The sequence below is a fragment of the Prevotella sp. khp7 genome, from assembly GCF_900109055.1.
In the GTDB taxonomy this organism is placed as follows: domain Bacteria; phylum Bacteroidota; class Bacteroidia; order Bacteroidales; family Bacteroidaceae; genus Prevotella.
This window is the reverse complement of the sequence record NZ_FOIV01000003.1, coordinates 729,520-787,190: the sequence shown is the minus strand read 5'-3', so window position 1 is coordinate 787,190 and position 57,671 is coordinate 729,520. Positions and strand designations below refer to the sequence as shown.

The window sequence follows — 57,671 nt, the reverse complement described above, 5'->3', positions numbered from 1 at the left end:
TATCCATCCTTTGTCAATGGCATAGAAAGCCGCTGCGGTTCCTAACACGGAAATGGTTAATAATGTCCACAGAAAATAGACAAATAGCTTTCTCATATCTATAAAATCGTCACTTTTTTAAGTATCTTGCTGCAAAATTACGATTTTCTTCTAAATTATCGCACGTAAATCAAAAATAATGTGTAATTTTGTGCCAACAAAATAAAAACAAGGGATGGAAAAGCATAATTTTGTAACCATAGCCGACCTCACTCGAGAGAAAATACTCTACATGATTGAGATGGCAGAGGAGTTTGAGAAGCACCCGAACAGGGAACTATTAAAAGGAAAAGTAGTAGCTACGCTTTTCTTTGAGCCATCAACTCGCACACGTCTTAGTTTTGAAACTGCCGCTAACAGGCTTGGTGCCCGCGTTATTGGATTTGCTGATCCCAAAATAACCAGCGGAACTAAAGGAGAAACACTGAAAGACACGATACTAATGGTTTCAAATTATGCTGATGTCATTGTGATGCGCCATTATATAGAAGGAGCAGCTGTATACGCTTCAGAAGTCGCACCCGTTCCTATCATCAACGCTGGCGACGGAGCGCACCAGCATCCATCACAGTGTATGCTTGACCTATATTCCATCTATAAGACTCAAGGAACTCTGGAGAATCTTAATATATATATGGTGGGCGATTTGAAATATGGACGCACCGTTCATTCACTGCTTATGGCCATGAGGCATTTTAATCCGACCTTTCACTTTGTGGCGCCTAAGGAACTGGCTATGCCCAATGAATATAAGTTATACTGCAAAGAGCACGGCATCAAATATCAGGAGCACACGGCTTTCAATGAGAAGGTGATTGCCGACGCAGATATTCTCTATATGACTCGCGTACAGAAAGAACGTTTCTCAGATTTGATGGAATATGAGCGTGTAAAGAACGTATATGTGCTTACTAACGATATGTTGAAGAACGCAAAGCCTAATATGAAGATTCTGCATCCCCTGCCCCGTGTGAATGAAATTTCCTACGATGTGGATGAGAATCCTCATGCATATTATATTCAGCAAGCAGGCAACGGGCTCTTTGCCCGTGAGGCAATTTTCTGTGATGTCTTAGGTATATCACTCGACGAAGTACGTAACGATAAAACCATCATCCTATGAACAAGAAAGAAAGACTGGTAGCAGCCATTGAGCATGGCACCGTTATCGACCACATACCAGCTGACAAGACTTATCAGGTAGCCAGTCTGCTGGGGCTTTTCGACCTGAAGACTCCTGTCACCCTCGGATTTAACTATCCTTCACAAAAGGTTGGCAGCAAAGGTATTATCAAAGTATCAGACAAGTTCTTCACCGATGATGAGATTTCACGTCTCTCAGTGGTGGCACCTAATGTTATTCTAAGCATTATTCGCGATTACGAGGTTGTAGAAAAGAAAGCTGTGGTAACCCCAGATGAGATTAAGGGGATTGTGAAGTGCAACAATCCTAAGTGTATAACAAACAACGAACCCATGACCACTCACTTTCATGTGACTGATGGTATCCTGACATGCCATTACTGCGAGAAAGAGCAAGACATTAATAAGGTAGAGTTAGTATAATCCCAATAAACAAAACAATGAACAGAGACAACACTATTTTTGAGTTGATTGAGAAAGAGCATCAGCGCCAGTTGAAGGGCATCGAGCTGATTGCGAGTGAGAATTTCGTAAGCGACCAGGTCATGGAGGCCATGGGTTCTTACCTGACTAACAAGTACGCAGAGGGTTATCCTGGTCACCGTTACTATGGCGGCTGTCAGGTTGTGGACGAGGTTGAGCAACTTGCTATCGACCGCGTTTGTAAGCTTTTCGGTGCTGAGTATGCCAATGTACAGCCCCACTCTGGAGCTCAGGCTAATGCTGCAGTGCTGTTGGCCGTACTGAAGCCAGGTGATACTTTCATGGGTCTGAACCTCGACCATGGTGGTCACCTTTCACACGGTTCTCACGTTAACACATCAGGTCTGATCTACAACCCTATCGGCTATAACCTCAACAAGGAAACTGGCCGTGTAGACTATGACGAGATGGAGGCCCTTGCCCTCGAGCACAAGCCCAAGTTGATTATCGGCGGTGGTAGCGCTTACAGCCGTGAGTGGGATTACAAGCGTATGCGTGAGATTGCCGACAAGGTTGGCGCTCTGCTGATGATTGATATGGCTCACCCCGCAGGTCTGATCGCTGCAGGTCTGCTCGACAACCCTGTAAAGTATGCTCATATCGTTACCTCTACAACACACAAGACTCTGCGTGGTCCTCGTGGTGGTATCATCCTGATGGGTAAGGACTTCGAAAATCCTTGGGGACTGAAAACACCAAAGGGTGTAGTGAAGATGATGAGCCAATTACTCAACTCTGCCGTTTTCCCTGGTCAGCAGGGTGGTCCTCTGGAGCATGTGATTGCTGCTAAGGCCGTTGCATTCGGTGAGGCTCTGCAGCCCGAGTTCAAGGAGTGGGCTAAACAGGTTCAGAAGAACGCTAAGGTTCTGGCAGATGAACTGATTAAGCGTGGCTTCGGTATCGTGAGCGGTGGTACAGACAACCACTCTATGCTGGTTGACCTCCGTTCTAAGTATCCCGAACTGACAGGTAAGGTAGCAGAGAATGCGCTCGTAGCTGCTGACATCACCGTCAACAAGAACATGGTTCCATTCGATAGCCGCAGCGCATTCCAGACCTCAGGTATTCGTCTCGGAACACCTGCAATCACCACCCGTGGTGCCAAGGAGGATCTGATGATTCAGATTGCTGCATGGATTGAGGAAGTTCTGAATGATCCAGAGAATGAGCAGGTAATTGCTTCTGTTCGTGCTCGTGTCAACGAGAAGATGAAGGAATATCCTCTCTTTGCTTATTAATTGAGCATAACTAAAAAAATAAAAGCCCCGCCAGTTGGCGGGGCTTTTATTTAAACTTTTATCTTCTTCTAGACCTTGCGGCATTTCTTCTGGTTGCTGCAGGCTTTTCATTCTTAGTAATAGTCACCTTTTTATCCATTGAATATCTTAATGTATATTCTCCCATGGCATAAGTATACTTCCAATCGATATAGTAGTTCTTCTGCTTCTTCAACTGTACATCAGCAGAAGAAACACTACTATTTGGGCCAAGATACTTACCATCCCACTCAACAGTCTTCTGAGCTACGTTGTCGTTATAGAAGGTGTAACCCTTCAGGACAATACCTGGCCCATCTGCATCCATTGAGATGGTACAACCGACGGTATAAATGGTATCCTTACCTGTGATATCTTTACCAGTATCCCACTCACAGGTCAGGAATTTCGTCAGATCCTTCGGCTTCTCAACAATGATCTGTACATAGTCGGTATGCTTGCCGTCCTGAGAAGTAACAGTAACATTCGCCTTACCTTCCGCAACAGCCTTAATTCTGCCTTGTGCATCGACTGTAACGACATCATTGTCGGACGACTTCCATGTAAGAACCAACTTATCCTTATTGAATAAATGTTCGTCGAGATCCAGACTGTCGCCAACAGTCATCTGGATAGTGTCTTTATTAATAAAGAGGTGTCTATACTGTGTAACCGTCAGATATTGCCTCAATTCAGTATTACCAAACTTCTCGGCGCTTTCAAAGAGAACGTTACATTTTCTTTCTTTTATCTTCTTATCGAACTTAAGAACCTCCAGTTTCTGAACGAACTGGTCTTCACCAAGATCCTCATTACCCACCTTCTGAACCCAATCGTCCTCAGGATAAACATCAACGGTAATATTGGCATTCACAAGAATATCAAATATGCCACCATTCTCATCTATGGATATCGAATTGACATCTAATGAAAAAACAGGGTCAAATTTCTGCATAATCTTAAATTTTACCGTAATATCATTATATACAACGGAGATAATGGCATCACGCACATTACCACTATTATTCTTGGCAACATTCAGAGTCAGCGTACGATCCTCAAGTCCTCTTGTCTTTGAAACAACACTGATCCATGACGAGGCAACCGACGGGATTTCTACAGTATATCTTTCACCAATGTTAGTTCTAAGAGGAACCTCAATAGTTCCACCCTTCATTTCTGCTTCAAATGTATTCACTCCTTTTAGTTCAACCCAATCCATCTGAGCCTGACTTACAGTGAATGTTCTTGTAGTCTTACCATCCTTAATATCCGACAATGTGATGGTGGCAGTACGATCATCGTATGTTTTATTGGCATATACACTAATGAAAATCATTGATTTTTTTAAATCAAATCTAGGATGACACCAATCTTGATCAGACTTTATATCATAGAATGTCAAATCTTCATTTCTTAATAGAATTGAGTCTAATCCGCTTTCGGATGTTGAGAATGATACATTTTTAAGCAACAGCTCTGGTAAACGACTTTCATAGTCTTCACTACAAGAAATAAAGCCAGTACCAACGACTGCAAACATTAGAAGTATCCCGAAAAGTTTTAATGTTTTCATATTCATAATTTTAATAGTGTTATATATTATCGCCTGCAAAGATACAAACTTTTTGGAGAATCTGCATCTTTATTCTAATAATTTAATTATTTTTTCAATGTAACCTGTAGCGGATGCTCTATAGAACGGAGGAACCAGCCGATTCTGGCGTTCCATTCTTCTGCCGTCCTTACATCGTATTTCGACCATGCAGAACCGAAATAATAGGTAAAATGCCCTCCTTGATAATTAGGGATAATGCCTAAGGCATGACCATCCTTTCTTTTTATCTCTACTTCTCCATGGGGGAATATGGCGGCTACATAAAGCGGGGCATGGTGTACATCTGGTTGATCAGTCGGATCGGTATAGGCCACATAGTTGCGCCCTAAAACGACAGATTCCTGATCTTCTTTCTGGACGACGACCCCAGAACACAAAGAAACAGGTTTAGAAAGGCCGTCATACCACACTTCCATTCTGTTAAAGTTCGACCCTTTATCAAGTCTGATGACGCGTGTCTCACGGATGGTATCACCACAAACCGCACGTGGACTCTGATGCAGACACACTTCAAAGCGCAACGGCCCACGGGTGATGACCTCATAACTTTCAAAACAATATGGCATGACGATACTGTCACCCATCAGCAGGGCAGGCGCCCCACATCCCAAGGTAGCACCTACCTTATATGGGTCGAAGCCCTTTCCATGATCGTGGTGATAGGAATTAATACGATAAAGCGAGTCGCCGCGATGACGGTCTATCCGGCGTAAGGAGTCGACCTTGGGCATCATCACCACATCTTCTATATAATAACGGTCATTGACCACAAGCTCGGGGGTGTTTTTTGTCCACACGTCGATGCCATAGCTCCGTTCACCCGTTCGTTCCAATGCCGGACCATACACACGATAGGCACCACGGTCGTTCTCCCAAGCAAAGTCGTCCTTTCGCTCTGGATGGAGCGCTCCGTCGCAGAAAATTGGGAAATCGTGCGTCGCCCCTTTCCTGATGGTATAGGTATTCTTACCACCTTTTCTGACATAGGCACCAATGAGCAATTTACCATTAGGTGTCAGCTGACTGGGCACATCAAGTCCAGCACGATCGAGCACACGAAGGCTATCACTGCTAGTTCCCAACCACAAACAAACAGAATCAAGCGGCAACTCGATGATCTCTTCACGATACTCATCAGTAGGGTTAGTCACCTCAACGCATATCTGAGCATCGGCATTTGCCGTCAAACAGGCCAGCAAGCAACAAAACAAGAACCTACAACATCTCATTTCAATTCTGCATTAAAATGGTTGATGGCCTGACGGAACAGGTGATTACGAGTATTGCCACCGAAAATGCTGTGATTGCGGTTGGTATAGACCAACTGGCGGAAATCCTTATCGGCCTGAACAAGTGCCTCTACATATTCTGCCGTATTCTGATAATGTACATTGTCGTCGGCCAGGCCGTGACAGAGGAGCAGTGCACCATGCAATTGCGAAGCCCGGGCAATAGGATTCACTTCGTCGTAGCCTTTCTGGTTCTCCTTAGGAGTACGCATATATCGTTCTGTATAGATAGAGTCATAATAGCGCCAACAGGTTGGTGGTGCTATAGCCACACCGGCACGGAACACAGGACGCCCCTCAGACATTGACATCAATGTATTCCATCCACCATAGGACCAGCCCCAGATGCCGATACGATCTTTATCGACATAAGCCTGCTGCCCCAACCACAAAGCAGTCTCAACCTGATCGCGAGACTCCAGTTCGCCTAATCTCAGATAGGTACACTTCTCAAAATCAGCACCACGTCCACCAGTACCACGATTATCAACACAGACACAGATATACCCCTGCTGACACAAATACTGCTCTAGAATCGCGCCATTGCCATTCATACCGATTCCCCATTGGTTAAGCACCTGCTGATTACCGGGACCACCATACTGATACATGATGACCGGATACTTCTTTGAGACGTCGAAATCGGCAGGCTTTACCATCCAGCCATTAAGTTGAACACCCTCAGAAGTGGTAAACGTAAAGAGTTCTTTCTTTCCTAAATCATAAGCAGAAAGCGTCTCTACCAGTTCGTGATTGTCAATCATCGTCTGTAGAGTTTTACCATTGTTCTGACAGAGTGTATACTGAACAGGATGGTCAAGGTCGCTCCATATATTGATGAAGAACTTGAAATTCTTGCTAAAGATTGCATTGTTTACGCCAGATCGCTTTGATAGCACTTCTATTTTACCATTGGCATGAGCGACCATTACCTGCTGATCGGTAGGACCTTTCGGATTAGCGGCAAAATAGGTATCACCAGTCTGTTCGTCATAGCCATAAACACTCTTCACCACATACTTATCGGTTACAATCTGTCGCAATAACTGACCATTCAGGTTGTAAAGATACAAATGATTATAGCCATCACGCTCACTGGGCAACAGAATATGTTTGTCTGTCAACAATACGTCTTCCAGTGTTTCCTCCTTAATATATTTATCGACCTTATCTTCAATAGCCAACTGGCAAACGGTAGATAATGGATTAGCCATATATATACGAAGCACATCCTGATGACGATTCATTGTGAAGACGGCAACCTTCGACGGGTCACTCGTCGCCTTGATACGTGGGATATAGCCATCGACGTCCATCGGAACAGCTATTGTCCTCGTCTGGTGCGACTGAATGTCATAGCTATGCACACTGACTTTCGAGTTCACTTGTCCAGGAACAGGATATTTATATGTATAGTCTCCTGGATATTCAGCAAACTCAGAGCGCTCTGGCTTCATCCCCTTAAAAAGCTGCATGGAATATTGCTTCACTGCACTCTCGTCATAGCGTATCCAAACAATCTGTCGCGAATCGGCTGAGAATACCATTGACGAATTAGTAGAGAACTCCTCCTCATATACCCAATCAGGAATACCATTAATTATTTCATTGCGCTTGCCGTCTTTCGTCACTTGACTTTCTGCATTGTCATATAGTAACTTTACCAACCAGATATTATTATCCCTTATAAAAGCTATTAGATTTCCATCGGGCGAGAACATTGGTGTTTGCTGAGGGCCACCGTCTGAAAGCGGCTCCAACTTGTTGTTCCTTACATTATATATATAATAGGTAGCGGTATATGAGCGACGATAGATAGGCTTGGTCTGTGTTTGTATCAACATACGACTGCCATCAGGACTCAGAATATAACCCTCCACCTGTTCAATAGAAGCACCACGGGCTGTTGTCGCATCGAATAAAACACCAGTCTCCTTTCCAGTACGGAATGAATAGGTTACTATCCGTTTCCCATCATCACTAATCTGAGCATAGGTTTCCCCATCGGCCATCTGTCGAACTTCAGTCATCGTCTTCGAACGGAACTTGCCTGCCGTAATATCTTTCAAGTTAAAATTCTCCCCAGCAACAGATGGGACACCTATTGCCAAAAGACTCACTAACATAAAGTTTCCTAATACTGATTTTATCATTATCCTTTGTATTTAATTATTTCCGTTTCACGGTGCAAAGATAATGATTATTTTTCAAGAATCACTGAAAATCCTGATAATTGTTGTTTCTCAATAGCATATCCAAGCTAACGTTCTTGTTTTGCGACATATAGCGTTGAATCTTCTGTACATATCTGTTCTGAAATGCCCGCTTACCCATAGCTTTATTCACCACCCACTGAATCTTACCCATGTGGAGGTCACACTCCAGTTGGCTCATCTCTCTGTCTGTTGGCATCGGATATAAACTTAAGAGATAGAATCCCACACAATCAGGTACAATGTAGTGGCGGTTCATCATCGATAATTGTTCTTTCGAATACCCATATTCAGCTTTCAAATATAGAGGATTGTCTGAACCGAGATACTTATCAAGACAGATGCCTATCGTATTATTACCAACTATAATACTCTGGTCCAATGCGCCTATTTGGGCATACACTTCTGGAGCCTCCATTCCATGGATGTTCTCTTTCAGATATTTGAATGCCGAAGTCAAATCCCTATTAATATCATCCATACTAGCATATTGCTGTTCTGCCTCTGCTATCAGAAACTGTAGGACTGAGTCCTGATAGAATCGTAGGAATTTCGTGTTGATCTGCTGGTCATTCACCTTTCCTATATGGAGAACATCTTCTATCAGCGTGCGGGTTTGCATAGGATATACAGTATTCATCTGCTGTAATGCTGAAAAATCGCCTGTAGTCAAATACAGACTCTGCACACGGTCATAGCGGTCAACAGCAATCTCATAATCATCTTCTGACATGAACTGCCATTCACAACTGATACATCCCAGCATGACTATCAATAGAAAATAATATATCTTATGCACTAAACTAAATGTTATATATATGTTAAATAACGACGCAAAATTACTAAAAATTATTTTAAAATCCAAATTTTAACCTAAAAAAGATAAAAAATAGTATAATAAACTGCACACTTTTGTTTATTTGTGTAAAAAAAGAGCGTGGTTTGAATGATTTTAAGTACCTTTGTCCATCACTAAAACAAACATAACAAATGAAGAAAAGAACACTCTCGGCAACATTCCTTGCCCTTATAACAACCGTAGCTTCTGCTCAACAGGTACTAACCATTCATATCAGTAACCCGTCAAGAAACGACCGGATTGACGAACCTATTGTTATTCCTCTGAGCAAATATGGCGACATCAAGTCGGCTGTTGTTTCTGCCGGAAGTCAGGAAATACCCTGTCAACTCGACGATCTGAATCAGGACGATATTTTCGATGAGCTATGCTTTCTCGCCAACCTTAAAGGTAAAGAGCAGAAAAAATACTCTATAAAACTCTATGCCGAAGGTGAGCCACGTCAATATCCAGCCCGTGTCTACGCAGAGATGCTGCTCCGCAACGACAAAGTAAAGGAAAAAAACAAGCACAACAACTTCATTGAGTCCATTACGGCCCGAGGCGACTGTGCCAACTCTTACAACATACAACACCACCATGGTGTAGACTTTGAAAGTGAGCTCAACGGCATACGTATTTACTTCGACAGTCGCCAAACACTTGATCTCTATGGTAAATACCAGAAGCGGTTGGAACTAAAAGACACACAATTCTATACATCTAAAGGACAAAAGACAGAAGGATATGGCGACGACGTGCTTTGGGTAGGTAACACCTTTGGGCTGGGGGCCTTCCGTGGCTGGGACGGTCAGCAGCCAACTATGATCGATCCAGTCAGCAGTCGCACTCAGCGCATCATCTCTTATGGTCCACTGCGTACCATTGTCGAAGTTATTGACAAGAAATGGAAGCCTTACACTGATAAGCCAACCATCACAATGACTCTTCGCTACACCCAATATGCCGGTCATCGCGACACTGATGTCGATGTATTCTTCGACAAAGATGTTAAAGACTATCTCTTTTCAACGGGTATTATCAATGTGAAGGAATCTGCGGAATTCTCTGACCAAAAAGGACTCCGAGCTTGTTGGGGTACCGACTGGCCTTCAAGCGACCATGAAAACTTCAAGCCCGAGACCGTCGGACTAGGCATCTATATTCCTCAAGCATTCATCAAAAGCGAAGAGCCTGCCAATATAGATAATTATGCTTTTGTAGTTAATACGCCCAACAAACATCTCAACTACAAAATTATCTACTGTTCCGACAACGAAACCTTCGGCTACCACTCAGCGCAAGAATGGTTTGCCTTTCTCAAAGCTTGGAAAAAAGAGATATTGCAACCTGTTAAGGTAGACTACTAAACACCTTACGTCCTTTTACATAATACTGCCAGAGTAAAGAGAATGGTCTTTGCTCTGGTATTTCTTTTGCCACACGGCTATTCTGAATCGTCATACGATCAGACTCAAAGTTTTTCCGCCAGTGTTTGTATGCCCGTCGTGCCCGATACACCGCTTTAAAATCTCCCAAATTCCGCTTCAATATCAGCATCTCCCAAGCTGCCAGATAATCAAGCCACCAGCGCCATCGCATCACAGGTTTCAGTTCCTCATCTGGCAGACACTTGTAGAGCATCGTTAGATTATTGCGGAAATTCAGAAATGTCTTCATCGGGTTAGCCTTCGGTAAAGTGCCACCTCCTACATGGTAAACATAGCTCTCCGGCAAACAGACTATTCTGCGACCACGAATACGCAATCGCCAACAGAGATCAATCTCTTCATTATGAGCAAAAAAGCGGCCGTCAAGTCCACCAACTTCCCAATAATCCTTAGAACGAATCATCAGAGCAGCCCCCGTTGCCCAAAAAATGTCTGAGGCATAATTGTATTGTCCGTTATCCTCCTCTACCGTTTCAAAAATTCTACCACGGCAGAAAGGATAACCAAAGCGGTCGAGGTATCCCCCACTCGCTCCCGCATACTCAAAACTATCCCTGTCTGAAATAGAAAGTAACTTCGGCTGACATGCCGCAATATCCTGATGACTATCCAAATATTCCGTCATTGGCGTCAGCCAATGATGTGTCACCTCAATATCCGAATTCAGCAAAAGATAGTACTCAGCCTCTATCTGCTGAAGAGCCTTGTTATAGCCTTCTGCAAATCCCCAGTTCTTCTCCAACTGGATAAGTCGTGCTTCAGGAAAATGTGTTCTGAGCATATCCATCGAATGATCGGTCGAAGCATTGTCGGCCACATAGACAGCAGCCTCACCTTTTGAATATTGCAACACCGACGGCAGATACTTTCTGAGCATTGCCTCGCCATTCCAATTTAGAATCACAATTGCCACCTTCTCCATTTCACGCGTACCTTAATTATTTATATAATAGAGACTTTGAGTGACTGTTTGTCGGCAGTCAACTCACCCAACCTAACCTTAATCAGTTGATTGTCTAATGCCGGATCGGCCTCTTTAGGCGATAATTCAACTCGGATATAATTCCTTGTAAATCCATGCATTGCCCTACCTCTCGTTGCTTTCTCAAACAACACCTCTGCCTCCTGACCAATATATTTCTGATAGAAAGCAACGGTCTTTTCATCAGACATTTCCAGCAATCGTTTCGAGCGCAACTTCTTATCCCTCTCACTCACTACATAAGGAATGCTCAAGGCCGATGTCCCTGGGCGCTCTGAGTATGGAAACACGTGCAACTGCGTAACATCAAGTGCTTGCAAGAATTCATACGTTTCCTCAAAACACTCAGGCGTCTCGCCTCTACACCCCACCATTACGTCAACACCGATAAATGCGTCTGGCATGTGTGTTTTAATTAAGTGTATTTTGTCTGCAAACAGCTGTCGGTCATAATGACGATGCATCAGTTTCAATACAGTATCACTACCACTCTGCAGAGGTATATGAAAATGAGGCATAAAAGCCCTACTCTGAGCACAATACTCAATCAGCTCATCCGACAACAAATCTGGCTCGAGCGAACTGATACGATATCGCCGAATCTGCTCTACGTCATCGAGTGCCTTCACCAAATCGATGAAACTTTCACCCGTAGTCTTGCCGAAATCGCCAATATTTACTCCAGTCAATACAATTTCCTTACCGCCTTCAACTGCAGCCTGCTCTGCTTGACTCACCAACGAGGCAATTGTCGGATTTCTTGAGAATCCTCTGGCATAAGGTATGGTACAATATGTACAGAAATAGTCGCAGCCATCTTGAACCTTCAGGAAATATCGTGTACGGTTACCCCTCGAGCAACTCGGCGCAAAGGTCTTGATATTCTTTGTCTTCTGGGTAAACACATTCCGCTCACCTCCAGAACTCCAAGCATCGGATAAGAACTGAATCAGACTAGATTTCTCGTTAGACCCCAGCACAAGACTGACTCCATCAATCTTAGCAACCTCTTCAGCCTCCAACTGCGCATAACAACCTGTCACCACAACAAAAGCTCCAGGATTCTCCCTTACCATACGATGAATTTGCTGGCGGCATTTCTTGTCAGCAACCTCAGTCACGGAACAAGTATTGATCAGACAGATGTCTGCCCGTTCTCCCTTTCTGACTGTCCGTACCCCCAACTCTTGAAGCATCTTCCCAAAAGTAGATGTCTCTGAGAAATTCAATTTGCAGCCAAGTGTATAATAGGCAGCCGTCTTACCTTGAAAGGCCGATGTATCTATCATATATAAAATAGGTGTTTCTGTTTACGGCCACAAAGGTACATCTTTTTTCCCGATTATCATCAATTTTTAGTATTTTTCCGATAGGCAGGCATATAATGCAATTTTTAACATTTCATATCTTATTGATTTTCAGTGCATTGCTAAAAAGTTACAAAAAAGGTCGAAAAAAAAACGAAAAAAATGATACGTTGTATTAAAAATATGATTACCTTTGCATCGTTTTAATAAACAAATGATTGTTTTACAGATTTAAAAAGCTTAGAAAAAATGAAAAAATTGGTATTCATGTTCGTAGCAGTTGCTGCTATCTCTTTCGCTTCATGTGGTAACAAGGCTCAGGCTCCTGTACAGGACACTGACTCAATCGCTGAGGTAGTTGACACCGTAGCTGACAGCCTCGTTGCTGACACTGTTGCTGCTGATTCAGTTCAGTAATCTACGGACTATTGAGAGAAACAGGAGGCCGCAGGACGAGAGTCCTGTGGCCTCTTCTTTTTTTATTAACCTCATCTTATGCATGTAACTCTCTTTTTTCGAATCCAGCTTTACATTTATTCAAATAAAAACAGATGTCCCGAGAGCTTGTGACCCTCGGGACGCTGCGTCATAATAAATAATGATGCCTTACAGCAATTATTAATTATTAATTAATTGATGATTTTAATACTCTTTGAGTTATGCTTCTGCAGGAGCCTCCTCTTCAGCAATTTCAGCTTCCGGAGCCTCAACTTCTGCCTCTTCAGCAGCAACCTCAGCAGCAGCCTTCTTTGCATCGGCAGCAGCCTTGATAGCAGCCTCAGCCTCGGCAGCAGCCTGAAGCTCAGCAGCGTTCTCAGCAACAACCTTAACAGGAAGTTCAACAGTTACCTCCTTATGGAAGTGAACGAGAGCCACGTAGTCACCAATCTTCTTGGCATCCTTCATGGTGATAATCTTACGATCAACTTCCTTACCAAGCTTAGCGAGCTCATCGGCTACCTGAGCAGCACCTACAGAACCATAGAGCTGACCTGTAGCACTCACCTTTGCAGCAATCTCAAGAGCTACACCAGCAAGCTGAGCAGCCTTCTCCTCTGCAGCAGCTTTCTGGGCAGCCAACTTGTGAGCCTGCTGCTTCAGGTTCTCTGCGAGAATCTTCTTGGCTGAAGGAGATGCAATCACGCCCTTTCCTTGAGGAATGAGGTAGTTACGGCCATAGCCAGACTTAACATTTACGATATCGTTCTTAAATCCCAGACCGATAATATCTTCTTTCAGTATAATTTCCATAATCTTGCGTCCTCCTCTTTAATTACTTCATCAAATCGGTTACGTAAGGCAGCAGTGCGATCTGGCGGGCACGCTTAACGGCCTGAGCCACACGACGCTGATACTTCAGAGATGTTCCAGTGATACGGCGGGGAAGAATCTTACCCTGCTCGTTGAGGAACTTCTTGAGGAACTCGGGATCCTTGTAGTCGATGTACTTGATACCGCTCTTCTTGAAACGGCAATACTTCTTCTTCTTTGTATCGATAGAAGGAGCAGTCAAATAACGGATTTCACTCTGTTCTGCCATAGTTTAAGCCTCCTCTTTTTTACCAAGCTTTGCACGACGCTTCTCGGCGTACTCAACTGCATACTTGTCAAGTTTAACAGTCTGGAAACGGATTACCTTCTCGTCACGACGGAAAGCAGTCTCCAATGTCTTAATCACTTCTGGCTCTGCTTTGAATTCTACCAGGCAGTAGAAACCTGTAGACTTCTTCTGAATAGCATAAGCCATCTTCTTCAATCCCCAGGCCTCTTCACTGATGATCTCTGCACCCTTATCGGTCAGGACCTTCTTGAATTTTGCGGCCGTTTCCTTCATCTGTTCATCAGACAAAACGGGAGTTAAAATGAAAACGGTTTCGTATTGATTCATACTACTTAATAAAATAAAAATTAATAATGTTATGCTTAAAGCGGGTGCAAAGGTACAATAATTAATTGAGATTCAGCAATTGACAAATGACAATTAGCCCAATACTTAACTAATTTTAATACTTTTCGTTCTTTTTCTGCATTCGGATGTGAAGATATGCACCGATTACAACCATCAAGTAACCACTGAGTAGTACCAGATTGCTAGATGTCCACCCAGCCAGATAGCTGACTATCAAAAGGATGGCGCCGGCCAATACCAGCGCCATTCCTATAGGCTTACTCCTCTTCGGGAGTGATGAGTTTGTATCCCTTACCATGGATATTAATGATTTCAATCTGACCATCTTCTTTCAAGTGCTTACGCAGCTTGGTGATGTAGACATCCATTGAACGGGCATTGAAATAGTTGTCGTCGATCCAGATGGTCTTCAGGGCAAAGTCACGCTGCAGAATCTCGTTAGCATGCGAGCAGAGCAGTGCAAGCAATTCATTCTCTTTAGTAGTGAGTTTGGTCTGCTTCTCACCGATCATCAGCAACTGTTTCTGTGTATCAAAGGTGAACTTACCGATGTGATAAACAGTAGATTCCTTACTCTTCTTGCCCTTTGTACGGCGCAGAATGGCCTCAATACGAAATACAAGCTCTTCCATAGAGAAAGGCTTAGTGATATAGTCGTCGGCACCGAGTTTGAAGCCTTCGAGAATGTCTTCCTTCAGAGTCTTAGCTGTCAGGAAGATAATGGGCACGTCGGCATTGGCCGCACGAATCTCCTGAGCCAATGTAAAGCCGTCTTTCTTAGGCATCATCACGTCGAGCACACAGATGTCAAACTTGGTCTTAAGGAAAGCTTTGAAGCCTGCCTCACCATCAGCGCAGAGTTCTGCTACATAACCTTTGGCCTGCAAATACTCACGGAGCAGCATTCCGAGGTTCTCATCGTCCTCGCAAAGCAAGATTTTCAATTTGTCTTCCATAAACGTTTCTTTTATTTAATTGTTAATACTATGAATTGTCTTCCTGTAAGATGGGCAATGAAATGGTGAAGGTTGTACCCTTTCCCAGGTCACTCTCACACTTGATTTCGCCCTCATGAAGATTGATGATCTTCTTAACATAGGCCAGTCCTAGGCCGAACCCTTTCACATCATGAACATTACCCGTATGAACACGATAGAACTTGTCGAATATCTTCTTCACGTTCTCTTTCTTGATACCTAGTCCGGTATCACGGATTGAGAAGCAAAGCAGATCTTTCTCATTCCACGTGCGGATATAGATATCGAGCGGCTGTTCGGGCTTACGATACTTCACCGCATTGTCCAACAGATTAGTAATGGCATTCTGGAAATGCACCTCGTCAACATAGATAGCCGAGTCGACAGCCTCGATTTCCGTATAGATATGTCCACCGGTATGCTCGACACGCAATGTGAACGAAGCAGCAATCGACTCCAACAACTCATTAAGATCAAGTTCTTTTTTCTTAAACGAAGCAGTCTTTCTGTCGAACATCGACATCTGAAGTACTTTCTCAACCAAAAAGCGCAAACGTTTTGACTCATCATTGATAACACCGCCCAGATGTGTCAGCATTGCCGGACTCTTGCTGACGCTCTCATCGTTGAGCATCTGCGCAGCCAGTGAAATACTGGATATCGGGGTTTTCAACTCGTGGGTCATATTATTGATAAAGTCATTTTTAATCTCAGAATAACGCTTCTGGCGGAAGATGACCACAATGGTGAAGATAAACGTAATCAGCAGCACCACAGTGAAAATCATGGCTGGAATCATAAAGCGTATGCTGGAGAAAATATAAGAGCTCATGTCAGGAAAGTGAATCTTCACGACACCCATCTTCGACGAGGGGTCATTACGGAAGAGTGTCTGCTTATAAGCATGCTCCTCGCCTTCCTCTGTATAGTCTGGACAGCGGTATACCTCACGCCCGTCGGCCGTTTCAACACGGAAATGATAGGGAATGTTGATACCGTTATTCATCAACTCAGCACGGATATCCTGATCGAGCATTTTGAAGTTGATACGTTCTTTCAGAGGTCTGTCAGAGGCTGTATAAAGGATGTTATACACAACCTCGTCGAGCAGAGCCTTCTGATAGACATAACGGTTGCGGACAATCTCTTGAAGTGACTTAGACGCCTCAGATATCGAATTCTTGTCGGTGCGTAGGATCATGGCCTTAGGCACATTAGCCGGCTTGATGGCAAACGTCTTCAGTTCGAAAGAAGAATACACAGTACCATCGTCGGCTGCTACAGCAAACTGATGAGAGTGTTTGATAGTACCATCGAGTCCGTCGACCATCACAGAGTCCTGCTTATAGGCTTTCCTCTCGGTATCCTTCACATCTTTCTCCAAATAACGCAGTGTCTCGTTCATCTCGAGGTTACGCGACGCCTGATAGAGACTACGGGTCACAGACTCGTCGAACTGTTCCTTCTTCATCTTCGCCATCTCTTCTATATATGAGAGCTGGAGAAAGAGAAGACCCACAAACGAGAGTCCCATGACTATAGCTATAATCCAAATCGTACTTTTCTTCATATCGTGGGCAAAGATACGCTAATTCTTAAATACGGAAGATTAATATGTTAATTATTTGAGGTAAATTTCACAATATTAACAAAAAGCAATAATTATAATTACATATACACAACTAACAACTCATTGTTGTATCATAAAAAGAACCCCCGCTACAGGACATAGCAGGGATTCCCAAGGATTATAGTCGAAAAACTTTAGTATTTTTAATCTTCCTCCTTCATTTCGGCCTCATGTTCCTTAATCAGAGTCTGCTGAATATCATTCGGAACAAGCTCGTAACTAGCAAACTTGGTGGTGAACGAAGCACGACCGCCAGTCAGAGAACTCAGAGCGATAGAGTAGCTTGAGAGTTCCTTGAGAGGAATCTTGGCCGAGAGTTTCTGATAACCAGCCTCAGAGTCCATACCCATGATGATAGCACGACGGCCCTGAAGGTCAGACATCACATCACCCATGTAGTCGCCGGGAACAAGCACTTCAAGGTCGTAGATAGGCTCAAGAACCTTAGGACCTGCCTCCTTGAAGGCCGCAGAGAAGGCATTACGAGCAGCCAGCATGAACGAGAGTTCGTTAGAATCAACGGGGTGCATCTTACCATCGTAGACAATCACACGGACGTCGCGGGCATAAGAGCCTGTCAGCGGACCTTGTTCCATACGTTCCATAATACCCTTCAGGATGGCAGGCATAAAGCGGAGGTCAATGGCGCCACCAACAACAGAGTTGATGAATACGAGTTTACCACCCCACTCCAGATCAATCTCTTCCTTGCCCTTGATATTCATCTTGAACTCCTGACCGTTAATCTTGAACGATGTAGGATCGGGCATGCCTTCTGTATAAGGCTCCACAATCAGGTGAACCTCACCAAACTGGCCTGCGCCACCCGACTGTTTCTTGTGGCGATAGTCGGCACGTGCCATCTTTGTAATGGTCTCACGATATGGAATCTTCGGCTCGATATATTCAATCTGAATCTTCTCGTTATTCTCCATACGCCACTTCAAGGTGCGCAGGTGGAACTCACCCTGTCCATGAACGATGATCTGGCGGAGTTCCTTCGACTGTTCAACAACCCATGTGGGATCCTCCTGACGCATCTTCTGAAGGGCTGTCATCATCTTCTCGGTCTCAGCCTCGTTAACGGCCTTGATGGCACGAGAGAACTTTGAATTAGGATATTTAATGAAATCGAACTTGTTTTCTACATCCTTTGCGTTCAGAGTATTACCAGTCTTCACATCTTTCAGCTTCACGGTACAACCAATATCACCAGCAACCAACTGGTCTACCTGGATACGGTTGGCACCCGCACAGGCATAGATGGTACCGATACGCTCCTTTGAGCCGCGATCGGCATTGGTCAGATCGTCACCGCTCTTCACAACACCACTCATCACCTTGAAATACTGGACCTCACCGATATGTGGTTCAACACCAGTCTTGAAGAAATAGAGCGAAGCAGGTGCCGAGGCGTCAGCAGGCACATCCTTGCCGGCGGCATTCTTGATGACAGGCATCTCACTAACGAAAGGAACGACATTACCCAGGAACTCCATCAAACGGCGAACACCCATATCACGACCTGCACAAACACAGAACACGGGGAAGATGCTGCGCGTTACAAGCCCCTTACGGATACCTTCACGCATCTCGTCTTCAGTCAGATCCTCGCTCTCGAAGAATTTCTCCATCAGTGTATCGTCGCCAGCGGCGGCAGCCTCTACAAGAGCAGCCTTCATTTCTTTTGCCTTCTCAAGCTGATCGGCAGGAACATCCTCAATAATGGGAGCACCACCCTCAGGCTTCCAAGAGTACTTCTTCATCAACAGCACGTCGATGACGCTATTAAAGCCTGCACCTGTAGCAATAGGATACTGAACGGGAACGCAGTTTGGACCATATACCTCCTTCAACTGATTCAGAATCTGATCGAAGTCGCAATTATCACGATCAAGCTGGTTAACCAGGAAGATGACGGGCTTCTTCAGTTTTTCTGTATTGCGGAATGCATTCATCGTACCAACCTCAGGGCCATACTGACCATTGACGAGGATGACGGCCTGGTCGGTCACGTTCATGGCGGTGATAGAACCTCCAACGAAGTCATCAGAACCCGGACAGTCGATGATGTTGAGTTTCTTGTTGTTCCACTCTACATGAAAAACAGTAGAGAACACCGAGTAGCCATATTCCTGTTCTACGGGGAAATAATCGCTCATGGTGTTCTTACTCTCTACAGCTCCGCGGCGCTTGATGATGCCAGCTTCGTAGACCATTGACTCGGCAAGAGTAGTCTTGCCGCTACCCGCACTGCCAATGAGTGCAATGTTTTTGATTTCGTTTGTCTGATAAACTTTCATATCATTTTAGTTTTAGGTGAATATTTTAATGTTCTAAGCGGCGACTAAGGTAACCATTTTCTTAGAAATAGCCAAAAGAATCTTATAAATATTAAACTAAATTAGTATTTTATTCGTAACTTTGTCCCCCGTATGGCAGGTTTATACATTCACATTCCCTTCTGTAGAAGCCGTTGCATCTATTGCGGCTTCTATTCTACGACAAGTCTGGCGCTCCGTCAGCGCTATGTCGACGCCGTATGCCGCGAGATGAAACTCAGAAGTGAGTGGAGAGCAGCAAAAGGTGAGAGATTACAGATAGAAACAGTATATCTCGGCGGAGGAACGCCAAGTCAATTAACGACAGACCAGTTACGCCAGCTCTTTATATATATAAATAAGGTATATCCTCTCACCTCTCAGGAGATTACCATCGAAGTCAATCCCGACGACATGACAGCCGAATATGCCACTACGTTACAACAACTTGGCATTAATCGCGTCAGCATGGGTGCGCAGACCTTCGATGAAGACCGGCTGCACTTTCTAAACCGCCGACACACGGCTGCTCAAGTATCCGAGGCCGTAAGTTTGCTCCGTCAGGCCGGCATCCGCAACATCAGCATCGACCTGATGTATGGTTTCCCCGGCGAGACTCTCAGTGACTGGGATGCCGACATCACCAGAGCCCTCGCCCTCGATGTGGAGCATATCTCCTGCTACTGCCTCATGTATGAAGAAGGCACCCCACTCTATCGATTACTCCAGCAAGGCAAGGTGGCAGAAACCGACGAAGAACAGGAACGACTGATGTACTATCATCTCATAGAGCGACTGGAAGCGGCGGGCTACGAACACTACGAGATTTCAAACTTCGCCCGTCCTGGCTTCCGAAGCCGCCATAATTCATCATACTGGGACCTGACACCCTACATTGGGCTCGGCGCGGCCGCCCATTCCTTCGACGGGAACAGCCGCCGCCGTTGGAACGTCAGCGACATCAGTCTGTATATCGAGGGCATCGAGGGCGGACAGCCCTGCTTCGAGCAGGAGCTGCTCGATGATGACACCCGCTATAACGACACGCTGACCGTTGCCCTGCGAACCCGTAACGGTCTTGACCTCAACACCCTATCGGAGCACAATCGCAACTATTGCCTCAGTGAAGCACGCCATTACATCAGCGACGGGCTACTGAACCTTCAGAACAATCATCTGTCACTTACGAAACCTGGTCTTTTCGTTAGCGATATGATTATCAGCGACCTCATGCTTATCTGACGGAACTTATCCTATCTGCTGTCATCATTATCGCTTTCTGATGTCAGAGACTATCTGCGATTTTGCAATTTAGACTAAATTGCTTTGCAAAATAGACTAAATTGCAATGGTCCAGATAGTCTCTGTCAATATCAAAGCCTTTCTATGTCACTCTTTCAAGTTATCTCTGACAAGAAAGAGCTATCTGTTAAAGAAACGAGGAAAGAATTTGAAGCAAAAATAGTAATAGGCAACGAGCAGAGGGTAGCCTATATAATATAATGTAGTGACACTGAACACTACATAGTCAACGGCACAGACAGCAGCTAGGCCCCCCAAGTAGAGTATGGCCTCACCCATCGGCAGATGCCTGGTTACATCGTCGACCGTGGCAATGGCTACTATGATAATAGCCCATACAGAAGAGACGAACAGTCCCAGATGTAACGGCAGGGCAAAGGGATTGAGCGACGGATGATAGTAGAAATGACGCCACGACTCAGGGCCGAATACCTGAATACTACTATAGATGACAGCAGAAGTAGCCACGAGCAGACACAACGCCGTAGGATAGAATGAGGGAATATCATTGAAATGAACGATTTTGGCGCCAAGCCTCATCAGTCGACGCACGCCATAGGCCGCCAGCACAATGACACAGAAGGCCAGGAATATAAGTAAGTGAGTGTCGGAAAAAAGGTCGATGAACTGACTGATGGGGTCGTCGGGCGACACCTTCGCCAACAGTTCCTTCTCGTGTATCCATCCAAAGGTCAACTGGTCACGGGCCACCTTCACCCATACGGAGTCTATACTATCCGATGGTACCGTCATGATGTCGGCCACTACAATCCGTTCGCTCTTACGCAGGGTGATAGAATCCTTTTGGTGCTCCTGCCCTATGGCCTCAATCTCAATGGATACCACCTCAGGCACAGCCATTGCTTCAGGCTGCTGCGCCACAACCACCAAAGAGTCACCCGTCACAACGAAGTTATAGTTCTGCGTATAGTGATGGGTAGTATAGAAAGAGATGGAGTCGAGCTGCTGCTTGGTGAGATCCCAGGCATCTGGCGTTATCGGGCCTTGATTGTAACACGCTACACTAAATGACAAATGATATATGATAAATGATAAACCTATCATCCATCTTCTCATCCTATGACACAACCCGTGCCCGCATCTTCTTTCATTCATCATTATTTTATTTTTCATTTAGGACGCAGGATGCATAAACATTCATCTGACAGTTGGCACAATCAAACTCAAGACGGAAACGGCGGCCATCGCCTAAGACAAGAGACAAGGGCTCACGCCAGTCGGGACGCTTTCCACCACGACGTACACAATAGCCAAGACTATAACGGATGCAATGACGACACTGCATCAGAGGACCGTCGCCACCCTTCAGCTCAAATGCCGTTAGTTCTTTGGCACCATAAAAACTGCGGGCCTCGTCGTTCGATATGTTATAGAGATAGGGATAATCATAGCGGGGAGGACGGGGAACAGCTGAAGATGCTCGCGATTCTGAAGAACCAATGGTGTTTGAGAACTCACCAAGCGCATCGACTATCTGACGACGAAGATCAGAGAGCTGACTATTGGGAATAAAATAACCGAAGTCTGCAGGAATATCTATATCCACACATTCATAAATCGTATCACCGAGTTTAGACAACTGGCGGATGATATTCTCATGAGGCGATTTCTGAGCCAGCTGATGCTCAGAAGGGAAAACCACACGACATGAATATCCATCAACAGATGCCGTCAACTCATAGCCCGTATCAACCGCACGCAAAGAGAACCTTACAGGAATCTTACGGACCGAACTGGATTTTGAAAGGATACGCTCAAACTCCTGATCGTTATTACGATAGAGAGCCATGCCAGGACGCAGGCCTTGCGGCATTCGGAAGGGATAGATGCGGTTGCCCGCCACACGATTGGCACGAAGCCCCTCAAACTGGCGGTCCAGATTAAGGAAACAGAGACCGTCGCCATTGGCGAAGCTAGCCGTTCCCGCCACATTAAATGAGTCGCGCCTGATTTCTTTCACCCTCCCGACAAACTCTCCAACCGCTTTCGGCGTATCAAAGGAAGCAATATCCAGCTGGCGACCATGAGCGAAATAGGTGGTATAGCCGCGATTGAAGGTCTTCTTCAGATCAGGCTTGAAAGAATAGCTGCAATGTCCCAAAGAAGCACGGCAGTACTTACCAGGATGCTGACGTATAATTTCATTAAGCCGCTCACTATAGGCAGCCGTCACATTCTTCACATAAGCAACATCCTTGAGTCTCCCTTCTATCTTGAAAGAGGTAGCTCCAGCCTCGGCCAGCGCAAGCAGGTTGTCGCTCTGGTTCATATCCTTCAAGGAGAGCAGATAGCGCTCACGCTCTATCTCCCTGCCATCAGCGTCCTCCAAAGAAAAGCGCATACGACAGAACTGAGCACACTCGCCTCTGTTGGCACTTCGGTGGAAACAATGCTGCGAAGCATAACAGATGCCGGAATAGCTGACGCAAAGGGCACCATGAACAAATACCTCTAATGGCATGTCGGGCACCGCGCGATGAACTTCGGCAATCTCATCGATAGACAACTCACGGGCCAAAACTGCACGCGAGAAACCGATATCTTTAAGCCATTTTACCTTCTCAGCTGTTCGATTGTCTGTTTGCGTAGAGGCATGAAGCGTCAGCGTCGGAGGGCATAGCTTCATGACTGCCATGTCCTGGACGAGCACAGCATCGACACCAACCTGATCCAGATCGGCCAGCAATTGGCGCACTTCATCGAGCTCGTCATCATAAAGAATGGTATTAACCGTGACATACACCTTAGCACCAAAAGGATGAGCGTAGGCACACAGCTGACGGATGTCGTCGAGGCTATTGCCTACAGCGGCTCGAGCCCCAAAATGGGGAGGTCCGATATAAACAGCATCGGCACCGTGGTCTATTGCCGCGATGCCACATGCTAAATTCTTAGCCGGAGCCAACAGTTCTAAGGGTGTCAATGCTTACTGTTATTTAATATCATTAATATTATACGGCGTCTCTTGATAAACGTAATAGTTAATCCAATTGGAATAGAGCAGATTAGCGTGAGCACGCCACGTAACCAATGGCGGATTCTCGGGATTATCGTCCTTATAGTAGTTTTTGGGCAGATCCACATCGTCACGGATACCACGGTCGCGCTTATACTCATTATCCAAAGTGTTTGGTGCATACTCCAGATGGCCGGTGATAAAGAACTCTCGTCCGTTACGCGCCATCACCATGCTGACACCACTCTCGGGCGATTCGGCGAGAAGTGTCAGATCGGGATTGGCAAGGATATCCTCACGGTGAATCTCCGTATGACGGCTATGAGGCATCATAAACACATCGTCGAAACCACGGAAAATAGGCAGAGGCCTGTCAATAGGCGTCTGAGGGAATATGCCGAACATCTTTTTCTTCAACGGATACTTGGGTACACCATAATAATAATAGAGCCCGGCCTGGGCAGCCCAACATATATATAAGGTACTGGTGACATGAGTACGAGCCCACGAGAAAATGTCGGTTATCTCATCCCAATAGGTAACGTCCTCGAAGTCCATAGTCTCTACTGGTGCCCCGGTGATAATCATTCCGTCGAACTTCTCATTTCGCATCGACTCAAAGTCGCGGTAAAACATCATCATGTGTTCTATCGGCGTATTCTTTGGTGTATGACTCTTCAACTTCATAAAACTGATCTCCAGCTGAAGGGGAGTATTGGAGAGCAGACGAACCAAGTCGGTCTCCGTCGTAATCTTCAGTGGCATCAGGTTCAGGATAACAATCCTCAAAGGACGGATGTCCTGTGTGGTTGCCCTGGAATTATCCATCACGAAGATATTCTCATTCTTCAGAATATCAATCGCAGGAAGTCTGTCTGGTAATCTTAATGGCATTTCTTAATTTTTTTTTAAAACTTTACGATACAACAGGAGACATTATCAAGTCCGCCAGCAGCAATTGCAGCATCACACAACCCATTGGCATCAGCTTCTGCAGACATCAACGCTGAGATTTCCTGATCGCTCAGCATGTCGGTAAGACCATCACTGCACAGCATATAGCAATCGCCCTGTATGACGTCGGAAGTCATCCTGACTATATCTATATATGAGGTTGTACACCCTCCACCTATGCAGTTGGTAATCACACTTGAGTGCTTTTCCGTCCCCATGAGATTACTTAACGAGTGGTCGGTAGTCAGTTGAGTCAGTTCATGATCACGGAAACGATATAAACGACTATCACCACAATTCAGCGAATAGTATTCGCCTTCATAAAATGCAAAACCCACCAAAGTTGTACCCATACCTTTGAACTGCTCATCGGCACGTCCCTTTGAGGCCACAAGGTTGTTAATACCATCAAGCCATTCTACTAAGGTCTCATTAAACTCACTCGGGCCGAAGCCTGCTGGAAGGTCATGGTAATAAAACTGAAGATTATGAAGGACGTCGCTGCTGGCTATATCACCCCTGTTATGGCCTCCCATGCCATCGGCAACTGCTACTATATAACGATCCTGATTAGTCAGTTCTACTTGAGTATGGAAAGCGTCATTTCTGACAAAGCGGCTTCCCACAAGTATCATATCTTCATTCTGATGTCTTACACAGCCTATTCTGCTTGCTGCTGTTATCTCTATATTTATCATTCTAATTTATCTGATTATGACCTGCAGATTGATGTTCGCAATGGTGAGCACATCACCATTGTGTAACGACATATCTACATCCGGTTGTATGGTACGCTGATTCAGCTTAGTACCATTAGAGGAATGTTTGTCTGTGATGCACCACCCCGACTCTGCCTTATACTTGAGTTGAGCATGAACGCCCGACACATAGGCTTGCTGTTCAAAGAACTGTGTGTATGGGCCCTTACGTCGGCCGATGATGGCACCATTCATGGCAACTATACGTATATTCAAACTATCATTGGCAAGTGTCAGCACAGGTATACCACCTCGGGGAGCAGCCTCACGCGAGATACTCACTCCAGTGGACATATTCGTCGAGAATCTCGAAGGACCAGCCGACGTCATATCCTGCTTCTGGCTTTGACGGACATCGGCAGATACCATCAAGCCTCCGCAATGCGTACAGCGTCTGCCGAGCCCAACACGACCACACTGATTACAGAACAGCAATGCCTGTCCGCACTGGTCGCAATAGTGGGAGTCGTCTTCTATCTCTTCTCTACAAGCTGGACAAATGATCATCTTTTATTATTTATAAATCTTCTGGTAATACTATCTGGTATGTTTCTTTTGTAACTTCCTCTGGCGGCATGTGAGACACACGTTCCGAGAGTTTCTGAATGGTTACGTCGAGCAAGTTACGCATCTCACGGGCATTACCCCATGAATCATTCTTGGCGAGTACCATCTTATAGATAGTATCAAGCGCCTTGTACTCTGCTTCTGGTGAGAGTGTGTATTGCTCTTTCTGGGCCATATGCTTAAAGATGGCCAGCAATTCGTCTTCATTATAGTCCTCGATGTGCAACTTATGGGTAAAGCGACTGGCCAGACCTGCGTTCATGGCCAGGAACTCATCCATCTTATCCTTATAACCGGCAGCTATGACCACAAACTTACCTCGGTCGTCTTCCATACGTTTCATCAGCGTATCGATGGCCTCTTTGCCGTATTGGTCGCCCCCGTCACTCAGTGTATAAGCCTCATCGATAAAGAGGATTCCGCCCATTGCCTTATCACACATATTGTTGACAATCTTTGGCGTCTCGCCCATATACTTACCAACTAAGGTTGCTCGACTGGCTTCAACCACACGGGATGTAGGAAGAATGTCCATCGACTGGAGAATTTCTCCCATCTTACGAGCTATGGATGTCTTACCCGTGCCAGGGTTACCAGTCAGAATAAAGTTCATTGACATCTGTTGGACTTTTCCTGCGCCCATCGCTGCACGCTGCTTCATAAACATGCTCTGTACTGCAAGACGACGAATAGAGTTCTTAACAGAACGCATGCCGATAAACTCATCGAGTTCGTTGAGCACTTCATCCAGTGGACGTACAGCTTCAGTCTGGGCCATTGGCAGGTCGTCCTTTGTCAGACTATACATATCCGTCTCTTGGAAGCCCGGATCATTCATTAACTTGACAAGACGCTGACTCTGACGCTCTACAGCCTCGTTGAATATACGACGTGCCTCACGGGCATTGCCGAAGTTCTTATCACGACGCAGATATAGTTGTTCGAACTGACGGTGAATAGCTGCACGGGTATCATCGTCAATCGTGAAGTTCTTGCCATCTGCCAAATGCAGGAATATCTCAGTCAACTCGTCGGGTGTATAGTCATCGAAATGGATGGTCTGTGTGAAACGACTCTTAAGACCTGGATTCGTGTCTATGAAGTCGTGCATCTGATCTGTATAGCCTGCTACGATACAGATGAACTTCCCGCGGTCATCCTCCAGACGCTTCAACAACGTGTCGATAGCCTCAGACCCGAAGGTATCACCATCATTCGACTTCAATGTATAAGCTTCATCGATGAACAGAACACCGCCAAGAGCCTGATCTACCAACTGATTAGTCTTGATAGCAGTTTGTCCCGAATAGCCAGCAACAAGTTTCGCACGATCGGCCTCAACCAGCTGACCACGGGCAACGACACCTAAGGTCTTGAAGATATCTGCCATAATACGTGCTACGGTAGTCTTACCTGTGCCAGGATTACCAGTAAAGACGTAATGTTTGCCTTGGAATGTCTGTGTCTCCCCACGTTTTATCTGTAAATTGAGGAATGCCGTCAGATTGGAAATCTCCTTCTTCACTGATGTCAGTCCTACCAAACCGTCAAGTTTCTTCAGGCAGTCTTCAACATTCACAGACTGCGGAGCCTCATAAGGAACATCCTCCTTGTTAATGGTCATCAGTTCCTCATTAGTCATCGACGAGATGTCTACATTCTGAAGACGCTGGGCTTGCTTCTTACATATCTGATCGAACAGAGTACGCATCGTACGACCATTGGCAAAGTCCTTGTCACGGGAGTTGTACATTTCCGTAATCATCTTACGTGTCAGTTCCTCTGCCTCTGGTGAGAATATATACTTCTTCGCCTTAGCAAATACTTGCATAATCTCGAACAGTTGCTCAGGCGAGTAATCTTTGATATCGAGGAAATAATTGAAACGACTACGGAAACCAGGATTTACACGGAAAAGATTCTCCATCTCTGTACGATAGCCCGCGGCAATAACTATAAACTGACCGCGATCGTCCTCCATACGTTTCATCAGTTTCTCTAATGCCTGAGCACCCTGATTATCACGGTCGCCAGAAGCACTAAGAGGGGCCAACGTATAAGCCTCATCAACAAAAAGGATGCCTCCCTTGGCTTTATCGCAAAGACGGTCTACAACCTTGGGGGTCTCTCCTTGATAAGGACTTACCATCTTGGCACGGTCAACCTCGACAACATGTCCGCTGTCAAGATAGCCAATAGCAGCCAGAATCTCACCCAACTTACGGGCTATGGTCGTCTTGCCCGTTCCAGGATTACCTGTAAGGATGATATGCATCGACATTTTTTCCTGTTCTCCCAGTCCGCGCTCTGCACGCTGCATGGCATTCTGCACAGAGTAAGCCATCTCCTTAACAGCACTTTTCACCTCATCCATTCCAATGAACGAGTCGAGATCCTTCAGTATATCCTCAACGGTACGCTCCTCTGGCACATAGCCCTTGATATCGTCTTTCTCCACTTGTTTGGCATCAGCACCACGACTGATAAACTGTGTGAAGATGTCTTCTGATGTTTTTGTTGCCAGATGACCGTTTCCGAATGTCTCATCCTTAATCTTCACTTGATACTTGAAGAAACGCATCAACTGGTTCTCGGCCTCAGCAGAGAATTCTGTAATACCATACTTCAAACGCAGATTGAGCTTACAGATATCAGTCAATTCCTGATAACCAGGCGTTGGCATGCGGAACGTATATTTAAAGCGGTTGGCAACAGCCGGATTGCTCTCAAGAAAATCTTCCAGTCCCTTTGTCAGACCGGAAATAATTACGATGGGATTATCATCCCACTTGTCCATCTCAACAAACAGTTTGTCGAGCGGATTCACTTGATTGGAGTACTTATCAGGCAACAGTTTCTGCACGTTGTCAAAGAACAGAATGCCATTCTTGGCCTTCTTAATATTCTCGTCCCACTTATCAACAAAGCGCTGATAGTCAACGGCATCTACCATCGTCAGCTTAGGTTTCTCGATAATCTTATGCTGATAAAAATAGTCACGAAGAATATCTGCCAAGGCCGTTTTTCCCGTACCCGTCTCACCTATTACAATAGCATTTACTGAAATACGCACATTGGCTATATCCTTGCGAGAGCGCAAATAGGTATAAGTATCGACAATGGTCTTAAGCTGCTGCTTCACGTCATCGAGCCCTACCAGCTTATCAAGCAAGTCTTGGCTTACAAGTGGCTGGCCGCACCACTTGCAGAACTTAGCTACACTTCTATTTTCTTTATGACAATTCTGACAAACCATTATTCTACGTCTCTTTCTAATTGCTTGATAATCTTAGAGGCACTAATCGTTATGTCGCCAGGATTTTTGACGTTCATAAGACTCGGGCTGAATACTATGAAGTCTATAACGAATATCAGCGCCAGCAGACTCCACAGGATATAATGGAGCACACTTTCACCACTGATAGATCTAACCTGATCGGTCACATCGTTCAATAAACCGAACTTAGAACCCTTGAACCTATACGACTTGGTCTTAAAGGTATAATACAAAGGCTCCAACAGCGTAGACTTAATATCATCATCCAATACCTCTGTAATCAACTTATTATCCGCATTCTGATCGCCACGGAAGTCTGTCAGATGACAGACGAGAATATACACAAGCGTAATGACAACAATAGCCAGATTGAAATAGCCAGGATGCGACTGGCTCATATATTTCAATATAATAATAGGTATGAACGAGGACAAAGCGCCTAACATACCCCAAAGACACGAGAAGACGAAATCATAGCCTCTGAAGTAGGCTCGCGTTCCAACTATAACGGCCGTCATTCCTCCCAAAGGAAGACCAATGCAAAGGAATGAATGGGCCAGGAGGTAATCGGTATGCTTAACGCCGAATATCAGAATAAGAAGTAGCCACAGACCACAGAGTGCATAGAATGTTGTACGCCATATACTCTCTCTGGCTTTGGCACGTACCCAATTATCGCGCACATCTTTTATTCTGTTCGACGTTTCCTCTCTTGCATTAACGAAACGCTTATAATAAGGCTGTGAGGCATCTATTTTCCCAAGAGTCATCAACCACTCCTCTAATGTATGCTCATAGGCATATTCTTCTGAGAATTCACCAAATGGATCTTCATGATAGAATACAGCCATCCATTGGGCAAAAGAGCCATTACGGATTTCATTACGGAACAGTGACGTATTGTTAAGCAAATCGATACTCCTACCATCAACCAACTCCGTCCCGTCGGGCATCAGATAAGTCGGTGTTACACCAAGAACACGGCAGAAACGGTATAACGCAGTCTTAACATCATAAGCGCCCAAACGTTCACGGTTCTCTTCGCTCTTGAAATCGAAACAGCGATTGTGCTCATTATACATCTCGGTCCATCCATGGAGCTGGGCATAATATGAGAATCGGCCACCGATCTCCGTCATATCCTTCATCTCGTCTTGGAACTCCTTGTCGCTAAGGTATTGGGCATTCTTCAGGCGTTCACGCAACAGCTCGCCCACTTGCATCGGGGTAAATGCACCCTTAAGATCATACGCAGACTCACGATCAAGATTATAAAGCACCTTATAGGCTAAGGCTGAAGAATATGGCTGGTCCTGAGTCATAATGCGCAGACTCTCGCAGGCCATATGATCCTCATGACTGTACATCCATGAGAGCAGGCGACCGTCAGTCAGGCTATGCCAGTCGTCTTCCGTCAGAGTCTCGCGTCCGAAGGTCTTAACAATCTCCCTGATAGTAGATGACGGATATTTAGCCATCAACGGTATCTCCGGGTCTATCTCAAAGACCGTTCGCATAATAGCCACATGAACGCTCTTCGGATTCTGACTGGTGAAATAAGAACGGATACGGTCTACATCACATTTGGTATGCGACTCCAGATAAAGGAAGAGAGGATCTTTTGGATTAGAAAGCAGCACGCCATATTCTTTCTGATAGCTCAAAAGTGAGATGGCAACGCTGTGTACATCGTCACAGAGATTACCCTTCACATCCTTATAAGGATAAGTAGGCTCCATCATATATATCGCCGACATCAGACCTGCACGCTGATCAACCGGATAACGGTTTACGACGATATCCCTGACAATCGTGCTGAGTTTCTCGTTGCCACATGACTCTAACCACGAGCCAATCTTTCCATTATACAGATAGCCAATAGCCAACTTCTCATTCTCAAGAAGCATCGGCACCAGTTCATGTATATTATCTGCAACCAAGTTCTTATCTGGATCTACGACAAAACTCTTATATTTCAGGAATGGCGATGAGAGATCGACTTTAGGACTTCCACCTTCAAACCACTCTTCTACTTGTTCGTAGCCCCAACGGTTAATCGGATTGACTACCGTCAGTCCTTGGACAATCATTCTGACACGTTCAGGCAACTCATTGATATGCGGCAAGCGGCCTTCGCTTTTCTGACGCATCATCACACGCTCGTTTGAGCTCATCGGGTTCCCACCCAACCAGAGCGCCATCAAGCACATACCTAAAGAATAGAAATCTGCTGCAGGAGATATCTCCACAACACCATCTATCACATCAGTGTACATCTCGGGAGCTGCATAAATTGGTGTACGGGCCTGTGTCGTCTTATATGCCTTTCCGTCTTTCTCTAACATGCTGGAGATACCAAAGTCGCCCAGAACCAGCTCTGTATGCTCTTTATCCCGGAAGAAGAAGTTGCTGGGCTTGATGTCTTTATGCAGAATGTTGCATTCATGACAATAAGCCAGTGCTGCAGCACCCTGCAACGCTATGCGGCGGAACTTGTCGACATCGCCTCCCAACTTGTATTCTGACAAAGTGCCGCCACGCAAGTATTCCATCAACTCATAATAGCGATGCTTGCCGTCAACATAGGTTTTACCATAGTCGAACACTCGGACGATCATTTCGAAGTCGAAGTTCAGTACGGCCCGAAGAATATTCTTGTTGACATTGAAATTGGGATAGTAAATCTTCAGCACATATTCCTCACCGTCTTTCTCAACAAGGAATACCTGAGCCTCACCGGAGTTATCGCTCAAGCACTGCAGATTTCTGTATTTAACACCTTTCAGCAAGAAGCTATTGTCATTGATATCTTCCTGTTGTATATACATGTTATCAGCCCTAACCGTTCCGTCTAAGCCTAATGAGGGAGCCACAGTGTTTGTCACACGGATAGTCCCGTCAAGACTTGCAGGGCGGACAGTACCACCAATATCTGTTGATCGTACAGTACTGTCAAGGTTCTCTGGACGTATAGTTCTCTCCGTACTCATCAGATATCGTCTTTTATTTCTTGTCTCGTATTCTTACCCAAGATAATCCACTTACCGCCCATTTGCGGTTTTGCACATCCGCAAGGACTGGAATGAAGGGCATGTTTGAAATTACACTCCCAAGCCAATCGCATGCCCTGAGGCTTACAGGCCATTGCATAATTGCGCACTTGGGCTGGTTTTGGCTGAGGTGGCTGTGCCATCTGCTCAAGAATCTCAGCAAGTCTATTAAGGCGCTCTTGCTTTTGGGCTTCATATTCGCCCTGTCCCATACGTTTATGCCGCGGTTCTGGAATAACAAGATTTGCAATCCCTCTGTCTTCAGCCAGAAGTTTCAAGACACGTTCACGCAGTTTGCTGTTCTTCTGGTCACGAAGTACATCACGCTCAGAGCTGTAGGGAGGTGTCATCTCCATCTGTTGGATTTCATTAGCCAGACGTTGCATTTCCTTATACTCCGGCATTTCTCTGACTTTCTCCATCATCTGGCGAGCCTCTTCTGTCAATGGCGTGCCACACTGTCTACAGAAAGAGAAATCATTCAGCGTACGGCAAACAGGACAAACAATGCCACCGCGAGGGCTACCACATTCAGGACAGAAAGCCTCCTGACCTGTAAGAGGGGCGCCACAGAAGGAGCAGACATCTGTTCGGATATAGTGTCGGCAGGTTTCACAGAAATCAGCGTCAGGATCAACGGGGGCACCGCAATTCGGGCAAGTGGACTTACCGATTGGATTTCCGCAAGATGCACAAAAAAGAGCTTCAGGTTCATTGATAGTACCACAATGCGGGCACTGAACGCCATTGGCAGTATTCATCTGCACGGCTTGTTGGGTCAAAGGTTCTTCCGTATATTCTCTGGCCAACTCCTCTCGCTGGAGCTGCTGAGAGCCACGGTTTGTTAGTTCTGGGTTTTGTGTAATATCATCAAACATAATTAAACATGTGATTTATCTGCAAAAGCTAGGTGCAAAAGTAAACAAAAAAACTTAATAAACAAAAAAAACCGCCGTAAATTTACATTTACGACGGCATTTTTATCGTTTTAAACGTTAAATTACCACAATTCCAAGCGCTCCGACTTAGGGATAAACATTTTATCACCTTCTTTTACATCGAAGGCTTCATACCATGCATCGATATGGGGAAGAGCCCCGTTTACACGCCAGCGTCCCAATGAGTGAGGATCACTCTTCGTACGGTTACGGATTTCCTCGTCGGTAATATTACCAGCCCACACGCCAGCATAGGCGTGGAAGAAACGCTGATCGGCTGTCAGGCCTTCTTTCTCTTCCAGAGGTTCACGCTTTGTAGCATTTTTATAGGCTGCCCAAGCAACCTGCAGACCGCCATGATCGGCCAGATTCTCACCCAGCGTCAGACGTCCGTTGCCAAACAAGCCTGGCAGCACTTCAATCTTAGAGAAGAAATCAGCATACTTATCAGTACGTTCTGTAAAATTCTTTCCATCACTCTCCGTCCACCAGTCGTGCATGTTTCCATCCTTATCGAAACGACGGCCCTGATCATCGAATCCGTGAGTCATCTCATGACCAATCACTACACCGATAGCACCATAGTTAAACGCATCGTCTGCATTCATATCGAAGAAAGGATACTGAAGAATTCCTGCAGGGAAACAGATCTCGTTGGTGGTAGGATTATAGTAGGCATTTACCGTCTGAGGCGTCATATGCCAGTCATCACGGTCTACAGGTTTTCCTACACGATGATTGATACTCCACTCATTCCAGAACTTGGCACACGCCTGCATGTTTTCGTAATAAGATTTTGCAGGATCAATCTCTAGTTTCGAGAGGTCTGTCCATTTGTCTGGATAACCAACTTTTACATAAAATGAATTCAACTTCAGCAGGGCATTCACCTTGGTGGAATCGTCCATCCAGTCCTGAGCAGCGATGCGCTCTCCAAGGGCTATCTGAAGATTCTTCACTAAGGTCACCATACGCTTCTTAGCTGCCTCAGGGAAGTATTTCTCTGAGTAAATCTTACCCAGCGCTTCACCCATCACACGTTCTACCTGAGAAGTACTGCGTTTCCAAAGCGGGTGGTTTTCCTTACGACCTGAACGAATCTTACCGTTGAAGTCGAAACTCTCAGCTACAGTAGCATCGCTCAAATAATTGGCAGCTTCAGAGATGAGTCCCCACTCCATCACGTCACGATATTCAGCAGGTTTGATAGAACCAACAAGTTTGTTGGCACCCTCAAGGAAAGCAGGCTGTCCCACAACCATCTCTTGCAGATACTTAGCGTCTATCCCCTGAGCGCTCATCACCTTCACCAGAGGAAGATTAGGATACTTGGTTTCAAACTCTTTCAGTGTCATCTTGTTGTAGTTAGCCTCAGGATCGCGCAGTTCTGTGCGGCTCTTGCTTACCTTGGCCAACTCTGTCTCAACCTTCATGACATTCTGCATCTTCTTGGTAGCTGCACTCTTACTAAAGCCAAAAAGCTGGAACATCTTGACAATGTGCTTCTTAAAAGCTTCACGGATATCCGCTGTAGGCTTATCGTTTTCAAGATAGTACTCTTTCTGACCCAAGGAGAGCCCACCCTGATAAACGTTCAGAATATTCTGTGTGGCATTCTTATCATCGGCACCGAAACCACAGAAGAAGAACTCCTGTTCTCCGTAGGGAGCCAGTTCCAACTGAATGTCGAGCAGCTGCTTGGTGGTCTTGGCTGCCTCGAGCTTCTTGATCAGCGGCATCAGAGGAGCCACACCCTCATTGTTACGGCGTGTAGAGTCCATAGCCAGTTTGTAAAGGTCGCTGAGCTTCTGCTCTATAGTTCCCTTTTCGTAGCTGTTGCTCAGAAGCTCTGCGAGAATAGCGTTAATACGCTTGTCGTTATCCTCCTGCAGGCGGTCGAAGCTGCCATAACGAGAATAAGCAGCGGGAAGCGGATTACTCTTCATCCATCCACCACATGCATACTGATAGAAATCATCACCAGGACGCGCGCTGGTATCGAAATCGGCTTTGTTCAACCCCGATCCGAGCGGTGCCTGTGCCATTGTCATCAAAGACATTGATGCCATTGCCATCATTGTTACAATTTTTTTCATAAATCTATTGTTAGTTAATATTGGGTTATCTCTTCTAAGGTTTCGCTGAGTTTCTCCCAGCGTTCTACCTCTTCATCGAGACATTTCTTTGTCGAAGTATACTCTGTGACGAGGGTCATATCAGAAGCATTCTCAGGAACCATCAGCAAGTCGTCGAGCTCTTTCAGCCTCTGTTCCAGTTTCTCAATTTTCTTTTCCGACTCCTTCACGGCCTTCTCGGCACGGTTCTTCTGTTTCTGACGCTCCTTATGCTCTGCATAACTGAGGGCTTTGGATATCGTTTCCTGAGAGTTCCCATGGGGGGAACTGGGAGTTCCCACGGTGGGAACTGCTGGTTTCCCCGTAGGAAAACTGCCGTTTCCTTGCTGAGCACTATTCGAATCCTTGCCCAACTCGTTCAGTTCGCTGATTTTCTTGGTACGGAGGAAGTCGTAGATTCCACCCAGGTGTTCCCTCACCTTACCGTCACCAAACTCATAGACCTTCGTTACCAGACCATCTAGGAACTCACGGTCGTGACTCACGATAATAGCTGTACCATCGAAAGCCTTGATGGCCTCTTTCAACACATCCTTAGAAGGCATATCGAGATGGTTGGTAGGCTCGTCGAGAATCAGCAGGTTTACTGGTTCCAAAAGCAGACGAATCATCGCCAAACGGCTACGTTCGCCACCGCTAAGCACTTTTACTTTCTTATCCGATTCCTCGCCGCCAAACATGAAGGCGCCAAGGATATCATTGATGCGCAGACGGATCTCGCCCTTCGCTACATGATCTATCGTTTGAAATACCGTCAGACTCTCGTCAAGCAACTGAGCCTGATTCTGGGCAAAGTAACCAATCTGGATATTATGTCCTATCTTCAGCTCGCCCGTATAGGGAATCTCGCCCATGATACACTTCACGAGCGTAGACTTTCCTTCGCCGTTCTTACCCACGAAAGCAACTTTCTCGCCCCGCTTGATGGTGAGCGACACATGATCGAAAACGGTATGTGCCCCATAGTCTTTTCTCACTTCGTCGCAGATAACGGGATAGTCGCCACTACGCAAGCAAGGTGGAAACTTCAGATGCATAGCCGAATTGTCGACTTCGTCAATCTCGATAGGTACGATTTTCTCCAGCTGTTTGATTTTCTGCTGTACCTGTACAGCTTTCGTGGCCTGATAGCGGAAACGCTCAATGAAGGCTTTCATCTCAGCCACTTCCTTCTGCTGGTTTTCGTAGGCTCTGATCTGCTGTTCGCGACGCTCCTTGCGAAGCACCACATACTCGTTGTATTTCACTTTATAGTCGATCACACGACCACATGAGATTTCAAGTGTGCGGTTCGATACATTATTAATAAAGGCCCTATCATGACTCACCAGCACGACGGCACTCGACGACTGCGACAAGAACTGCTCCAGCCATTGTATCGACTCGATATCCAAATGGTTGGTAGGCTCGTCGAGCAACAGCACATCGGGTTTCTGCAACAGGATCTTCGCCAGCTCGATACGCATGCGCCAACCACCAGAGAACTCCGAGGTAGGACGATCGAAATCCGAGCGAAGGAAGCCAAGTCCTGTGAGCGTACGCTCCAACTCAGCCTCACGACTCTCAGCCCCCATCATCATATAACACTCATGTTCCGTGGTATATTTCTCTATCAGTGCCAGATAGCTCTCGCTCTCATAGTCGGTACGTTCAGCCAGCTGTCTGTTCATCTCATCCAGACGCTGCTTCATCCTGGTGATGTCGGCAAACGCCTTCTGTGCTTCCTCGCGCACCGTTGTATCGTCCTGCAGAATCATCACCTGAGGCAGGTAGCCTATTCTACAGTCGTTGGGCACACTGATATTACCTGCCGTAGGTTTCTGTTGTCCGCTTATTATCTTCAGCATCGTCGACTTGCCCGCACCGTTCTTACCCACAAGGGCAATACGGTCGCGGTCGTTGATGACAAAACTTGCATCAACGAACAATGGCTTGACGCCGAATTCCACTTTCAGTCCTTCTACCGAAATCATCGCTTATCTACAAACTTATAACTCTTATATTTCTCACTCGGGAACCGCAACATCTCGTCTGTGATACCACCCGACTTAAAATCCGAAACCATGATAGTCGTCCAGATAAAGGCAATCTTGATACGCAGACGAATCGGATGATAATCCTTCCGTCCTACCAGCGCATGGATTTCCTTCATGCCCTTCTTTCCTTTCTTCACCTTGAGAGTCAACATTAACCCTTCCGGATCCTCTGCAATACTATAATTGTAGTTCTCGGGCTCAAACTTGAATTTCTGAGAATACTTGTCCGACTTATTATTTTTGGCACTATGTATCTCTACCTCATGTTTTTTGCGTTTAATGGTATATACCGTCGTGCCGTCATTCCACGAGTTCATCTTGGCATCCTCAAACTTACTCTTCTTGCCCTTATACCAAATAGTGCCGTCAGTTTTGTAGATACCAGTAATGTTCACATCGTAGTGAAGACTGGCGCCTTGCTCTCCAAACACCTGGGCATATGCCGAATTGAATATGCGTCGTGCCTGACGTGCATTAGCCGACTCCTCAGCACACACATCCTGAAACGATACTATCAGCATCAGGCACCAGAGAATTCTTAATTTTACTTTCATTTTGTTGTTTTCGAGCTGCAAAATTACTAATTTCTCATTTAAATTCATTATTTTTGCACACAAATTAACGATTTAATAGACTCTCTTATGGAAAAGAATATCTTCGCACAACTCATTGCCAGCACCTTGAATCTTCAGGAACGGGCCGTTGCCGCTACACTCGCTTTGCTCGAAGAAGGCTGCACCATTCCTTTCATCTCACGTTATCGCAAGGAGCGAACGGGCGGACTCGACGAAGTGCAGATAGCCGCCATCAGCGACCGTTACGAGAAACTTCAGGAGATTCAAAAGCGTAAGGACACCGTTGTTAAGACTATCACCGACCTCGACAAGATGACAGCCGAATTAGAGAAGCGCATCCGCGACTGTTGGAATGCCACTGAACTCGAAGATATATATCTGCCCTATAAACCCAAGCGGCGGACACGCGCCCAGGTGGCACGCGAACAAGGGCTTGAGCCGTTGGCTCAGATCCTGCTGTTACAAAGAGAGCGCGATCCTGAACGAGCTGCAGAGCGCTTCATCAAAGGAGATGTCAAGGATACCGACTCTGCCTTGAAGGGCGCTCAGGACATCATTGCCGAGACCGTGAGCGAAGATGAGCGTTCGCGCCAGCAACTCCGCAACGCCTTCAGTCGCCAGGCCTTCATCACCTCAAAGGTTGTGAAAGCTAAGGCCGACACAGACGAGGCAGCCAAATACAGCGACTATTTCGACTGGGAGGAGCCATTGAAACGTTGTTCTTCCCACCGACTGCTGGCTATGCGCCGAGGTGAGAACGAGGGGATTCTCCGCATCAGCATCTCGCCCGACGACGAGGAAGCCGTAGAACGTCTGAAGCGTCATTATGTATATGGAAACACACTTTGCGGACGACTGGTGGCAGAGGCCATCGACGACGGTTACAAACGATTGCTCAAACCAGCCATCGAGACCGAGTTCTCGACTCTCAGCAAGGAGAAGGCCGATGATGAAGCTATCCGTGTGTTTGCCGAGAACCTGCGTCAGCTGCTACTGGGAGCGCCATTGGGGCAGAAGCGTGTAATGGGGGTCGACCCAGGTTTCCGCACAGGTTGCAAGGTGGTTTGTCTGGATGCTCAGGGCAACTTGCTTCACCATGAGGCCATATTCCCCCACCCACCAATCAACAAACGCACAGAGTCGGCCGTCGCCGTTCTGAAGATGATACAAAAGTACCAGATAGAAGCCATCTCTATCGGTAATGGTACAGCCAGCAGAGAGACCAACGATTTCATCAAAGATGTGCTCGCAGGCCGCTACAACATTAACGCAAAGAATAATGCCGAGACGCCAACACCGCAGGTTTTTACCGTCAGCGAAGATGGTGCATCGGTTTATTCTGCTTCGAAGATAGCCCGCGATGAATTCCCTGATGAGGATGTCACCGTTCGCGGTGCCGTTTCGATAGGACGTCGACTGATGGACCCGCTGGCCGAACTGGTGAAGATTGACCCTAAGAGCATCGGTGTAGGTCAATACCAGCACGATGTAGACCAGACGAAACTGAAACACTCACTCGACCAGACCGTAGAGAGTTGTGTGAACCTCGTAGGGGTGAACCTTAACACCGCCTCACAACATCTGCTGATGTATGTGAGCGGGCTTGGTCCTACCCTCGCCAAGAATATTATAGATTTCAGAAAAGACAATGGTGCTTTCACCTCGCGCGCCCAACTGAAAAAAGTACCGCGCCTCGGTCCCTCTGCCTATCAGCAGTGTGCAGGTTTCCTGCGCATTCCTGGTGCAAAGAATCCACTCGACAACTCAGCCGTTCATCCCGAAAGTTACGCCATCGTAGAACAGATGGCTAAAGACCAGGGCTGTTCGGTGACCGACCTTATAAATAATAAAGAGAAGCGTGAAGCTATCGATATCCGCCGCTACGTGACGACCGAGGTGGGTATCCCCACGCTGACCGACATCATGAAAGAGTTGGAAAAACCAGGCCGCGATCCGCGTGAGCAACTTGAGGAGTTTGAATTCGACAAGAATGTCAACACCATCGACGATTTGGTGGAGGGAATGATTCTGCCAGGCATCGTGACCAACATCACCAACTTCGGTGCCTTTGTCGACATTGGTGTCCATCAGGACGGACTGATACATATCTCACAGATGGCCAACCGCCGCATAGCCCACCCTACTGACGTAGTGAAACTACATCAGCATCTCAAGGTGCGGGTCATAGAAGTAGACCGTCGCCGCAAGCGCATTTCGCTTTCTTTAAAGGGAATCTAAGACTTAGAGTCTTCGTGAATGCTTTCGGCCATCAAACGATAAATCTCACGAGTACGCTCGTCGGGCAGCATCTCCATCTGCATCTCCATTACGCTCAGGTCATAGCGCACCATTGGCCCTGTCTGCGCCGCCTTAGGCGACATAACCGACACCTTGCGTGCTGTTTCAGCTATCAAAGGTAAAAAAAGACAAAAGTCAATCTGCTCGGATTCGAGTACACGCTCTGCCAGACGATAGCAATGGTTTGTCAGATTACAGGCCAGCACCGCTGCCAAGTGCATCTTCTTGCGCTTCGCCGAATCACAATCCACCACGTGGTCGGAGACGCTCTCCGCAAGTGAACGAATCACAGCAAGTTCTTCACAGCCAGAAGCCTCTATAAAACAAGGGATTTCACGGAAACCGACCCTGTGGCTCTTCGAGAATGTCTGCATAGGATAGAGCACTCCATAGTGGAATGCCTTACCTTTTAGAACATCCATCCCGATGCTGCCCGCCGTATGAACCACGATAGCATTCTTCACCCGTTTGCCTATCGCCCCAGCCAAACTTCCAATGGCATCGTCCTTAACCGATATGATGTATATTTCGGCCTCAGCGCTTATTTGGCTGATATCGGTGGTATACCTGCACCCTAACTTTGCCGCCAATTCGCTGGCATGTGCCTCTGTACGGCTATATATTTGGCCGATGTGGTGGCCTGCTTCGCTCAAGGCAAGCGAAAGCTGCGTAGCCAGGTTGCCCGAACCAATGATAACTATCTCCATTATGCATTTCTGTTTTATCCGCTGCAAAGGTACAAAAAATTATTGTCCCAATTGTCCTAATTGTCACAAATCGTTGTGGAACGCACGAGGAAAGTCTGTTTATTCTTTGTTTGAATCAGGCTGGGGCAACCTCGGATGAACCTTACGAACCTCGCGGAATGAATCCATCGCAACAACCCGGCCGTTGTAAAATGTCAACACCACAACGTCGTAATCATCATTGTTCAGCAGAGACCGATACTCCCATTCATCCCGTCCCTCGGCAAACCTGCGATAACTAGGTTTACCCATCAAGGCCGTCACCTCTTGTTTGGTCATGCCATACTCAATGCTGGCAGCTTTATCGGCTACGGTTGAAAACATTGATGCACACGAACTGAGCGATAACGCAACGATGGCTACTAAAGCCGCATTTCTTATTTTCTTCATAATTCTAAATTTTAAAATAGATACTGCAAAGATACATATTGAAAACAAGAAACAAGCAGATAAATCCCTACGATTCGATAGGGAAATCCCCATTATTCAAATACAGAGCAACATCGTAGGCAGAAAAGTCTTCTATTTGCTTTGAAACAGGCCTTTGAACAGCAGATAGGGATCGATGATGATATTGTGGTGGCAATGGGGAACAATGGTTTTAGCCATACCACCTGTAGCAACGATATGAGGCTCTACACAAAAAGTTGGCAGAAGCTTGTCGATAAGACCGTCTATCATAGCAGCCGTACCATAGAGAATGCCGCTTTGCATGCACTCAAGAGTATTGCGCCCAACAAGGTGAGCTGGTTTTTCGATGGTGATGGCAGGCAGTTGAGAGGCACGCGTACTGAGGGCACTAAGGGAAGTCTTAACACCAGGAATAATGAGTCCGCCACGGAAGCACCTGTTTTCGTCGACTACGCCAATGGTGGTGGCTGTACCAAAATCAATGATGATAGCGGGTGCGCCATAACAACTAACGGCTCCTAAGGCATCGGCCAGACGGTCTTTACCCAACTGGGCTGGCGACTCCACGTCGATGCTGACAACCTCCTTAGCATCGGCAATAGTAAAGAAATGGGGCTGTATGCCCGTCAGATCGACCACGGCCTGAGCAATATCATCGTTCACCTCGGGAACAACCGACGAGATGATAACATTCTCGATATCAGCCGCCTCTACGTTATACTTGCGCAGACCCTGACGAAGCTCATAGCGGAAAAAACTAGCAGTCTCTTCTTTCTTAGTCTTGAATCGCCAAGTAGACGAGATATTACCCTGTTCATCAGCCAAAGCGATGACAATGGTAGAATTGCCGATATCGATGAGAATACGCATATCTTCTAAGAAAGAGTTATGATATGTGAGAGTATCTGGTCGGCAGTGTTCTCTTTCGAACAGAACGGAAGTTCCTTAATGCCATCAGATGTGACAAGTGTCACCTGATTCGTATCAACGCCGAACCCCGTTTTCTCGCTGGCGATAGAGTTGGCACAAATCATATCGGCATGTTTCTTCGTGAGTTTAGCACGCGAATTGTCTATCAGGTTCTCCGTCTCCATCGAGAAACCTACCAACAACTGCCCCTTGCGTTTATGCTCACCCAACCAGCCCAGAATATCCTGCGTACGAGTCAGCGCTATGGCCATGTCGCCGCTGCTCTTCTTCACCTTCTGCTCTGAGTAGTCAGCAGGTTTATAGTCGGCTACAGCACTGCACATAACGATTATATCCTGCTGGTCATTTCTGGCGGTTACAGCTTCAAACATCTGCTGGGCACTCTTCACGTCGACCTTGTTGATACCAGCGAAGGGCTGAATGCTCACAGGCCCCGAAACAAGCGTCACTTCAGCACCGCGCAAAACTGCCATTTTAGCAATGGCGTAGCCCATCTTACCCGACGAGTGGTTGGTAATGAAGCGCACAGGATCGATGGCCTCTTGCGTAGGACCTGCCGTTACGAGAATACGCTTACCTCGCAAATCTTTCTCCTTCGCCAGATATAATAGGATATGCTCCAGCAGCGTCTCTTCCGAAGGCATCTTACCGCTACCCGTATCGCCACAGGCCAATCGTCCAACGACGGGCTCTATGATATGATAGCCATGGTGCTTCAGCTTCTGCAGATTGTCTTGCAGTATAGAATTCTCCCACATGCCAGTATTCATAGCTGGGGCAAAGAGCACGGGGGCTTTTGTGGCCATGATGGTAGTGGTGAGCATATCATCGCAGATGCCGCCAGCCACCTTACCGATGACATTTGCCGTACAGGGAGCCACCATAAACAAGTCGCCTCGCTTAGCCAGCGACACATGCTTCACGTCGAACGAGAAATTGCGGTCGAAGGTGTCGACGATGCACTTGTTGCTGGTCAGCGTCTCAAAGGTCATCGGCGTGATAAACTTCGTGGCGTTCTCAGTCATAATCACATGCACGTCGGCATTCAGTTTCACCAGCATCGAAGCCAGATTGGCTGTCTTATAGGCCGCAATGCTTCCCGTCACCCCGAGTACGATGGTCTTTCCTGTCAGCATAGTCCTTTAGTCTTTTTTATTTATTACTGTTCAATCAGCAACCCGTGCTTCTCGTAGTTGGCCTTACGAACAATCTTGTTGTCCTCGTCGACAAACAGCACGACGGGTTTGTGTTCACGTGCCTCCTCTGGTGTCATCTGGGCGTATGCCATGATAATCACCTTGTCGCCTACGTTGACGCACTTGGCTGCAGCGCCATTCAGACAGATGATGCCCGAACCCGCCTCGCCTGCGATGGCGTATGTTTCGAAGCGGCTGCCATTGTCAATATCGGCAATAGCCACTTTCTCATATTCCATAATGCCCGACTCAGCCAACAGTTCTGAGTCGATGGTGATGCTACCCACATAATCAAGGTCGGCCTGCTTCACCGTTGCACGGTGTATCTTTGCTTTCAGAAGCGTCAATTCCATTTCGCAGCAATTATATGTTTACAATAAAGTTGTCAATCAGTCGTGTCTTACCGATATACACGGCGATGGCCACCAGCGTCTCGCCCTCGATTCTCGGCGTGCGCTGAATGTTTTCAAAGTCAACGACCTCCACGTAGTCTATACGTGCCAGCGGTTCTGTCTCCAGATTCTCGCGAATAACACCAATCACCTTCTGAGCGTCGCGCTCACCCTTTTCGATAACCTCACGTCCCTTCTTCAGACTCTTCGAGAGAATCAGCGCAGCCTGGCGCTCCTCAGGGTTCAGATAGGTATTGCGGCTCGACTTGGCCAGTCCGTCGGCTTCACGCACGATAGGACAAGGCACAATCTCAAGCGGGAAGTTCAGATCGCGCACAAAACGTTTCACCGTAGCCAACTGCTGAGCGTCCTTCTGTCCGAAGTAAGCGCGGTTGGGCTGAACGATGTTAAAGAGTTTGCCCACCACGGTACATACGCCACGGAAGTGAACTGGGCGGACAGCGCCACAGAGCAGTTCGGTGGTCTCTGTCGTATCGATGAACGATGTGAAGTGTCCTGGGTACATCTCAGCAGGCTCAGGGTTGAAAATCAAGTCACCGCCAGCCTCCTCGACCTTCTCCATGTCGCGGTTCAAATCGCGCGGATAAGCCTCAAGATCTTCATTCGGACCGAACTGAATGGGGTTGACGAACACCGATACCACCGTACGGTCGTTCTCACTTGCCGACTTGCTAATCAGGCTCTGATGGCCCTCGTGCAGAAAACCCATCGTGGGCACCAATCCCACCGTGAGTCCCTCCTGCTTCCAAGCCGAAACAATATCTCTTACTTCTTTTACAGTCTTAACTACTTTCATGGTTTTTCCCTAACTTCTTTTAACTTCTTCAATTTCCGTTTCAAACAATGCCTGCATCACCTCTTCGCTGATAGCATAGGTCTGTCCTGCCTCAGGGAAGCTGCGCTGCTCGCATTCTTGCTTGTACTGCTTGAAAGCCTCAAGCATCACGCTATGCAGATCGGCATATTTCTTCACGAACTTTGGCGTGAATCCATCGGTATAGCCCAGCATATCCTGATAGACTAGCACCTGACCGTCGCAGCCGTTACCGGCACCTATACCGATAGTCAGCGCCTTGGCCTGTTCGGTAATCAGCTTAGCCAGCGTCGCAGGCACACACTCCAGCGTGATGGCAAATGCGCCAGCCTCTTCTACAGCCTGCGCATCCCTGATCAGCTTCTTGGCCTGCTCCAGCGACTTACCCTGCACCTTGTAGCCACCCATAGCGTTTACCGACTGCGGCGTCAGTCCGATATGAGCCACAACGGGTATACCAGCCTGCGTGATGGCCTTGATGCGGTCGGCATACTCCACGCCGCCCTCCAGCTTCACTGCCTGGCAGTTTGTCTCCTTCATAATGCGTCCTGCATTGCGCACAGCATCTTCCACCGATGCCTGATACGACATGAACGGCATATCAACCACCACGAAAGCCTGTCTGGCGCCTCTGACTACAGCCTTACCGTGATGAATCATGTCCTCAACGGTAACAGCCAATGTATTTTCGTAACCCAACATGACGTTACCGAGCGAGTCGCCCACCAATATCATGTCTATTCCCGCCTCGTCGATGGTGCGGGCCGTATTGTAGTCGTAAGCTGTCAGCATGCTTACGGGCTGCTGACCCTTGCGATCCAACAAATCGAAAATAGATTTCCTCATTATCTTTATTAATGGTTATTCTGCAATCTTTTGGGGTGCAAAGGTAGGCTATTATTTTTATATCTACAAATAATAACCCCCTTTTTTTCACTTTTACACCTTTTTAATATACAAATAGGGAATCTGTCATGAAAAATAGGGATTTTCCTATACGTTTCTCATTTTTTATTCTCATCTTTGCAGCGTGAAACTATAAACTTTGAAGCGTATGAAAGAAAATCGTATTATTGCATCTGCCCTGATTGCTGTGGGCATCGTATTCTTAGGATTGTTCATCAAATCCGGCATCGACAATTTTGCCAACAAAGACCGAAAGGTGACGGTAAAGGGACTGGCCGAGCGCGAAGTGCCCGCTGATAAAGTGACGTGGAGCATCGGTACCAAAGTGACAGGCAACGACCTGCCTATGCTTTATGAGAGCATCAATCACCAGACGGACAAGATTAAGAAGTTCTTGCAACAGAACGGCCTCGAGGAGAAAGAGATTACCGTAAACCCACCAACAATCAGCGACCTCGAAGCCCGCGAATGGGGTGACAACCAGAAGAACTTCCGATACATCGTGAACACCACGATTACCGTGGCCACAAACAAGGTGACGGAAGTAAACAAAGCCATCTTCAAACAGGCAGAACTGCTGAAGCAGGGCGTTGCCATCGAAAACAGCAACCCTCAATACGAATATGCCTCATTCCAGCAGATGAAGCCAGAGATGATGGCCGAAGCTATCAAGAACGCACAGAAGACTGCCGAGCAGTTTGCAGAAGCCAGCAAGAGCGAATTAGGGCAGATTCAGACAGCCGGACAGGGGCAGTTTGAGATAGAAGACCGCGACCAGAACACGCCGTACATCAAAAAGCTGCGCGTAGTAACCACCATCACCTACTCACTGAAAGACTAAGCGAAAAGGCGCGGAACGATTATAAAATCATTTACACGCAAAACCACGTCAAGGAAGGCTAGGAAACAAGCCACGTGTAAAGCTGAAGTTTACTCCGACTAAAGAAGGGTTTTACTCCGAGTAAAGTCCCACTTTAGTCGGAGTAAAGTGTATGTCTGCCCAAAGGCCATGAACAAGGCACTTCTGCAAACATCAGAAATAAAGATGAATATTGTTTACTTTTCGTCCACACGCCCTTTAACGGTTCTTATGGGTGCAGAACCAGTTGTGCGTGAAGTTGTAGAGAACGAGGGCGACGACGAAGAGTACAAGCGACGTGACAAACGCACGATCAGAATCGCCATAGAACAAAGCATAGCCAAGACCCAGCCCCCAGGCAATACCACTCTCCCATCCCAACAGGAAAGTGCTCTGCGACGTGCCGCGCTGGCAATGACGGCTGAGCTTGATAAAACAGAGCAGAAAGCGCGAGCCAATAAGTCCCAAGCCGAAACCCACAAAGGCGGGAGCAGCATAGAATACAATCTGCTGCGTGCGCGTAATCAGCATGAGCAGGGCGGCTATCATCAGAATAAGCCCCGAAACGACCTCGCTCTTGACCTCAGCATTGCGGAACACAAAACGCTGCGACAACAGGGCTGCCAAGAAACCAACCATCATCATGGCATAGAACATCTCGGACAGAACTACCGAGAAAAGTATGCCAACTGCCAGCATAATGAGCTGGAGATTGACGAAGAGCGGGAATCCGTGAGGCAGAAAGAAGCGGTCGAGACTAACGGTAGGAACATCGTCTTGAGGCGCACGGAAGGGGAAGTGAACCATCATGATGAGCAGAACGGCTACTGCCGCACACCCTACAGCCGAGAGCAGTACGATGCTGAAGCCCATCAGTCGGTCGAGAAGCAGGCCCGTCATAGGTCCCAGCGACAAGGCGAAACGCGAGAACCAGGCTGCCGAGTGGTTAGCCTCCGTGCGCTGGAACGACTCGCTTGTATCGATAATCAACGTGCTGGTAAGCACCATCTGCGCCAGACCGAACACGGCTCCAAGGGCGAAACGCTGGATAACGATGAACTGGAAATCGCAGGACTGGAAACGCTGTTCGTTGAGATAGTATAACAAAGCTGTCAAAGCGCCTACGGCAATAACCGCCCAGATGCAGACCACGTTGCGGCGGAAATGCTGCACAAGGAACGATACGAACATACCCAGCAAGAACAACCCAAGGCCGAAAGCCCCCATAGCGACACCTATCTCCATTGGCGAGAGGTGCTGCGTGGAGAGCAGCCAGCGGGGCAAGGTGGGTACGAGGATATAGACTGACATAGCCAACAGGAAATTAGCTATGGCCATCAACCAGAATTCACGATGCCACAAACGGATATGTACGGGAGTGCTTTGACTGTTCATTACTTCCTGATTAAAGTTTATCGTTTGACGGGGTTATAGTTTTGAGCATAGAGTTTTAAAGTCTACGTTCTCATAATCGCATATCTGTATATCAGAATAGGGAGCAATGGCCTCGACTGCGTTCGTAGTAGCAAGACCAACCACACGCATGCCAGCCGCCCGACCAGACTTCAGGCCGTTGAAACTGTCCTCGAAGACGACGCAATCCTCAGGCTTCAAGCCGAAACGCTCTGCAGCCGTCAGATAGCAGTCGGGATGGGGTTTGCTGCGCGAGAAGTCCTCGGAAGTGAGGATAGCGTCGAAAAGCTCACGGAAACGGGGCTGATGACGATAGACGCTCTCCATCTTGGGGATATTAGAGCTGGTGACCACAGCCGTCTTGACACCATGATTGTGCAAGTCGGCTATCAAGGCTTCGAGCCCTGCGATATAGTCAAAATGCATCTGCTGCTCGAACGCATCGAGACGGGCGGTGATAGAGGAGCGCTGCTGCTCCAAGGGGCCGCTGAACCAGCGGTCGTATATCTGTGTGAGTGTAGAACCTTTGATCTCGTGCTCCAGTCCCGGATGCTCAGGGTGATACTCACGACATATCATACCCCAGAAAACACTATACTGGGGCTCGGTGTCGAATACCACACCATCAAGGTCGAACAAGGCTGCTTTGAAATCTCTTTCTTGCATATTTTGTGAATTTGGGTGCAAAATTACGGATTTTCTACGAGAAATTTGCGATTTTCATGATTTTAGTGTACTTTTGCGGAAAAAATAAGAGCAAAGATGATGATAATCAGACGAAAATGGGTATTTTTAGCCGTCGCAGCAATGCTGGCAATCAGTTGCAAGCAGCCCGATGAGAACACGGTAGAGTTCGAGGAGCTGACCCTGAACAAAACCGTTGCGCTGACAAACGACGAGGATTCGCCAAAATGCTCTATCAGTCTGAAACTTCTACAGGCTACCGAGGCAAACGGCCACAAGGCCGAAGTGATAAACAACACGGTAGTGGAAAACCTGTTCCACATGCACGATATGTCGATGACAGGAGCTATGGAGCGGTTTACCGACAACTACGTCAGCACCTATAAGCAAACCATGCTGCCGCTATACAAGCAAGACAGAAACGATTCAACAAAAAGAGCCTGGTATGAATACCACTACGTCATATCAGCAGAAGCCAGTCAAGGCAACAAGCAGACGGTTGTTTATCAAGCCACAATAGATTATTATGAAGGGGGCGCCAGAGGAACTCACCTGATGCGAGTCATGAACTTCGAGGCGAAGACAGGCCGTCTGCTGACACTCGAAGACCTGTTTGCCGACGGTACGGAGAACCAACTGAACAACATACTGCTGAAAGCTCTAAAGGAAAAGACGGGCTATGCCACGCTCAGCGAACTGAAGGAGCACAACTACCTGACATCGGTAGACATCTATGCCCCTGAGAACTTCATCATAGGCGACGAGACGGTTACCTTTATCTATAACCCCTCGGAGATTGCAGCATATTCAGAAGGTTCGATAGAACTCATCATACCCTATACGAGTTTGGATAAATTACTGAAGAACTCATTCACATACTAAGCATTTATGACAGCAGACATTATAAGAAAGTATTTCCCAGAACTGAGCGAAGAGCAGCAGAGACAGTTTGATGCCCTCGACGCGCTCTATCGCGACTGGAATGCGAAGATAAACGTAATATCAAGAAAAGACATCGACAACCTGTATGAGCACCACGTGCTTCACTCGTTGGCCATCGCCAAGATCGTGAACTTCCGCCCAGGCACGGAAATACTCGACTTTGGTACTGGCGGCGGTTTCCCAGGTGTACCCTTAGCCATTCTTTTCCCCGAGTGCCGCTTCAAGCTGATAGACGGTACGGGCAAGAAGATAAGAGTGGCACAAGAGGTATCGCAGGCTATCGGACTCAAGAACTGCGAGCCTACCCACCTGCGTGGTGAAGAGGAGAAGGGTAAGTACGACTTCATCGTGAGTCGTGCGGTGATGCCCCTACCCGACTTGGTAAAGATTGTGCGCAAAAACGTATCGAAGACACAACGTAACGCCCTGCCCAACGGCGTCATCTGCTTGAAAGGCGGCGACTTGCAGGCTGAGTTGCGCCCTTATGCCAAGATTGTAGAGGCAACAGACATCAGCACCTTCTTCAAAGAAGAATGGTTCAAGGAAAAACATGTGATATATTTACCAATTTAAATATATGCTGAATATCAAGACTTTCATGTGCAACCTGCTACAGGAGAACACCTATGTAGTAAGCGACGACACGAAGGAATGTGTAATCATAGACTGCGGTGCCTACTACGAAGAAGAGCGTACGGCCATCACCCAATACATAGACAACGAGGGACTGAAACCCGTACACCTGCTCTGTACACACGGACACTTCGACCATAACTTCGGCATAGACACCATCTATCATGCCTACGGACTGAAAGCGGAGATTGCAGAGGAAGACGGTTTCCTGATCAACGACATTCCCGGACAGTTCTTGAGAATGATCGGCGTTCCGCTGAAACGAGAGTATCCGCCCGTGGGCAGATATTTCGAGCCCAACGAAGTGATACGCTTCGGTCATCACGAGCTGAAGATTCTGAAGACGCCCGGACATACCCCTGGCGGTGTCGTATTCTATTGCGAGGCTGAGGGCATAGCTTTCTCAGGCGACACATTGTTTCGCATGAGTGTGGGACGTACCGACTTTGAGGGCGGCAGCTATAAAAAACTGGCTGAGAGCCTGAAGAACGTTATCGCAAAAATGCCCGCCGAGACAACCGTCTACAGCGGACATGGACCAAAGACCACCATCAGCGACGAATTGAAGTACAATCCTTATTTACATTGATCATACCACTCTTTGAGCGCACCTTTTGGTGTGCCTCGCCTAACCGTCTCGTCAAGTACGTCGTGGGCCTCCTTACGTTTGCCTTGTCGCAACAGAGCATCGGCTTTCGACACGGCAAAGTCTACACTTGAAGGGCGACGAGTGAGAGCTTCATCCCAGTCGTAGACAGCCACCTCATACTGATGCTGTTCCGTTTCGTAAGCAGCCCGTGCGGCATAAGCGTCGGCACTATCAGGAAAGAGTTGCACGATACGGTTCAACTCATCTGCCGTATCGGCCTTTCTTCCTAACTTCTGCAGAATATGCGCCAAGCCGAGATGCGCCTCAAAGTGCTGAGGCTGAATGGCGAGAAACGACTCGTAGTCGACACGCGCCAAATCGTAATGACGCAACTGAGTATGACAGAAAGCACGGAAATAGAGGGCAGCCAGATTGCGGTTGTCAATATGGAGCACGTTGCCATACTCCTCAACGGCATATTCCCATTGTTGCAGATTAATGTTAGCTTCAGCCTTACGCAATCGGAGATCGACATTCTTAGGGTTCCGACGGATAGACTCCATGAGGGTTGACACAGAGTCGCGCCACTCCTGAGGCGTCTGCGCCGAGGCACAGACAACCACCAAGAGCTGCAACACAATAAGTTTTAATCTATGCATTCTTAATGTAATTTACAATCCAAGCGCCAACCTCACGAGTACCGTAGTGAGCACCACCTTCTATCTGAATCTCCGGAGTACGCACGTTAGCAGCCAGAGAGGCATCGACAGCTTCACGAATAAGGGCGCCTTCCTTCTCCAGTCCGAAATGTTCGAGCAACATAGCGGCAGACAGAATCTGAGCCAGCGGATTAGCCAGGTTCTGACCGGCAGCCTGAGGCCAGGAACCGTGAACGGGTTCGAAGAGCGGCGTGTGCTCACCCAGCGACGCCGAGGGCTGCAAACCCATAGACCCCGTGATGCAGGCCGTTTCGTCGGTAAGGATATCGCCAAAAGTGTTCTCAGTAACGATGACATCGAAGAAACGTGGTTCTGTAAGCACACGCATCGAAGCATTGTCGATAAACATATAGTCGGTAGTAACCTCAGGATACTGGGGTTCTATCTCCTTGGCAATCTGACGCCACAGACGTGATGAAGCCAGGATATTGGCCTTATCGACCACGGTAAGGTGCTTGCGGCGTTTCATAGCCATCTCGAAACCGAGCTTCACGATACGTTCAATCTCAGGACGTGTGTAGATGTCGGTATCGTAGGCCTTATCGTTGTCCTGATACTTTTCGCCGAAATACATGCCTCCCGTCAGTTCGCGAAGCACCACGAAGTCGGCACCACGAATAAGTTCATCCTTCAAAGGCGACTTATGCAGCAGGCAGTCGAAAGTAGCCACAGGACGCACATTGGCAAAGAGTCCCAGTTTCTTACGCATAGCCAGCAGCCCCACCTCAGGACGTATCTTAGCCGTGGGGTTATGGTCGTACTTCAGATCGCCCACAGCAGCAAAGAGCACCGCATCGGCACGCATACACACCTCGTGGGTAGTGTCGGGATAAGGGTCGCCCACCTCGTCGATGGCGTGAGCGCCACAGATTGCTTCTTCGTAAGCAAACTCATGTCCACACTTCTCTGCTATAGCATCGAGCACAGCCACACCTTGTTTCATAATTTCGGGACCTATTCCGTCGCCCGCAAGTATTGCAATATTCAGTTTCATAATTCTTCTTTCTGTTCGTTTTCGTAAATGTTCAACATCTTAAAGGTTGCCTTGATAGCAGCTTCCGTCTGGTCGGCATCCAGACCACGGGTGCGCATGATACGCCCGTTGTCGTTCCATGTGATGACGGTCTGCACCAACGCATCGGTACGTCCACCAGGAGGAATCGTAACCGCATAGTTCTGCAGAATAGGGAACGTGCGGTCGAGATACTTCTTGTAGATATAACGCAGCGACTTCACGAAGGCGTCGTACTGACCGTCGCCCGTTGCCGAGGCCTCATACTGTCGTCCATTGATCTCGACCTTGATATTGGCTCCGGGCTTCAGGCCATAGGCGGTTGACACCACGTAACTGACAAGCTTCACCTTATCCTCAGGCGCATCATGCTTAAGCACATCGCTCACGATGAAGGGCAGATCCTCCTGCGTCACAATCTCCTTCTTATCGCCCAACTCGGTAATACGCTGGGTAACGCGACGAGTCTGCTCGGGCGTCAGTTCAAGTCCCAGTTCCTTCAGGTTCTTGGCTATATTGGCCTTACCGCTGTTCTTGCCGAGGGCATACTCACGCTTGCGTCCGAATCGCTCAGGCACCAGTTCGTTCTGATAAAGTCCGTTCTTATTGTCGCCATCGGCATGAACGCCAGCCACCTGGGTAAACACGTTGTCACCTATGATAGGCTGATTAGGCGCGATAGCGATACCGCTATAGCTCTCTACCAGACGGGAAATGTCGTTCAGTTTGTCTTCATTGATATTGGTCTTGGCGTGGAACTGATCCTTCAGAATCACCTGCACACTCGACAGAGGCGCATTGCCGCATCGCTCTCCCAACCCGTTGACGGTAACGTGCAGTCCCTTGGCACCACTAAGTACGGCAGCCAACGAATTGCTCACGGCCAGATCGTAGTCGTTATGCGCATGGAAGTCGAAATGCGTATCGGGATAACGCTTCATCATCTTGCGGAAATATTCGATACATTGCAGGGGATTCATGATTCCCAACGTATCGGGCAGCATAAAGCGACGGATACCGATGTCGCATAGTGCGTCCATCACCTGATACACATATTCGGGCGAGTCTTTCATACCGTTGCTCCAGTCCTCAAGATAAATGTTCACCGTGAGACCTTTGCTGCGAGCATACTTCACCGCCTGACAGATATCTTCGATGTGCTGTTCGGGCGTTTTCCCCAACTGTTCCTGGCAATGGCGCAGAGAGCCCTTAGCCAACAGATTGACGACCTTTGCGCCACACGACACGATCCAGTCGACACTCTGTCCGCCATCCACGAATCCCAGCACTTCCACCTTGTCGAGTTTGTCAATCCTCTCGGCATAGCGGCATATCATGCTGACAGCCTCTTTCTCGCCCTCAGACACACGAGCCGAAGCCACCTCTATACGGTCGACATTCAGGTCGTGGAGCAGCATTCGGGCGATGATGAGTTTCTCGTGGGGCAGAAAGCTCACACCATTGGTCTGCTCGCCGTCGCGGAGTGTTGAGTCCATGATCTCCACAAAAGGCCGCAGGCTCTTGTAATGACTTACTTGTTCTGCTGTTCCCATAATTCGGTTTTTTCTTTATTCTGTACAAGGAAATCGATATCGTCGAGTCCGTTCATCAGACAATGCTTCTTATAGCCGTTGATGTCGAAGTGCTCGCTTCGTCCCGTTGCCTGATTCGTTACCGTCTGACTGGGCAGATTGACCTCTACCAGAGTCTTCGGGTCGTCCTGAATGCTTTGGAAGAGTTCTGCGAGGAATGCCTCGCTCACCTGCACGGGAAGCACGAAATTGTTGAGTTCGTTGTTCTTGTGGATATCGGCAAAGAACGAGCTGATGACTACCCGGAACCCATAGCCCGCAATAGCCCAGGCCGCATGTTCGCGCGATGAGCCCGAACCGAAATTCTTGCCTGCCACGAGGATACATCCGCTATAGGCAGGATTGTTGAGCACGAAATCCTTGTTAAGCTTACCGTCAGCCTGATAGCGCCAGTCGCGAAACAGGTTGTCGCCAAAGAAACTTTCATCCTTCGTAGTGGCTTTCAAGAAGCGTGCGGGTATTATCTGATCGGTATCCACGTTCTCTAAAGGCAGAGGCACGCAGGTCGACGTTATGATGTTGAATTTCTGTTTCATATTCTTCATTACATTAAGTCTCTCGGGTCGGCTATGACGCCTGTCACGGCGGCAGCGGCAGCAACCAACGGCGATGCCAGCACCGTACGGGCTCCAGGCCCCTGGCGACCTTCGAAATTACGATTAGAGGTAGATACTGAGAGTTTGCCTGCAGGAATCTTGTCGTCGTTCATGGCCAGACAGGCAGAACATCCGGGCTGACGGATCTCGAAGCCTGCTTCGGTCAGAACCTTATCAAGTCCCTCCTCACGAATCTGCTTGTCAACAGCCCACGAGCCAGGAACCAGCCAGGCCACGACGTCTTTCGACTTACGACGCCCCTTTACAATCTGGGCAAACGCGCGGAAATCCTCGATTCGTCCGTTGGTACAAGCTCCGAGGAACACATAGTCGACCTTCGTGCCGAGCAGCTTTTCTCCAGCCTTGAAACCCATATAGTCGAGTGCTTTCCCGAAGTTGGCATCACCCTCTGTAGGAATCGTCTCCGTGATGCCGATTCCCATGCCCGGATTCGTTCCATAAGTGATTCTCGGTTCTATGTCTTCTGCGTTGAAAACCAGCTCCTTATCAAACACGGCATCATCGCCGCTCTTCAGGGTTTTCCAATAGGCGACAGCCTCATCCCAAGCCTCTCCCTTTGGTGCGAACTCACGGCCTTTGATATACTCAAACGTCGTCTCGTCGGGAGCGATGAAGCCGCCTCTTGCCCCCATCTCTATTGAGAGGTTACAGAGAGTGAGGCGCCCCTCCATAGAGAGATTGCGAACCACGTCGCCAGCATACTCCACAAAGTAGCCCGTAGCGCCCGAAGTCGTGAGCCGTGCCATGAGATAGAGGGCCACATCCTTGGCGGTGACACCTTTCTGCAACGTGCCGTTGATGCTGATGCGCATAGACTTAGGCTTTTGCTGAAGGATGCATTGCGAAGCCATCACCATCTCGACCTCAGACGTACCGATGCCGAAAGCCACAGCTCCCATAGCGCCATGGGTAGAGGTGTGCGAGTCGCCACACACGATTGTCATTCCCGGCAGGCTCAGTCCCTTTTCAGGACCAACCACATGGATAATACCATTATCCTTCGACATCATGCCATAGTGTGTCAGACCGAATTCTGCCGCATTCTTCGCCAGCATGTCAACCTGCTTACGCGATACAGGGTCCTCGATGGGTTTATCCTGGTCGTGTGTAGGCGTATTGTGATCGGGCATGCAGTATATCCTCTCAGGACGGAAGCACTTCAGTCCCCTGGCCCGCATACCCTCGAAAGCCTGAGGCGACGTCACTTCGTGGCAGTAGAGGCGGTCGATATAAAGCTGTGTCGGCCCATCTTCCACCTGTTGCACCACGTGCTTATCCCATATCTTGTCAAATAGCGTATTCATTTATTCTTCAGTCTTCTTAAACTTATTGATACAGTCGATGTAGGCTTCTACCGAGGCAGTCACGATGTCGGTATTGGCACCAAAGCCATAATAGAGCGAACCGTCATACTCCACCTGCATGTGAACCTTGCCCACGTCGTCAGAGCCCTTAGAGATGGCCTGAATGGTAAACTCCTTCAGCGTCATCTGCTTCATGATGATTTTCTTCAGGGCCTTGATAGCGGCATCCACAGGACCGTTGCCAGAAGCAGCAGCCTCGAACTTCTGCCCCGAGATGTCGAGACCTATTGAAGCCACGCTCTTCACGCCCTTACCCGTAGTCACCTGCAGGAAGTCGAGACGCACGGCATGTGTGTCAGCCATATCGGCGCCAGCCAGCATCAGCGCGTCGGCATCGGTCACCTCCTTCTTCTGGTCGGCCAGCACGAGGAACTTCTCATAAACCTTGTCGAGCTTCTCCTCCTCCAGGTCAACCCCGTTCACGTGGAGACGATGCTTCAAGGCAGCACGCCCCGAACGGGCTGTCAGCACGATGCTGTTGTCGTCGATGCCCACATCCTTGGGGTCCATGATCTCGTAGGTATGCACATTCTTCAGCACGCCGTCCTGGTGTATGCCGCTCGAGTGTGCAAAGGCGTTGCGCCCCACAACCGCCTTATTTGGCTGTACGGGCATATTCATCAGGCTCGACACCATTCTCGAAGTAGGATAGATCTTCGTGGTGTTGATGTTCGTGTCGATGCCCAACTGCTTATGACACTTCAGAATCATGGCAATCTCCTCGAGCGACGTGTTTCCTGCACGCTCGCCGATACCGTTGATGGTCACTTCCACCTGACGGGCGCCAGCCATTACACCGCTGAAGGTGTTGGCCGTAGCCATGCCGAGGTCGTTATGACAATGGGTCGAGATGATGGCACGATCGATATTGTCGACATGTTCCTTCAGGTACTTGATTTTCTCGAAATACTCCTGCGGCAGACAATAGCCCGTTGTGTCGGGAATGTTCACCACGGTAGCTCCGGCCTTGATCACGGCTTCTACCACCTGCGCCAGATACTCATTGTCTGTGCGCCCCGCATCCTCGCAGTAGAACTCCACGTCGTCGACAAAGCGCTTGGCATACTTCGTGGCCTCGACAGCCTGCTCTAAGATGCGCTCACGGGTAGAGTTGAACTTAAACTGGATATGCTCGTCGCTCGTGCCGATACCTGTGTGGATACGCTTGTGCTTGGCATACTTCAGGGCTTCGAAGGCCACGTCGATGTCGTGCTCTACGGCTCGCGTCAGCGCACAGATAACGGGCCACGTCACGGCCTTTGAGATTTCAATCACCGAATTAAAGTCGCCCGGACTCGATACGGGGAATCCAGCCTCGATCACGTCCACGCCCAACTGCTCGAGCGCCTTGGCCACCTGAATCTTCTCTACGGTGTTCAACTGGCAACCGGGAACCTGTTCGCCGTCGCGGAGCGTTGTGTCGAAAATAAACAATCTGTCACTCATTTCTCTATTTGCAATTTATTTGTTTTGTTTGATCTGATGTCTAAAAGAAAAAGCCTTTCGCA

51 protein-coding genes (1 of these 51 running past the window's edge) are annotated in these 57,671 nt (G+C 47.4%); 11 read left to right on the top strand and 40 right to left on the bottom strand.

Features of this window, described 5'->3' with window-relative positions:
- Nucleotides 1-96 carry the 5' portion of a transglycosylase domain-containing protein gene (locus BMX82_RS10350; protein ID WP_091768549.1) on the bottom strand. Its footprint begins 2,217 nt before the window's first position, so the window shows 96 of its 2,313 coding nt (coding positions 1-96); its start codon is at nt 94-96; the stop codon falls past the left edge of the window.
- 118 nt (nt 97-214) lie between these two features.
- Between BMX82_RS10350 and pyrB the strand changes: the two genes are divergently transcribed.
- The 3 genes from pyrB to glyA are packed head-to-tail and all read left to right on the top strand — an operon-like array spanning nt 215 to nt 2,903.
- Nucleotides 215-1,162, top strand: a complete 948-nt coding sequence (gene pyrB / locus BMX82_RS10345; RefSeq protein ID WP_036910903.1) for an aspartate carbamoyltransferase — start codon at nt 215-217, stop codon at nt 1,160-1,162.
- Nucleotides 1,159-1,605: an aspartate carbamoyltransferase regulatory subunit gene (locus tag BMX82_RS10340; protein WP_036910904.1), complete on the top strand. Its 447-nt coding sequence runs from the start codon at nt 1,159-1,161 to the stop codon at nt 1,603-1,605. Before pyrB ends, BMX82_RS10340 begins: the two co-directional genes overlap by 4 nt.
- Nucleotides 1,606-1,622: 17 nt before the next feature.
- Nucleotides 1,623-2,903: a serine hydroxymethyltransferase gene (glyA, locus tag BMX82_RS10335; RefSeq protein WP_036910906.1), complete on the top strand. Its 1,281-nt coding sequence runs from the start codon at nt 1,623-1,625 to the stop codon at nt 2,901-2,903.
- A gap of 58 nt (nt 2,904-2,961) precedes the next feature.
- Here glyA and BMX82_RS10330 read toward each other — a convergent pair whose 3' ends face one another.
- The 4 genes from BMX82_RS10330 to BMX82_RS10315 all read right to left on the bottom strand — a co-directional run bounded on the left by BMX82_RS10330 (nt 2,962) and on the right by BMX82_RS10315 (nt 8,840).
- Complete coding sequence (locus BMX82_RS10330; RefSeq protein WP_255396590.1) at nt 2,962-4,464, bottom strand: BACON domain-containing protein; 1,503 nt, start codon at nt 4,462-4,464, stop codon at nt 2,962-2,964.
- A 119-nt stretch (nt 4,465-4,583) separates the two neighbouring features.
- Nucleotides 4,584-5,768: a DUF4861 family protein gene (locus BMX82_RS10325; RefSeq protein ID WP_091768543.1), complete on the bottom strand. Its 1,185-nt coding sequence runs from the start codon at nt 5,766-5,768 to the stop codon at nt 4,584-4,586.
- Nucleotides 5,765-7,981, bottom strand: coding sequence for a S9 family peptidase (locus tag BMX82_RS10320; RefSeq protein WP_036910912.1), 2,217 nt, complete (start codon nt 7,979-7,981; stop codon nt 5,765-5,767). Before BMX82_RS10320 ends, BMX82_RS10325 begins: the two co-directional genes overlap by 4 nt.
- A gap of 61 nt (nt 7,982-8,042) precedes the next feature.
- Nucleotides 8,043-8,840 carry a gliding motility protein GldB-related protein gene (locus tag BMX82_RS10315; protein WP_036910914.1) on the bottom strand — a complete coding sequence of 266 codons (798 nt, stop codon included), beginning with the start codon at nt 8,838-8,840 and terminating at the stop codon, nt 8,043-8,045.
- A gap of 191 nt (nt 8,841-9,031) precedes the next feature.
- On the opposite strand from BMX82_RS10315, the gene BMX82_RS10310 reads away from it, so the two are divergent.
- A complete protein-coding gene (locus BMX82_RS10310; RefSeq protein WP_036910916.1) occupies nt 9,032-10,249 on the top strand; it encodes a DUF4861 domain-containing protein in 1,218 nt (405 codons plus the stop codon).
- Here the strand turns inward: BMX82_RS10310 and BMX82_RS10305 are convergent.
- Both BMX82_RS10305 and mtaB read right to left on the bottom strand, forming a co-directional pair.
- Nucleotides 10,233-11,252, bottom strand: a complete 1,020-nt coding sequence (locus BMX82_RS10305; protein WP_036910918.1) for a glycosyltransferase family 2 protein — start codon at nt 11,250-11,252, stop codon at nt 10,233-10,235. The genes BMX82_RS10310 and BMX82_RS10305 overlap by 17 nt on opposite strands.
- 20 nt (nt 11,253-11,272) lie before the next feature.
- A complete protein-coding gene (gene mtaB / locus BMX82_RS10300) occupies nt 11,273-12,601 on the bottom strand; it encodes a tRNA (N(6)-L-threonylcarbamoyladenosine(37)-C(2))-methylthiotransferase MtaB (protein WP_036910919.1) in 1,329 nt (442 codons plus the stop codon).
- Nucleotides 12,602-12,868: 267 nt separating this feature from the next.
- Between mtaB and BMX82_RS13055 the strand changes: the two genes are divergently transcribed.
- The gene (locus BMX82_RS13055) at nt 12,869-13,036 is read left to right on the top strand and encodes a PG1828 family lipoprotein (protein ID WP_177172077.1); all 168 of its coding nucleotides are present in this window, start codon (nt 12,869-12,871) and stop codon (nt 13,034-13,036) included.
- A 240-nt stretch (nt 13,037-13,276) separates the two neighbouring features.
- On the opposite strand, the gene rplI is transcribed toward BMX82_RS13055, so the two are convergent.
- The 7 genes from rplI to BMX82_RS10270 form a co-directional block, all read right to left on the bottom strand.
- Entirely contained in the window at nt 13,277-13,870 is a 594-nt protein-coding gene (gene rplI / locus BMX82_RS10295; protein WP_036910921.1) for a 50S ribosomal protein L9, read from the bottom strand.
- Between the two features lie 22 nt (nt 13,871-13,892).
- Complete coding sequence (rpsR, locus tag BMX82_RS10290; protein WP_013064765.1) at nt 13,893-14,159, bottom strand: 30S ribosomal protein S18; 267 nt, start codon at nt 14,157-14,159, stop codon at nt 13,893-13,895.
- 3 nt (nt 14,160-14,162) lie between these two features.
- On the bottom strand, nt 14,163-14,507 hold the full coding sequence (gene rpsF, locus BMX82_RS10285; RefSeq protein WP_036910923.1) for a 30S ribosomal protein S6: 345 nt from the start codon (nt 14,505-14,507) through the stop codon (nt 14,163-14,165).
- A gap of 115 nt (nt 14,508-14,622) precedes the next feature.
- Nucleotides 14,623-14,775 (bottom strand): hypothetical protein, encoded by a 153-nt coding sequence (locus BMX82_RS13050; protein ID WP_156097639.1) that lies wholly within the window; start codon nt 14,773-14,775, stop codon nt 14,623-14,625.
- 10 nt (nt 14,776-14,785) lie between these two features.
- Nucleotides 14,786-15,484: a response regulator transcription factor RprY gene (locus BMX82_RS10280; RefSeq protein WP_036910925.1), complete on the bottom strand. Its 699-nt coding sequence runs from the start codon at nt 15,482-15,484 to the stop codon at nt 14,786-14,788.
- A 28-nt stretch (nt 15,485-15,512) separates the two neighbouring features.
- On the bottom strand, nt 15,513-17,075 hold the full coding sequence (locus BMX82_RS10275; RefSeq protein ID WP_036910927.1) for a sensor histidine kinase: 1,563 nt from the start codon (nt 17,073-17,075) through the stop codon (nt 15,513-15,515).
- Between the two features lie 203 nt (nt 17,076-17,278).
- Nucleotides 17,279-19,438: an elongation factor G gene (locus BMX82_RS10270; protein WP_036910929.1), complete on the bottom strand. Its 2,160-nt coding sequence runs from the start codon at nt 19,436-19,438 to the stop codon at nt 17,279-17,281.
- 132 nt (nt 19,439-19,570) lie between these two features.
- Here BMX82_RS10270 and hemW point away from each other — a divergent pair, with 132 nt between their 5' ends.
- Nucleotides 19,571-20,698 carry a radical SAM family heme chaperone HemW gene (hemW, locus tag BMX82_RS10265; protein ID WP_091768540.1) on the top strand — a complete coding sequence of 376 codons (1,128 nt, stop codon included), beginning with the start codon at nt 19,571-19,573 and terminating at the stop codon, nt 20,696-20,698.
- Between the two features lie 180 nt (nt 20,699-20,878).
- Here hemW and BMX82_RS10260 read toward each other — a convergent pair whose 3' ends face one another.
- From BMX82_RS10260 to BMX82_RS10210, 11 genes are all read right to left on the bottom strand, one after another.
- Nucleotides 20,879-21,835, bottom strand: a complete 957-nt coding sequence (locus tag BMX82_RS10260) for a hypothetical protein (protein WP_051949708.1) — start codon at nt 21,833-21,835, stop codon at nt 20,879-20,881.
- A gap of 46 nt (nt 21,836-21,881) precedes the next feature.
- Entirely contained in the window at nt 21,882-23,702 is a 1,821-nt protein-coding gene (locus tag BMX82_RS10255; protein WP_091768537.1) for a peptidase U32 family protein, read from the bottom strand.
- Between the two features lie 9 nt (nt 23,703-23,711).
- On the bottom strand, nt 23,712-24,629 hold the full coding sequence (gene metA, locus BMX82_RS10250; RefSeq protein ID WP_091768535.1) for a homoserine O-acetyltransferase MetA: 918 nt from the start codon (nt 24,627-24,629) through the stop codon (nt 23,712-23,714).
- 14 nt (nt 24,630-24,643) lie between these two features.
- Entirely contained in the window at nt 24,644-25,324 is a 681-nt protein-coding gene (locus tag BMX82_RS10245; protein ID WP_177172076.1) for a PP2C family protein-serine/threonine phosphatase, read from the bottom strand.
- A gap of 69 nt (nt 25,325-25,393) precedes the next feature.
- Nucleotides 25,394-25,954, bottom strand: coding sequence for an FHA domain-containing protein (locus BMX82_RS10240; RefSeq protein ID WP_036910939.1), 561 nt, complete (start codon nt 25,952-25,954; stop codon nt 25,394-25,396).
- Between the two features lie 10 nt (nt 25,955-25,964).
- On the bottom strand, nt 25,965-29,270 hold the full coding sequence (locus BMX82_RS10235; RefSeq protein ID WP_091768534.1) for an AAA family ATPase: 3,306 nt from the start codon (nt 29,268-29,270) through the stop codon (nt 25,965-25,967).
- A complete protein-coding gene (locus BMX82_RS10230; RefSeq protein ID WP_091768532.1) occupies nt 29,270-32,281 on the bottom strand; it encodes a serine/threonine protein kinase in 3,012 nt (1,003 codons plus the stop codon). The genes BMX82_RS10235 and BMX82_RS10230 overlap by 1 nt, the downstream gene beginning before the upstream one ends.
- Entirely contained in the window at nt 32,281-33,219 is a 939-nt protein-coding gene (locus BMX82_RS10225) for a zinc ribbon domain-containing protein (RefSeq protein WP_091768531.1), read from the bottom strand. Before BMX82_RS10225 ends, BMX82_RS10230 begins: the two co-directional genes overlap by 1 nt.
- Nucleotides 33,220-33,341: 122 nt before the next feature.
- On the bottom strand, nt 33,342-35,375 hold the full coding sequence (locus tag BMX82_RS10220; protein ID WP_091768529.1) for a M13 family metallopeptidase: 2,034 nt from the start codon (nt 35,373-35,375) through the stop codon (nt 33,342-33,344).
- A 14-nt stretch (nt 35,376-35,389) separates the two neighbouring features.
- Nucleotides 35,390-37,387, bottom strand: a complete 1,998-nt coding sequence (abc-f, locus tag BMX82_RS10215; protein WP_091768526.1) for a ribosomal protection-like ABC-F family protein — start codon at nt 37,385-37,387, stop codon at nt 35,390-35,392.
- Complete coding sequence (locus tag BMX82_RS10210; protein WP_091768524.1) at nt 37,384-38,004, bottom strand: LolA-like protein; 621 nt, start codon at nt 38,002-38,004, stop codon at nt 37,384-37,386. The genes abc-f and BMX82_RS10210 overlap by 4 nt, the downstream gene beginning before the upstream one ends.
- 87 nt (nt 38,005-38,091) lie before the next feature.
- Here BMX82_RS10210 and BMX82_RS10205 point away from each other — a divergent pair, with 87 nt between their 5' ends.
- Nucleotides 38,092-40,263 carry a Tex family protein gene (locus tag BMX82_RS10205; RefSeq protein ID WP_091768509.1) on the top strand — a complete coding sequence of 724 codons (2,172 nt, stop codon included), beginning with the start codon at nt 38,092-38,094 and terminating at the stop codon, nt 40,261-40,263.
- Here the strand turns inward: BMX82_RS10205 and BMX82_RS10200 are convergent.
- The 7 genes from BMX82_RS10200 to panB form a co-directional block, all read right to left on the bottom strand.
- On the bottom strand, nt 40,260-41,030 hold the full coding sequence (locus tag BMX82_RS10200) for a Rossmann-like and DUF2520 domain-containing protein (protein WP_091768507.1): 771 nt from the start codon (nt 41,028-41,030) through the stop codon (nt 40,260-40,262). The two genes, BMX82_RS10205 and BMX82_RS10200, sit on opposite strands and share 4 nt — an antisense overlap.
- A 99-nt stretch (nt 41,031-41,129) precedes the next feature.
- Nucleotides 41,130-41,459, bottom strand: a complete 330-nt coding sequence (gene bamE / locus BMX82_RS10195) for an outer membrane protein assembly factor BamE domain-containing protein (RefSeq protein WP_036910956.1) — start codon at nt 41,457-41,459, stop codon at nt 41,130-41,132.
- Nucleotides 41,460-41,591: 132 nt separating this feature from the next.
- A complete protein-coding gene (locus tag BMX82_RS10185) occupies nt 41,592-42,350 on the bottom strand; it encodes a type III pantothenate kinase (protein WP_091768502.1) in 759 nt (252 codons plus the stop codon).
- Between the two features lie 5 nt (nt 42,351-42,355).
- The gene (gene coaBC / locus BMX82_RS10180) at nt 42,356-43,546 is read right to left on the bottom strand and encodes a bifunctional phosphopantothenoylcysteine decarboxylase/phosphopantothenate--cysteine ligase CoaBC (protein WP_091768500.1); all 1,191 of its coding nucleotides are present in this window, start codon (nt 43,544-43,546) and stop codon (nt 42,356-42,358) included.
- 23 nt (nt 43,547-43,569) lie between these two features.
- Nucleotides 43,570-43,959 (bottom strand): aspartate 1-decarboxylase, encoded by a 390-nt coding sequence (gene panD, locus BMX82_RS10175; protein ID WP_036910959.1) that lies wholly within the window; start codon nt 43,957-43,959, stop codon nt 43,570-43,572.
- Nucleotides 43,960-43,969: 10 nt separating this feature from the next.
- On the bottom strand, nt 43,970-44,815 hold the full coding sequence (gene panC, locus BMX82_RS10170) for a pantoate--beta-alanine ligase (protein WP_036910960.1): 846 nt from the start codon (nt 44,813-44,815) through the stop codon (nt 43,970-43,972).
- 9 nt (nt 44,816-44,824) lie between these two features.
- Nucleotides 44,825-45,679, bottom strand: coding sequence for a 3-methyl-2-oxobutanoate hydroxymethyltransferase (gene panB / locus BMX82_RS10165; protein ID WP_091768497.1), 855 nt, complete (start codon nt 45,677-45,679; stop codon nt 44,825-44,827).
- Nucleotides 45,680-45,887: 208 nt separating this feature from the next.
- Between panB and BMX82_RS10160 the strand changes: the two genes are divergently transcribed.
- The gene (locus BMX82_RS10160) at nt 45,888-46,580 is read left to right on the top strand and encodes an SIMPL domain-containing protein (protein WP_036910963.1); all 693 of its coding nucleotides are present in this window, start codon (nt 45,888-45,890) and stop codon (nt 46,578-46,580) included.
- Nucleotides 46,581-46,817: 237 nt separating this feature from the next.
- On the opposite strand, the gene BMX82_RS10155 is transcribed toward BMX82_RS10160, so the two are convergent.
- Both BMX82_RS10155 and BMX82_RS10150 read right to left on the bottom strand, forming a co-directional pair.
- Nucleotides 46,818-47,993 (bottom strand): MFS transporter, encoded by a 1,176-nt coding sequence (locus BMX82_RS10155; protein ID WP_036910965.1) that lies wholly within the window; start codon nt 47,991-47,993, stop codon nt 46,818-46,820.
- A gap of 33 nt (nt 47,994-48,026) precedes the next feature.
- Entirely contained in the window at nt 48,027-48,677 is a 651-nt protein-coding gene (locus tag BMX82_RS10150; protein ID WP_091768494.1) for an HAD family hydrolase, read from the bottom strand.
- Between the two features lie 96 nt (nt 48,678-48,773).
- On the opposite strand from BMX82_RS10150, the gene BMX82_RS10145 reads away from it, so the two are divergent.
- Genes BMX82_RS10145 through BMX82_RS10135 form a run of 3 tightly spaced genes read left to right on the top strand, consistent with a single transcriptional unit; the run spans nt 48,774 to nt 50,859 of the window.
- The gene (locus BMX82_RS10145; RefSeq protein ID WP_091768490.1) at nt 48,774-49,577 is read left to right on the top strand and encodes an RsiV family protein; all 804 of its coding nucleotides are present in this window, start codon (nt 48,774-48,776) and stop codon (nt 49,575-49,577) included.
- 6 nt (nt 49,578-49,583) lie between these two features.
- The gene (gene rsmG, locus BMX82_RS10140; RefSeq protein ID WP_036910971.1) at nt 49,584-50,210 is read left to right on the top strand and encodes a 16S rRNA (guanine(527)-N(7))-methyltransferase RsmG; all 627 of its coding nucleotides are present in this window, start codon (nt 49,584-49,586) and stop codon (nt 50,208-50,210) included.
- A 4-nt stretch (nt 50,211-50,214) separates the two neighbouring features.
- On the top strand, nt 50,215-50,859 hold the full coding sequence (locus BMX82_RS10135; protein WP_091768487.1) for an MBL fold metallo-hydrolase: 645 nt from the start codon (nt 50,215-50,217) through the stop codon (nt 50,857-50,859).
- Here BMX82_RS10135 and BMX82_RS10130 read toward each other — a convergent pair.
- Genes BMX82_RS10130 through BMX82_RS10105 form a run of 6 tightly spaced genes read right to left on the bottom strand, consistent with a single transcriptional unit; the run spans nt 50,847 to nt 57,609 of the window.
- Nucleotides 50,847-51,518 carry a tetratricopeptide repeat protein gene (locus tag BMX82_RS10130; RefSeq protein WP_091768484.1) on the bottom strand — a complete coding sequence of 224 codons (672 nt, stop codon included), beginning with the start codon at nt 51,516-51,518 and terminating at the stop codon, nt 50,847-50,849. The genes BMX82_RS10135 and BMX82_RS10130 overlap by 13 nt on opposite strands.
- Nucleotides 51,511-52,572, bottom strand: coding sequence for a 3-isopropylmalate dehydrogenase (gene leuB, locus BMX82_RS10125; RefSeq protein WP_091768481.1), 1,062 nt, complete (start codon nt 52,570-52,572; stop codon nt 51,511-51,513). The genes BMX82_RS10130 and leuB overlap by 8 nt, the downstream gene beginning before the upstream one ends.
- Nucleotides 52,569-54,143 carry an alpha-isopropylmalate synthase regulatory domain-containing protein gene (locus BMX82_RS10120; protein WP_036910980.1) on the bottom strand — a complete coding sequence of 525 codons (1,575 nt, stop codon included), beginning with the start codon at nt 54,141-54,143 and terminating at the stop codon, nt 52,569-52,571. Before BMX82_RS10120 ends, leuB begins: the two co-directional genes overlap by 4 nt.
- A complete protein-coding gene (leuD, locus tag BMX82_RS10115) occupies nt 54,122-54,718 on the bottom strand; it encodes a 3-isopropylmalate dehydratase small subunit (protein ID WP_091768620.1) in 597 nt (198 codons plus the stop codon). Before leuD ends, BMX82_RS10120 begins: the two co-directional genes overlap by 22 nt.
- An 8-nt stretch (nt 54,719-54,726) precedes the next feature.
- A complete protein-coding gene (leuC, locus tag BMX82_RS10110; protein WP_036910982.1) occupies nt 54,727-56,103 on the bottom strand; it encodes a 3-isopropylmalate dehydratase large subunit in 1,377 nt (458 codons plus the stop codon).
- Nucleotides 56,104-57,609 (bottom strand): 2-isopropylmalate synthase, encoded by a 1,506-nt coding sequence (locus BMX82_RS10105; protein WP_036910984.1) that lies wholly within the window; start codon nt 57,607-57,609, stop codon nt 56,104-56,106.
- Between the last annotated feature and the right edge of the window lie 62 nt (nt 57,610-57,671).

What these genes read in the sequence shown, in the direction of transcription:
- BMX82_RS10225 (WP_091768531.1), bottom strand. Translation starts at nt 33,219, where the DNA reads ATGTTTGATGATATTACACAAAACCCAGAACTAACAAACCGTGGCTCT.
- rpsF (WP_036910923.1), bottom strand. Translation starts at nt 14,507, where the DNA reads ATGAATCAATACGAAACCGTTTTCATTTTAACTCCCGTTTTGTCTGAT.
- BMX82_RS10105 (WP_036910984.1), bottom strand. Translation starts at nt 57,609, where the DNA reads ATGAGTGACAGATTGTTTATTTTCGACACAACGCTCCGCGACGGCGAA.
- panC (WP_036910960.1), bottom strand. Translation starts at nt 44,815, where the DNA reads ATGAAAGTAGTTAAGACTGTAAAAGAAGTAAGAGATATTGTTTCGGCT.
- pyrB (WP_036910903.1), top strand. Translation starts at nt 215, where the DNA reads ATGGAAAAGCATAATTTTGTAACCATAGCCGACCTCACTCGAGAGAAA.
- BMX82_RS10120 (WP_036910980.1), bottom strand. Translation starts at nt 54,143, where the DNA reads ATGGGAACAGCAGAACAAGTAAGTCATTACAAGAGCCTGCGGCCTTTT.
- coaBC (WP_091768500.1), bottom strand. Translation starts at nt 43,546, where the DNA reads ATGCTGACAGGAAAGACCATCGTACTCGGGGTGACGGGAAGCATTGCG.
- BMX82_RS10320 (WP_036910912.1), bottom strand. Translation starts at nt 7,981, where the DNA reads ATGATAAAATCAGTATTAGGAAACTTTATGTTAGTGAGTCTTTTGGCA.
- BMX82_RS10205 (WP_091768509.1), top strand. Translation starts at nt 38,092, where the DNA reads ATGGAAAAGAATATCTTCGCACAACTCATTGCCAGCACCTTGAATCTT.
- BMX82_RS10330 (WP_255396590.1), bottom strand. Translation starts at nt 4,464, where the DNA reads ATGTTTGCAGTCGTTGGTACTGGCTTTATTTCTTGTAGTGAAGACTAT.
- BMX82_RS10280 (WP_036910925.1), bottom strand. Translation starts at nt 15,484, where the DNA reads ATGGAAGACAAATTGAAAATCTTGCTTTGCGAGGACGATGAGAACCTC.
- BMX82_RS10185 (WP_091768502.1), bottom strand. Translation starts at nt 42,350, where the DNA reads ATGCGTATTCTCATCGATATCGGCAATTCTACCATTGTCATCGCTTTG.
- BMX82_RS10200 (WP_091768507.1), bottom strand. Translation starts at nt 41,030, where the DNA reads ATGGAGATAGTTATCATTGGTTCGGGCAACCTGGCTACGCAGCTTTCG.
- panD (WP_036910959.1), bottom strand. Translation starts at nt 43,959, where the DNA reads ATGGAATTGACGCTTCTGAAAGCAAAGATACACCGTGCAACGGTGAAG.
- BMX82_RS10325 (WP_091768543.1), bottom strand. Translation starts at nt 5,768, where the DNA reads ATGAGATGTTGTAGGTTCTTGTTTTGTTGCTTGCTGGCCTGTTTGACG.
- BMX82_RS10145 (WP_091768490.1), top strand. Translation starts at nt 48,774, where the DNA reads ATGATGATAATCAGACGAAAATGGGTATTTTTAGCCGTCGCAGCAATG.
- BMX82_RS10245 (WP_177172076.1), bottom strand. Translation starts at nt 25,324, where the DNA reads ATGATACTTGTGGGAAGCCGCTTTGTCAGAAATGACGCTTTCCATACT.
- BMX82_RS10160 (WP_036910963.1), top strand. Translation starts at nt 45,888, where the DNA reads ATGAAAGAAAATCGTATTATTGCATCTGCCCTGATTGCTGTGGGCATC.
- panB (WP_091768497.1), bottom strand. Translation starts at nt 45,679, where the DNA reads ATGAGGAAATCTATTTTCGATTTGTTGGATCGCAAGGGTCAGCAGCCC.
- BMX82_RS10270 (WP_036910929.1), bottom strand. Translation starts at nt 19,438, where the DNA reads ATGAAAGTTTATCAGACAAACGAAATCAAAAACATTGCACTCATTGGC.
- BMX82_RS10130 (WP_091768484.1), bottom strand. Translation starts at nt 51,518, where the DNA reads ATGCATAGATTAAAACTTATTGTGTTGCAGCTCTTGGTGGTTGTCTGT.
- rplI (WP_036910921.1), bottom strand. Translation starts at nt 13,870, where the DNA reads ATGGAAATTATACTGAAAGAAGATATTATCGGTCTGGGATTTAAGAAC.
- BMX82_RS10340 (WP_036910904.1), top strand. Translation starts at nt 1,159, where the DNA reads ATGAACAAGAAAGAAAGACTGGTAGCAGCCATTGAGCATGGCACCGTT.
- rpsR (WP_013064765.1), bottom strand. Translation starts at nt 14,159, where the DNA reads ATGGCAGAACAGAGTGAAATCCGTTATTTGACTGCTCCTTCTATCGAT.
- mtaB (WP_036910919.1), bottom strand. Translation starts at nt 12,601, where the DNA reads ATGATAGATACATCGGCCTTTCAAGGTAAGACGGCTGCCTATTATACA.
- leuB (WP_091768481.1), bottom strand. Translation starts at nt 52,572, where the DNA reads ATGAAACTGAATATTGCAATACTTGCGGGCGACGGAATAGGTCCCGAA.
- rsmG (WP_036910971.1), top strand. Translation starts at nt 49,584, where the DNA reads ATGACAGCAGACATTATAAGAAAGTATTTCCCAGAACTGAGCGAAGAG.
- leuC (WP_036910982.1), bottom strand. Translation starts at nt 56,103, where the DNA reads ATGAATACGCTATTTGACAAGATATGGGATAAGCACGTGGTGCAACAG.
- BMX82_RS13055 (WP_177172077.1), top strand. Translation starts at nt 12,869, where the DNA reads ATGAAAAAATTGGTATTCATGTTCGTAGCAGTTGCTGCTATCTCTTTC.
- hemW (WP_091768540.1), top strand. Translation starts at nt 19,571, where the DNA reads ATGGCAGGTTTATACATTCACATTCCCTTCTGTAGAAGCCGTTGCATC.
- BMX82_RS10305 (WP_036910918.1), bottom strand. Translation starts at nt 11,252, where the DNA reads ATGGAGAAGGTGGCAATTGTGATTCTAAATTGGAATGGCGAGGCAATG.
- leuD (WP_091768620.1), bottom strand. Translation starts at nt 54,718, where the DNA reads ATGAAACAGAAATTCAACATCATAACGTCGACCTGCGTGCCTCTGCCT.
- BMX82_RS13050 (WP_156097639.1), bottom strand. Translation starts at nt 14,775, where the DNA reads ATGGCGCTGGTATTGGCCGGCGCCATCCTTTTGATAGTCAGCTATCTG.
- BMX82_RS10155 (WP_036910965.1), bottom strand. Translation starts at nt 47,993, where the DNA reads ATGAACAGTCAAAGCACTCCCGTACATATCCGTTTGTGGCATCGTGAA.
- BMX82_RS10240 (WP_036910939.1), bottom strand. Translation starts at nt 25,954, where the DNA reads ATGATCATTTGTCCAGCTTGTAGAGAAGAGATAGAAGACGACTCCCAC.
- BMX82_RS10220 (WP_091768529.1), bottom strand. Translation starts at nt 35,375, where the DNA reads ATGAAAAAAATTGTAACAATGATGGCAATGGCATCAATGTCTTTGATG.
- BMX82_RS10235 (WP_091768534.1), bottom strand. Translation starts at nt 29,270, where the DNA reads ATGGTTTGTCAGAATTGTCATAAAGAAAATAGAAGTGTAGCTAAGTTC.
- abc-f (WP_091768526.1), bottom strand. Translation starts at nt 37,387, where the DNA reads ATGATTTCGGTAGAAGGACTGAAAGTGGAATTCGGCGTCAAGCCATTG.
- BMX82_RS10260 (WP_051949708.1), bottom strand. Translation starts at nt 21,835, where the DNA reads ATGAGAAGATGGATGATAGGTTTATCATTTATCATATATCATTTGTCA.
- BMX82_RS10230 (WP_091768532.1), bottom strand. Translation starts at nt 32,281, where the DNA reads ATGAGTACGGAGAGAACTATACGTCCAGAGAACCTTGACAGTACTGTA.
- BMX82_RS10135 (WP_091768487.1), top strand. Translation starts at nt 50,215, where the DNA reads ATGCTGAATATCAAGACTTTCATGTGCAACCTGCTACAGGAGAACACC.
- glyA (WP_036910906.1), top strand. Translation starts at nt 1,623, where the DNA reads ATGAACAGAGACAACACTATTTTTGAGTTGATTGAGAAAGAGCATCAG.
- BMX82_RS10150 (WP_091768494.1), bottom strand. Translation starts at nt 48,677, where the DNA reads ATGCAAGAAAGAGATTTCAAAGCAGCCTTGTTCGACCTTGATGGTGTG.
- metA (WP_091768535.1), bottom strand. Translation starts at nt 24,629, where the DNA reads ATGCCATTAAGATTACCAGACAGACTTCCTGCGATTGATATTCTGAAG.
- BMX82_RS10275 (WP_036910927.1), bottom strand. Translation starts at nt 17,075, where the DNA reads ATGAAGAAAAGTACGATTTGGATTATAGCTATAGTCATGGGACTCTCG.
- bamE (WP_036910956.1), bottom strand. Translation starts at nt 41,459, where the DNA reads ATGAAGAAAATAAGAAATGCGGCTTTAGTAGCCATCGTTGCGTTATCG.
- BMX82_RS10310 (WP_036910916.1), top strand. Translation starts at nt 9,032, where the DNA reads ATGAAGAAAAGAACACTCTCGGCAACATTCCTTGCCCTTATAACAACC.
- BMX82_RS10210 (WP_091768524.1), bottom strand. Translation starts at nt 38,004, where the DNA reads ATGAAAGTAAAATTAAGAATTCTCTGGTGCCTGATGCTGATAGTATCG.